This is a genomic window from Mucilaginibacter sp. (assembly GCF_025362475.1).
GTDB lineage: Bacteria > Bacteroidota > Bacteroidia > Sphingobacteriales > Sphingobacteriaceae > Mucilaginibacter.
Genome location: NZ_JANYGH010000018.1, coordinates 1 through 57,671, shown reverse-complemented (window position 1 = coordinate 57,671; position 57,671 = coordinate 1). Strand labels below are relative to the sequence as shown.

At 41.8% G+C, this 57,671-nt stretch carries 52 protein-coding genes and 1 tRNA gene; 30 read left to right on the top strand and 23 right to left on the bottom strand.

What is annotated here, in order from left to right; genetic code table 11:
* Nucleotides 1-26: 26 nt before the first annotated feature.
* The 6 genes from Q0R88_RS06850 to Q0R88_RS06825 form a co-directional block, all read right to left on the bottom strand.
* Nucleotides 27-263, bottom strand: coding sequence for a hypothetical protein (locus Q0R88_RS06850; protein WP_295714128.1), 237 nt, complete (start codon nt 261-263; stop codon nt 27-29).
* Between the two features lie 375 nt (nt 264-638).
* A complete protein-coding gene (locus tag Q0R88_RS06845) occupies nt 639-899 on the bottom strand; it encodes a hypothetical protein (RefSeq protein ID WP_295714125.1) in 261 nt (86 codons plus the stop codon).
* Between the two features lie 422 nt (nt 900-1,321).
* Nucleotides 1,322-2,068, bottom strand: coding sequence for a LytTR family transcriptional regulator DNA-binding domain-containing protein (locus tag Q0R88_RS06840; protein WP_295714122.1), 747 nt, complete (start codon nt 2,066-2,068; stop codon nt 1,322-1,324).
* Nucleotides 2,065-3,096 (bottom strand): histidine kinase, encoded by a 1,032-nt coding sequence (locus Q0R88_RS06835; protein ID WP_295714119.1) that lies wholly within the window; start codon nt 3,094-3,096, stop codon nt 2,065-2,067. The genes Q0R88_RS06840 and Q0R88_RS06835 overlap by 4 nt, the downstream gene beginning before the upstream one ends.
* 203 nt (nt 3,097-3,299) lie before the next feature.
* Nucleotides 3,300-3,635, bottom strand: coding sequence for a DUF4288 domain-containing protein (locus Q0R88_RS06830; RefSeq protein ID WP_295714116.1), 336 nt, complete (start codon nt 3,633-3,635; stop codon nt 3,300-3,302).
* A 17-nt stretch (nt 3,636-3,652) separates the two neighbouring features.
* Nucleotides 3,653-4,531, bottom strand: a complete 879-nt coding sequence (locus tag Q0R88_RS06825; protein WP_295714113.1) for a LiaF domain-containing protein — start codon at nt 4,529-4,531, stop codon at nt 3,653-3,655.
* 221 nt (nt 4,532-4,752) lie between these two features.
* Between Q0R88_RS06825 and Q0R88_RS06820 the strand changes: the two genes are divergently transcribed.
* On the top strand, nt 4,753-5,928 hold the full coding sequence (locus tag Q0R88_RS06820; RefSeq protein ID WP_295714111.1) for a hypothetical protein: 1,176 nt from the start codon (nt 4,753-4,755) through the stop codon (nt 5,926-5,928).
* A gap of 286 nt (nt 5,929-6,214) precedes the next feature.
* Here Q0R88_RS06820 and Q0R88_RS06815 read toward each other — a convergent pair whose 3' ends face one another.
* Nucleotides 6,215-6,619, bottom strand: a complete 405-nt coding sequence (locus tag Q0R88_RS06815) for a DUF5668 domain-containing protein (RefSeq protein WP_295714108.1) — start codon at nt 6,617-6,619, stop codon at nt 6,215-6,217.
* Nucleotides 6,620-6,820: 201 nt separating this feature from the next.
* Between Q0R88_RS06815 and Q0R88_RS06810 the strand changes: the two genes are divergently transcribed.
* Complete coding sequence (locus Q0R88_RS06810; RefSeq protein ID WP_295714104.1) at nt 6,821-8,131, top strand: NAD(P)/FAD-dependent oxidoreductase; 1,311 nt, start codon at nt 6,821-6,823, stop codon at nt 8,129-8,131.
* A gap of 164 nt (nt 8,132-8,295) precedes the next feature.
* On the opposite strand, the gene Q0R88_RS06805 is transcribed toward Q0R88_RS06810, so the two are convergent.
* Both Q0R88_RS06805 and Q0R88_RS06800 read right to left on the bottom strand, forming a co-directional pair.
* Complete coding sequence (locus Q0R88_RS06805; protein WP_295714102.1) at nt 8,296-9,189, bottom strand: flavin reductase family protein; 894 nt, start codon at nt 9,187-9,189, stop codon at nt 8,296-8,298.
* 12 nt (nt 9,190-9,201) lie between these two features.
* Nucleotides 9,202-10,197, bottom strand: a complete 996-nt coding sequence (locus Q0R88_RS06800; protein WP_295714099.1) for a fumarylacetoacetate hydrolase family protein — start codon at nt 10,195-10,197, stop codon at nt 9,202-9,204.
* A 447-nt stretch (nt 10,198-10,644) separates the two neighbouring features.
* Between Q0R88_RS06800 and Q0R88_RS06795 the strand changes: the two genes are divergently transcribed.
* The 6 genes from Q0R88_RS06795 (at nt 10,645) to Q0R88_RS06770 (ending at nt 16,607) form a co-directional block, all read left to right on the top strand.
* A complete protein-coding gene (locus Q0R88_RS06795; RefSeq protein ID WP_295714096.1) occupies nt 10,645-11,802 on the top strand; it encodes a homogentisate 1,2-dioxygenase in 1,158 nt (385 codons plus the stop codon).
* A 94-nt stretch (nt 11,803-11,896) separates the two neighbouring features.
* Nucleotides 11,897-13,021: a 4-hydroxyphenylpyruvate dioxygenase gene (hppD, locus tag Q0R88_RS06790; protein ID WP_295714093.1), complete on the top strand. Its 1,125-nt coding sequence runs from the start codon at nt 11,897-11,899 to the stop codon at nt 13,019-13,021.
* 125 nt (nt 13,022-13,146) lie between these two features.
* Nucleotides 13,147-13,611 (top strand): YciI family protein, encoded by a 465-nt coding sequence (locus Q0R88_RS06785; protein WP_295714091.1) that lies wholly within the window; start codon nt 13,147-13,149, stop codon nt 13,609-13,611.
* Between the two features lie 3 nt (nt 13,612-13,614).
* The gene (locus Q0R88_RS06780) at nt 13,615-14,271 is read left to right on the top strand and encodes a DNA alkylation repair protein (RefSeq protein WP_295714089.1); all 657 of its coding nucleotides are present in this window, start codon (nt 13,615-13,617) and stop codon (nt 14,269-14,271) included.
* A 384-nt stretch (nt 14,272-14,655) separates the two neighbouring features.
* A complete protein-coding gene (locus tag Q0R88_RS06775; protein WP_295714086.1) occupies nt 14,656-16,137 on the top strand; it encodes a sensor histidine kinase in 1,482 nt (493 codons plus the stop codon).
* A 26-nt stretch (nt 16,138-16,163) separates the two neighbouring features.
* Nucleotides 16,164-16,607: a response regulator gene (locus Q0R88_RS06770; protein ID WP_295714082.1), complete on the top strand. Its 444-nt coding sequence runs from the start codon at nt 16,164-16,166 to the stop codon at nt 16,605-16,607.
* 32 nt (nt 16,608-16,639) lie between these two features.
* Here Q0R88_RS06770 and Q0R88_RS06765 read toward each other — a convergent pair whose 3' ends face one another.
* The 3 genes from Q0R88_RS06765 to Q0R88_RS06755 form a co-directional block, all read right to left on the bottom strand.
* Nucleotides 16,640-17,620, bottom strand: coding sequence for a type I phosphomannose isomerase catalytic subunit (locus tag Q0R88_RS06765; RefSeq protein WP_295714079.1), 981 nt, complete (start codon nt 17,618-17,620; stop codon nt 16,640-16,642).
* 198 nt (nt 17,621-17,818) lie between these two features.
* A complete protein-coding gene (locus tag Q0R88_RS06760) occupies nt 17,819-18,517 on the bottom strand; it encodes a PH domain-containing protein (RefSeq protein WP_295714076.1) in 699 nt (232 codons plus the stop codon).
* A gap of 59 nt (nt 18,518-18,576) precedes the next feature.
* Nucleotides 18,577-19,563 (bottom strand): acyl transferase, encoded by a 987-nt coding sequence (locus Q0R88_RS06755; protein ID WP_295714073.1) that lies wholly within the window; start codon nt 19,561-19,563, stop codon nt 18,577-18,579.
* A 247-nt stretch (nt 19,564-19,810) separates the two neighbouring features.
* Between Q0R88_RS06755 and Q0R88_RS06750 the strand changes: the two genes are divergently transcribed.
* The 3 genes from Q0R88_RS06750 (at nt 19,811) to Q0R88_RS06740 (ending at nt 22,018) form a co-directional block, all read left to right on the top strand.
* Nucleotides 19,811-20,290, top strand: coding sequence for a DUF1203 domain-containing protein (locus Q0R88_RS06750; protein WP_295714070.1), 480 nt, complete (start codon nt 19,811-19,813; stop codon nt 20,288-20,290).
* Between the two features lie 96 nt (nt 20,291-20,386).
* Nucleotides 20,387-21,058, top strand: coding sequence for a lipid-binding SYLF domain-containing protein (locus tag Q0R88_RS06745; RefSeq protein WP_295714066.1), 672 nt, complete (start codon nt 20,387-20,389; stop codon nt 21,056-21,058).
* A gap of 285 nt (nt 21,059-21,343) precedes the next feature.
* Complete coding sequence (locus Q0R88_RS06740) at nt 21,344-22,018, top strand: lipid-binding SYLF domain-containing protein (RefSeq protein WP_295714063.1); 675 nt, start codon at nt 21,344-21,346, stop codon at nt 22,016-22,018.
* A 98-nt stretch (nt 22,019-22,116) separates the two neighbouring features.
* On the opposite strand, the gene Q0R88_RS06735 is transcribed toward Q0R88_RS06740, so the two are convergent.
* From Q0R88_RS06735 to Q0R88_RS06720, 4 genes are all read right to left on the bottom strand, one after another.
* Complete coding sequence (locus Q0R88_RS06735; protein ID WP_295714060.1) at nt 22,117-22,464, bottom strand: hypothetical protein; 348 nt, start codon at nt 22,462-22,464, stop codon at nt 22,117-22,119.
* Between the two features lie 5 nt (nt 22,465-22,469).
* Nucleotides 22,470-24,911, bottom strand: a complete 2,442-nt coding sequence (locus tag Q0R88_RS06730) for a penicillin acylase family protein (protein WP_295714059.1) — start codon at nt 24,909-24,911, stop codon at nt 22,470-22,472.
* 35 nt (nt 24,912-24,946) lie between these two features.
* Nucleotides 24,947-25,519 carry a thermonuclease family protein gene (locus Q0R88_RS06725; protein ID WP_295714057.1) on the bottom strand — a complete coding sequence of 191 codons (573 nt, stop codon included), beginning with the start codon at nt 25,517-25,519 and terminating at the stop codon, nt 24,947-24,949.
* Between the two features lie 246 nt (nt 25,520-25,765).
* On the bottom strand, nt 25,766-26,125 hold the full coding sequence (locus Q0R88_RS06720) for a VOC family protein (RefSeq protein ID WP_295714054.1): 360 nt from the start codon (nt 26,123-26,125) through the stop codon (nt 25,766-25,768).
* 228 nt (nt 26,126-26,353) lie between these two features.
* Between Q0R88_RS06720 and Q0R88_RS06715 the strand changes: the two genes are divergently transcribed.
* Together Q0R88_RS06715 and Q0R88_RS06710 are read left to right on the top strand one after the other, a co-directional pair.
* Nucleotides 26,354-27,502: a DUF3095 family protein gene (locus tag Q0R88_RS06715; RefSeq protein WP_295714052.1), complete on the top strand. Its 1,149-nt coding sequence runs from the start codon at nt 26,354-26,356 to the stop codon at nt 27,500-27,502.
* 145 nt (nt 27,503-27,647) lie between these two features.
* Nucleotides 27,648-27,908, top strand: coding sequence for a (2Fe-2S) ferredoxin domain-containing protein (locus Q0R88_RS06710; RefSeq protein WP_295714049.1), 261 nt, complete (start codon nt 27,648-27,650; stop codon nt 27,906-27,908).
* A 555-nt stretch (nt 27,909-28,463) separates the two neighbouring features.
* On the opposite strand, the gene Q0R88_RS06705 is transcribed toward Q0R88_RS06710, so the two are convergent.
* On the bottom strand, nt 28,464-28,994 hold the full coding sequence (locus tag Q0R88_RS06705) for a ferritin (protein WP_295714047.1): 531 nt from the start codon (nt 28,992-28,994) through the stop codon (nt 28,464-28,466).
* A gap of 119 nt (nt 28,995-29,113) precedes the next feature.
* On the bottom strand, nt 29,114-29,476 hold the full coding sequence (locus Q0R88_RS06700) for a hypothetical protein (protein ID WP_295714043.1): 363 nt from the start codon (nt 29,474-29,476) through the stop codon (nt 29,114-29,116).
* 189 nt (nt 29,477-29,665) lie between these two features.
* Here Q0R88_RS06700 and Q0R88_RS06695 point away from each other — a divergent pair, with 189 nt between their 5' ends.
* From Q0R88_RS06695 to Q0R88_RS06635, 13 genes are all read left to right on the top strand, one after another.
* Nucleotides 29,666-31,528 carry a glycoside hydrolase family 13 protein gene (locus Q0R88_RS06695; protein WP_295714041.1) on the top strand — a complete coding sequence of 621 codons (1,863 nt, stop codon included), beginning with the start codon at nt 29,666-29,668 and terminating at the stop codon, nt 31,526-31,528.
* 45 nt (nt 31,529-31,573) lie between these two features.
* A complete protein-coding gene (pgmB, locus tag Q0R88_RS06690; RefSeq protein ID WP_295714039.1) occupies nt 31,574-32,221 on the top strand; it encodes a beta-phosphoglucomutase in 648 nt (215 codons plus the stop codon).
* 135 nt (nt 32,222-32,356) lie between these two features.
* Nucleotides 32,357-34,666 carry a glycoside hydrolase family 65 protein gene (locus Q0R88_RS06685; RefSeq protein ID WP_295714037.1) on the top strand — a complete coding sequence of 770 codons (2,310 nt, stop codon included), beginning with the start codon at nt 32,357-32,359 and terminating at the stop codon, nt 34,664-34,666.
* 101 nt (nt 34,667-34,767) lie between these two features.
* Nucleotides 34,768-36,489, top strand: a complete 1,722-nt coding sequence (locus Q0R88_RS06680; protein WP_295714034.1) for an alpha-amylase family glycosyl hydrolase — start codon at nt 34,768-34,770, stop codon at nt 36,487-36,489.
* A gap of 150 nt (nt 36,490-36,639) precedes the next feature.
* Nucleotides 36,640-38,070, top strand: coding sequence for an MFS transporter (locus Q0R88_RS06675; RefSeq protein ID WP_366086896.1), 1,431 nt, complete (start codon nt 36,640-36,642; stop codon nt 38,068-38,070).
* Between the two features lie 114 nt (nt 38,071-38,184).
* Nucleotides 38,185-40,659 (top strand): glycoside hydrolase family 31 protein, encoded by a 2,475-nt coding sequence (locus Q0R88_RS06670; protein ID WP_295714031.1) that lies wholly within the window; start codon nt 38,185-38,187, stop codon nt 40,657-40,659.
* 189 nt (nt 40,660-40,848) lie between these two features.
* A complete protein-coding gene (glgB, locus tag Q0R88_RS06665) occupies nt 40,849-43,068 on the top strand; it encodes a 1,4-alpha-glucan branching protein GlgB (protein WP_295714028.1) in 2,220 nt (739 codons plus the stop codon).
* 90 nt (nt 43,069-43,158) lie between these two features.
* Nucleotides 43,159-43,350: a hypothetical protein gene (locus tag Q0R88_RS06660; RefSeq protein ID WP_295714026.1), complete on the top strand. Its 192-nt coding sequence runs from the start codon at nt 43,159-43,161 to the stop codon at nt 43,348-43,350.
* 215 nt (nt 43,351-43,565) lie between these two features.
* Nucleotides 43,566-43,871 (top strand): DUF3784 domain-containing protein, encoded by a 306-nt coding sequence (locus tag Q0R88_RS06655; protein ID WP_295714023.1) that lies wholly within the window; start codon nt 43,566-43,568, stop codon nt 43,869-43,871.
* A gap of 167 nt (nt 43,872-44,038) precedes the next feature.
* Nucleotides 44,039-46,456: an ABC transporter permease gene (locus tag Q0R88_RS06650; RefSeq protein WP_295714020.1), complete on the top strand. Its 2,418-nt coding sequence runs from the start codon at nt 44,039-44,041 to the stop codon at nt 46,454-46,456.
* 97 nt (nt 46,457-46,553) lie between these two features.
* Nucleotides 46,554-47,459: a helix-turn-helix domain-containing protein gene (locus Q0R88_RS06645; protein WP_295714018.1), complete on the top strand. Its 906-nt coding sequence runs from the start codon at nt 46,554-46,556 to the stop codon at nt 47,457-47,459.
* Nucleotides 47,460-47,510: 51 nt separating this feature from the next.
* Nucleotides 47,511-48,236, top strand: a complete 726-nt coding sequence (locus tag Q0R88_RS06640; protein ID WP_295714016.1) for an SDR family oxidoreductase — start codon at nt 47,511-47,513, stop codon at nt 48,234-48,236.
* A gap of 674 nt (nt 48,237-48,910) precedes the next feature.
* The gene (locus Q0R88_RS06635) at nt 48,911-49,294 is read left to right on the top strand and encodes a hypothetical protein (protein WP_295714014.1); all 384 of its coding nucleotides are present in this window, start codon (nt 48,911-48,913) and stop codon (nt 49,292-49,294) included.
* A gap of 533 nt (nt 49,295-49,827) precedes the next feature.
* Here the strand turns inward: Q0R88_RS06635 and gap are convergent.
* From gap to pfkA, 3 genes are read right to left on the bottom strand one after another with little or no spacing between them, the layout of a single operon-like run.
* Nucleotides 49,828-50,823: a type I glyceraldehyde-3-phosphate dehydrogenase gene (gene gap / locus Q0R88_RS06630; protein ID WP_295714012.1), complete on the bottom strand. Its 996-nt coding sequence runs from the start codon at nt 50,821-50,823 to the stop codon at nt 49,828-49,830.
* Between the two features lie 7 nt (nt 50,824-50,830).
* Nucleotides 50,831-51,679 (bottom strand): hypothetical protein, encoded by an 849-nt coding sequence (locus tag Q0R88_RS06625; protein ID WP_295714010.1) that lies wholly within the window; start codon nt 51,677-51,679, stop codon nt 50,831-50,833.
* Between the two features lie 3 nt (nt 51,680-51,682).
* Nucleotides 51,683-52,669 carry a 6-phosphofructokinase gene (gene pfkA, locus Q0R88_RS06620; protein ID WP_295714008.1) on the bottom strand — a complete coding sequence of 329 codons (987 nt, stop codon included), beginning with the start codon at nt 52,667-52,669 and terminating at the stop codon, nt 51,683-51,685.
* A 138-nt stretch (nt 52,670-52,807) separates the two neighbouring features.
* Between pfkA and Q0R88_RS06615 the strand changes: the two genes are divergently transcribed.
* Nucleotides 52,808-53,491: an NUDIX domain-containing protein gene (locus Q0R88_RS06615; RefSeq protein ID WP_295714006.1), complete on the top strand. Its 684-nt coding sequence runs from the start codon at nt 52,808-52,810 to the stop codon at nt 53,489-53,491.
* A 201-nt stretch (nt 53,492-53,692) separates the two neighbouring features.
* Here the strand turns inward: Q0R88_RS06615 and Q0R88_RS06610 are convergent, their stop codons facing one another.
* Nucleotides 53,693-54,553, bottom strand: a complete 861-nt coding sequence (locus Q0R88_RS06610) for an N-acetylglucosamine kinase (RefSeq protein ID WP_295714004.1) — start codon at nt 54,551-54,553, stop codon at nt 53,693-53,695.
* Between the two features lie 322 nt (nt 54,554-54,875).
* Nucleotides 54,876-55,811, bottom strand: a complete 936-nt coding sequence (locus Q0R88_RS06605; protein WP_295714002.1) for a Nif3-like dinuclear metal center hexameric protein — start codon at nt 55,809-55,811, stop codon at nt 54,876-54,878.
* A gap of 430 nt (nt 55,812-56,241) precedes the next feature.
* Here Q0R88_RS06605 and Q0R88_RS06600 point away from each other — a divergent pair, with 430 nt between their 5' ends.
* The 3 genes from Q0R88_RS06600 to Q0R88_RS06590 form a co-directional block, all read left to right on the top strand.
* Nucleotides 56,242-56,433 carry a hypothetical protein gene (locus tag Q0R88_RS06600; protein WP_295714000.1) on the top strand — a complete coding sequence of 64 codons (192 nt, stop codon included), beginning with the start codon at nt 56,242-56,244 and terminating at the stop codon, nt 56,431-56,433.
* A 101-nt stretch (nt 56,434-56,534) separates the two neighbouring features.
* Nucleotides 56,535-56,608, top strand: a tRNA-Arg gene (locus Q0R88_RS06595).
* A 97-nt stretch (nt 56,609-56,705) separates the two neighbouring features.
* A partial coding sequence (locus Q0R88_RS06590; RefSeq protein ID WP_295713998.1) for a hypothetical protein occupies nt 56,706-57,671 on the top strand: 966 nt, incomplete at its 3' end.

Below are 57,671 nucleotides of genomic sequence, written 5' to 3'. Positions count from 1 at the left end.
GTACAAAAGTCAGTTTTTATGAAGATTTATTTTATTATTAAAAACCAAATTTCAATGGCGTTTTCTACCTGTATGGAGAATAACGTAGGAAATTTGTAAACTTTTATTGAGTAATTAAAACTATAAGTTGATGGACTATATAAATTAAGATTGTGTTCTCTATTTATTTCTTCACATTCGGTTTTTAATTTATTTAAACCTGCAATGCCAATTACTGAGATTAGTTGTTTATATGATTTAATTTTAATGGGAAATACTTTCATTTGATAACTTTTAAGTTAATATGAATAGTAAGGTAAAGGGGGAAAACAATTGTTCTACACCTTAACTTAAATTAAGGTGGGTGACGCTAATGTAATTAGAATAGGTGGGGGGATTTTAAATGCTACTTCGAATAGCCTAATAGCTACCATCACAACAACGACTAAGGGTTTATGTTTTTTTATTTATGTAGGTGTTGAAAGTGCACTCCTTTAACGTTACTATTTTTTACTAAAAGATAAACGCCTTCCTTCCCTTTCCCAGGGGAAGGAATTGCACGTGGGCCGGGGCTTTGAAATTATTGGGTAAGTTATTTATGAAGATTTGCATGCTTTAATATTTGCTGCAATGATAGGGTGGGATCAGAGTCGGCCTGATTATAAATCTTTAATCAACGTGGATATAATATAAACCAACATCACCAGTCCAATCAGCAGGATAAACGAGCCTGTTATTTTCATGTTTATACGATACCACTTTTTCTTACTCCATTCTTTGGTAAGGTCGGTAGCACCGTGGGAGTTGGCATAATCGATAAATTTTTGCGTTTGGAACACCGAAAAATAGCCAATAAGCAATAACAACAATAAGACTATTATGGCCGCGGAACATTCAAAGAAAGGTAGACCTTGATTCATGACATATTAATTGAATTTCAACTTGGGGGAACAAAGCATATGATCTGCAAAGTTCATTAAACCCCTACCTTCCCTTCCCCGAGGAAGGAATCGCACGTGGGCCTTTGCTTGTATGGTGGTGAGGCATGGTTTTTATGAAATTAGCTATTACAATTCCCAAAAACTGAAGTCGTCCCGTCCGTCAGCCGACGGATCGGAATCCCATAGGACAGGCGGTGCGCATGATGTATACTTAGCATGTGGGATGCCTGGATGGTGGTGATGCATGGTTCGATTAGCATGGTTCGATAAGCATGGCGTAAAAGATTTTTCGCTACGCTCAAGAGATTGTTTCTCTTTCGCGCCGACGCTCTTTGCCTCCCTTGCTCAATCGAAATGACAATTTTTTTTTGGCTTTCCGCCTTAAGCCTTCGGCTTTCCGCTTAAATTCCCAATACTTGTTTCAACTTTACATAGCCCGTTTTGCTCACCGGAATTTTGGCGCCGGATTTTAGGATGGCCAGGTGGGCATCTTTTTCGTAAGGATCTATACGGGTGATCTGTTGGATGGCGATGATGTAGGAGCGGTGCACGCGGACGAATTGGCGTGGATCGAGCGTTTGCTCGAAGAAGCTCATGGTTTTGTTTTTGAGGTAGGAGCCTTCTTTGGTGATTACGCTTACGTAGTCGTCGTCGGCCATCAGGTAGTCAACATCGGCAACGGGGATGATTTTTACTTTGGTGCCGGTTTTAACTACAATACGCTCGTGCTGTGCGGGCGAATGCGCGGCAACGGCTTCAAGTAAATCTTCGGTATGTTTTTGAGCCTGTTTCTCGGGTGCGGCAGCCAGGAATTTTTCAACTGCTTTGTTAAAGCGCTCCTTGCTGAAAGGCTTCATGAGGTAATCAACCGCGTGGGCTTCAAATGCTTTAATGGCATACTCGTCAAAGGCGGTGGTAAATATTACTGCGGGAGGGTTCTCCACCAGTTCAAGCATCTCAAAACCATTGATCTTGGGCATCTGCACATCTAAAAAGATAAGGTCGGGCTGGTGCTGTTGAATGGCTTTTAGGCCCTCGAAGCCATCATTACATTCCTGTATCAGTTCAATCTCTTTAAAATTTTGCAGGTATTCCATTACAACCATGCGTGCTAATGGTTCGTCATCAATAATTAAGGCTCGCCTCATAACTGTGGTACTTTTATTATGGTTGTAAATATATTATCATTTGCGTGAGTTTCCATCAGGTCGTTACGGGCAAATAATAAATAAAGGCGTCGTTGTACTCCCCGTAAGCCAAAACCAGTGCCTTTTTTGGGTCGCGAGGTTTGCGGATCATACGGGTTTTGTACCATGATGACCAGGTAATGCTCTTCAATTTCGCCGCGGATGCTCACGGTTACGTCGCCGGTGGTATCGTACAATCCAAATTTAATGGCGTTTTCTACCAGGGGCTGCAGCAGCATGGAGGGCAGCAGGGCTGCGCCGCATTTGGTATCGCAACTGATCTCGGTTTGCAAGCGGTGACCAAAGCGCACCTTTTCAATATCGAGGTACAGGTTTAAATGGGCCAGTTCTTCTGATAGAGGTACCTGCTGTTTATCGTCCTTTTTTAAAGTGCCGCGTAAAAAATCAGATAACTGGTGAATCATTCTTCGGGCTTCATCGGGTTTAAAGCCGATAAGGGCGTTAATGGAGTTAAGACTGTTGAATAAAAAGTGGGGTTGTAATTGCTGGCGCAGGTTATACAGCTCGGCATCGCGGGCCAGTTGTTCGGCTTCGTTTTTGCGTTTCTGGGTTTCTTTTTGATCAAGCTGCGAATACCACAATAGGCTGAGCATGGCCATCCATCCTACAGCTAAAAAGTTGATAAAAAACCTGATGGTGAGGGATTGAATTACAAAATTGATAAAAACTTTATCGGTATTGAGCAGGGGTAACAGGTAGCGGCAACCGGCGGCGCAGATGCCCGCCAGGGCTACCACCCAGATGAACAGGTTGATATAACTGCCCTTGCCGGGCTGGTAATAGCGCAGGTTATTGTTGATGAGCCAGCAGGCGCCCGATAATAAAACGGCGCTCAACATACCATCTACCGAGGCGGTGAACCATAAAAAGCCAAAACTATGGATGATATAGGTTTGCAATGCGGCCCATAAAAAGCCGCATGCAACTAATGCACCGTATAATTTTGAAGTAGATGAAGGTATGGCCAATGTTGTTTTTGTTTACTTTATAATCTTTTGTCATTTGGAACGAGGTACGGGCGCTCATGCTTATCCTGTGCATTGTGGCTTAGCGGGGCGTATAAGGTTTCTCTTTCGCATCCACCGCTCATGCCTTCTCCGGCTCTATCGAAATGACATTTACTTTTATTTGATTTTTTTTCTTCCACTCACCATTCACTCCTCACCACCACTCAATTCCTAATCCCCAGCAATGCCGCTTTATGGTGCGCCCAGGCAATGTAAAGGTCGGCATCGGGAGTTTCGTGAATGTTGTAATACAGTTCGGCTCCATCGGTAGGTTCATTAATGCGGTTTAGTTCGGCCACATCAATAAACTGCCATTTAACGGTTTGTTTCTCTATGTTTTTAAAGCTATCCTGGTTGGCATGGCCAATCTTGTTAGCTTTTTCAAAGGCATTTAGTTCGGTTTCGGCACTTATAAGTCGTAATTGCTCATCAAATTGCGCCTGATGATCTCCATCACCGCTTATTACCCTGAAAACTAATTTTGCTACGTACCAGTTCATGATTGTTTTTTTTATAATTAATAACTGCGGATATCAACTCCCGCAAAAATGGAAACTCCTTTTAGCACCAGTATTTTACCGTTTACGCTTGATGCGGTGCTTTTTATCCTTTTATCATCCACACTGGCAAAAACCGCTGCCAGGTCTGATACCACCTGCCAGTTGGATGGCACAATAATTTTGGTGCCGCCAAATATTTGGGTAATATCCAGGTACACACGCCCGTCAATATCGGCCTGGGTAAAATCAAGTTCGGCACCTCCAAAAATGTTCACTATATCGCCGCCCTTAAAATCTTTACTCAGTATAGTTTTGTTAACGCCGCCAAATATGGAAACGGTATCCAGGTAGTCGTCGCCATTATGGTGACCAAATGGGGGAGTGTATGGCGGTGTATTGGGTTCAGTTGGTGGCACAACTTCACCTTCTTTTACCACGTAATCAACCTCGGCGTCGGTGGCTTTTTCAAAGTTAAATTTGGGTTTTTCTGCCTTGCCCCAATTTTGGGGATCGGCATAATTTTTTTCCCATTTTGTTTTGTATTTGCCTTCCCATTGCTGGTCGCCGTGTTTGCCACGCTTCACTATCAGCCACATACCGAAAGCGATAATGGCAATAGGCCATACCACCCTGCCGGCATCGGGAATGTTATTGTTGAATAAAAACAAGACGCCTAAAAACACCAGGATAGCCCATGATGAATTTTTGTAATTGTGTTTGGCGCCGATGTACAATCCCCAGCCAATAAGCCACATTGGCCAGCTGAACAGCCAGCCGGGGATAAGAAAAGATGCAAACTGCCTCAAAAGCAGTACCCCACCAACGGCAAGCAAAATGATGCCGGCCATTGCTTTGCCTTTATTTGGGTTTTGCGGAGAATTTATATCGTTGTTCATTTGTTATATGCCTTTTAAATCATATTCAAAACTAAGATAACATTATAGTTGAGCCAAACAAAAACTGGCGATATATTTAAAGAAATCGGTAAGAGTGGAAGTTTTGTCGGTGAAAAAGTTTGGGGGTTTTAAGTAATTGCTAATTATTAGATTAAAGTTGAGCGAAAGCTGTTAAATCCCTGAATAAATTATCATATTTTTAGCCTCCTTATTACATCAAATTGAACAGAGAATATCCTATAAGCCCCGGCTGGAAAATAGTTGTTTATATAACCATTGCTGCAGCGTTTGCAGGGGGAATTTACCTATATACTACAGTACCACCTACAGATAAATTACTTCATTTTTTAGTGGCAACTTTCCTGGTTAGCTGGGCTGTTTACCTGGGAGTTTATGTTAAAAGAAAAAGGGTGATCATTACCCCGAACAGCATAATAGATCAGGCGGTTTTTACAAGCAAGGAACTTCAAAAAACCGAGATAAACGGCTACAAGATTGTGAAGGATAATCTTATTTTTGAAGTTGATAAGCCGGCTAAGTCACTATATATCAGTAATTATACAACCCTTGTTAATAGTGGTGAGATTTTGGTTTGGGCTAGTCAGTTTAAAGTTATTTTTGCCAAAAAATACCAAAACGAATTTGATGCGATGCTGCATGACGAGGCTATTGGCAGCACACCAAAGGAAAGAAAATTAAATATTGCCCGGGCAAAAAAACTGAGCGTGTGTGCCAATTACATAGGGATAGCTATAGCAATATGGGTATTTGCTTATCCACATCCTTATAAGTACGCTATGGTATCCGGATTGGTATATCCGTTACTGGTGATAGGCCTGTTTTACGCAAAGCGCGATATCATGATATTTGGCAGCGACATATCTGGTAGCAGCGGAGGTAAAGAGTCGGTTTATCCTAATTTAACAAGCGCGCTGATAGCAGCCCCGTTCGCCTTATTATTTAGGGTTATTTATGACTGGGACCTGTTGAGCTACATGGCCATCTTTTTACCGGCCCTGGTCATCGCGGTTGTTTTATGTGTTGTTTTTGTGTTTATATTAAATGATGCCAATATCAAAACCCGGAGCAATGAATTTACAAAATTCAATATCGTTTGTTTTGTTTTATTATATAGTGGCGTAGCTACAATAACAACAAATTGTGAGTTCGATAACGCCCCGGCCCGGATTTATAAAACTACGATTTTGGATAAAAGATATACCACTGGTAAACACTCGGCCTATTACCTAACCATTGATAAATGGGGTGCAAAGCAAAAGTCGGATGAAATTACGGTGAGCAGGGATTTCTATAACAGGGTATCAACAGGGCAGGCAGTTAAGGTAAATACAATGCCCGGTCTGCTGCGAATCCCCTGGTTTTATGTAGATCAATAACCTTCCCGAAATTGAATTTACTGACAAGATTCTGTCAGTGTTCGGATTATAAAATCGAGGTGTTCGGGCACCTCCCTCCCGAACACCTGTATAAAAATAAAACGCTTATTATCAATGTTTTAGTTTTGTGTGTGAAATATATTCGAACACTTAAAGTGTTTATTATCAATGATTTAATTTTTACTCCTTTTTAAAACACCCAATCCTCTCCAAAAAGCGAACACCGGTAAAAAAGGGAGAACCGATACCGGCCCTCCCTTACACTTAAATCAAACTATTAAATCAATTAAACTTCCGGCTCAGCCGTTTTATCAAAATGGAATGGCTTTTTAGCCTCTCCAAAAAAGTGTTCTTCTTCTTTCTGCTTGCGTGGTTTCAATACCAGCCAGGTACCAAAGCCCATGATGGCTATTGGCCAAACTATGCGGTCAGCATCGGGTACGTTGTTGCTAATTAAACAGGCTACGCCTATGAGTATTATAATGATCCATGATGGTTTCCTGAAATTATATTTAGCACCCATATAGGCACCCCAGGCTATCATCCACATTGGCCAGCTAAACAACCAATCTGGTATAAAAAACAAGTGAAATTCGTTTATCAGTAAAATACTACCCATTACCAATAAAATTACGCCGGCAGCAGCTTTGCTGTTGTTTGGGGTAATGGCGGTGTTTATGTCGTTGTTCATTGTTGTAAGTTTTAAATAATACCTAAAAGTACAGCGGTATTTAGGTGCCCACAAGCCTATATTGGCGACTTGGGGTGATTAACCCGGTAAGGGATGGGGTTTTCTCGGTGAAAATAGTTAGTGTTTTTACCGGAACTTTGATGTTGTAACACTTCCGGTTAATCCCTGCAAATCGTTATATTGCTTTATCAAATTATAATCATGACAGATGCCGATATACTTATCATAGGTGCCGGTGCAGCCGGGCTGATGGCTGCCCGTACACTGGCAAAATCGGGCAAAAAAGTAACCGTACTGGAGGCCCGTGACCGGGTAGGAGGCCGCATCCATACACTGGAATATGGCTCATCCCAGCAACCTTTAGAGATGGGGGCGGAGTTTATTCATGGTGATTTGCCCGTTACTCAATGCCTGCTGGACGAGGCCGGTATAACCTATCACCATGCAACGGCATCTATGTGGAGATACGATGATGGTGACTTTAAAAATGATGGAAGTTTTGTTGAACACTGGGATCTTTTGATTGATAAGCTGAACGCCTTGCAGCAGGACACTAACATCAGTGCCTTTTTAATTGAGGAATTTAAAGGTGATGAATACCAGGGTTTAAGGGAATCGGTAAGGAAATATGTATCGGGCTATGACAACGCCGACCCTAAGAAGGCGAGCGCTTTTTCCTTAAGAAAAGAATGGCAGTGCGAAGATGAAAATGCACAATACCGTATAGAAGGCGGATATATCAGGCTGGTTAAATTTATGGCTGATGAATTGGTGCAGGCCGGGGGCAATATTTATTTAAATGCTGTAGCGCGGGATATCGACTGGCAGCAACACCAGGTAAAAATAACTACCGATGCAGGTATTACCTACACAGGGGAGCAATTGCTTATTGCATTGCCATTGGGTGTTTTGCAGGCTGGCAAGGATGCTATTGGTACTGTAAATTTAAATCCTCCAATACCTGTTTACATCAACGCTATAAATACCCTGGGTTTTGGAGCTGTGATTAAAGTACTATTGGAGTTTGATAAGGCTTTTTGGGAAACCATGGAAACAGAAACGCTGCCTGTCGGCAGTCTGGAAAATATGGGTTTCCTGTTTAGTGAAGAACAGATACCCACCTGGTGGACCCAAATACCCAACCACACAACCTTATTAACCGGTTGGCTTGGCGGCCCCGAAGCAAGCGAAAAAGTTGAAACGCCGGATGAGGAGATATTGCTTCAAAGCCTGCAATCATTGGGTAATATCTTCAAGCGCAATCCTCAGCAATTGAAAGATAGTCTCCTAAGCTGGCATGTAGTAAACTGGACGGCCGATAAATACACTAGAGGTTCATACGCCTATGATACCGTGGAGGCTAACCAATCCAGAAATATTTTGTGTGAACCTGTTCAAGATACCATCTTCTTCGCTGGCGAATACCTTTACGAGGGTACTGCTATGGGCACTGTTGAGGCGGCGCTTACCAGTGGCTTAAGAATGGCCGAAAGAATATTGGATTTTAAATAAAGGGTGGGTAGATGTGCAGATGATGTTTGATTATCTGAACCGGAATTTCTCGAATTTATGGAATTACTTGAATTTTAAGAATTCTGTTGCATACAATATAAGTTTGGTAATTCTGTTCATTCTCTAATTCGAAAAATTCCGGTTCAGACAATCAATCTGCAGATCTAATCTCCTATCAATAATACCATGAAGGCTTCTTCAACCCTGCCTTCATCAAGTAATTGTTTGGCTTTTAAATGAAGTTGCAATTCGCGGGTGTTGCTATCGCCGATGGTTGCATCAAGCAGGTCCTTAATTTCGGGGACCTGGGCATAGGTTTCAATTGCTTCGTCGGCGGGGATAAGTTCCAGGTTGCCCAATTGGCCCAGGTTATTCCCTGTTAATATCCTCGAATTGCGGATGGCATGCGGCAAGGCGTCCACCCCGATGCCTATTTTTACGTTCGGTTTAGCTACTTTAAAAAGATTATCGCGGGTTACCCTGCAATACCAGTCGCCACCAAGGCGGGCTACCTGGTCTGTTTTAGTCTGATCTATCTTTCCATCAGCCCCCAAAATACTTTCACTGATGTGGATCAGCTTTATTTCGGCCAAAATTAAATTTCCGGCACCGGCGTTTTTTCCGAGGCTTATCACTTCATTTACCACGCACTCCAACTGTACGGTTGATTCTGCTACCCGTGGCGGTTTTACCAAATGGGAGGCAATGGGGGTTAATCCCGATTTAATAAATTCATTTATCCCCTTACCGTACTCCACGCTTGATAAAGAAACCTGCTGCACCATATTGTAATTGACGATATTTATGACGCATTCCGGTACCTCCAGTATATTATCCAGCGTGTGCTTGGTAGTATTATCGCGTACCCGGCGCGATGGCGAAAACACGCATATCGGCGGGTTAATGCTAAAAACATTAAAAAAACTAAAAGGGCTTAGGTTTACATTACCAGCCTTATCAATGGTTGATGCCAGGCATATTGGGCGAGGTGCAACTGCATGGTTAAGATAGTTTTGAAGCTCTAAGGTTGTAAGGTCTTTAATATTTATAGATAGCATATGGTATAAAACTTATTTCTTCAGGGCCAAAATGGAAAAATCATCCTTGGCTTTAGTGATGATATTGCCCAGCATACCCAGGCCGGTTATTTCCATCTCTACCAGGTCATCGGCTTTAAGCCATTGGGTTTCGTAGTTGGGGTCATTCAGTAACCCTGTTCCGTTAAGTTCCAGGAAGCAGCCGGTACCAACCGTGCCAGATCCTATAACATCACCGGGCAACACATCGCAACCGTAGGCACACCGTTCAATGATTTCGGCAAAGGTCCAGTCCATATCGGCCATATTCCCCGCCGATACCTGCTTGCCGTTTACCACGCATTTCATTTCTAAATTATAATTATTGCCGGTATGGCCAGGTTTGGCAGCCACCTTATAAGCTTCCAACTCATCAGGTGTTACCAGCCAGGGGCCAATCACAGTTGAAAAATCTTTTCCTTTTGCCGGCCCAAGGTTCAGCAGCATTTCTTCCATCTGCAGGGTGCGGGCGCTCATATCATTCATGATCATATAACCGGCTATAAAGCTATCCGCATCAGCAGCCCTAATGTTGCGGCCTTTTTTGTTGAGTACAACGGCTACTTCCAGTTCAAAATCAAGTTTATTAAAATGATCGGGCATGCACTCAATTTCGCCGGGGCCCTGTATGGCATTATGATTGGTGAAGTAAAATATAGGGTATTGGTCAAATTCGGGTATCATATCAACCTTTCGGTTGCGCCGTGCTGCGGCCACATGCTGCCTGAAGGCGTATCCGTCCCGGCATGATGTAGGGTGGGGCACGGGGGCTATCAGTTCAAAAAACAATTCCTCTTTAGCATCCATTTTCCCCAAACTTATGGCCTCATGAACCTTTTGGGCACGATCCATCAGCTCGTCGCCACCCCACAAAAACTCGTTCATGTTATTGGGGATCAGCTTATCGCACGAGTTGAGGTTATAAATGTGTCCGTTTATAAAAATACCTAAATGCTCGCGGTCTTCGGTTTTATAGGATACTAATTTCATAAATTGAGGTGTTGGTTGTGTCAAAACTAATAAAATTTAGTTGAATGCTGAGTGCCTGATTACGTGTGTGATTATTTAATTGAATACGATAGGTATGCGGATTTTAACCAACCGCTTAACAAGTCGCCTCGTCAATCATTCATCCAAACTAAAACTTGCATCACAATAATATTCCACCTAACTTCGTATTCAATAAACCATGAGCATACAAAAGCATTTTTATTTTTCCCTGGGGCTTACCTCAATGAGCGATGCATCATCGTTCAGGGATGCCATGCTTGCCAAAATTGTATTGGCTCAATACTAATTACCTTTCCAACTCTTCTTTTTTAAATATTACTGAAGCCATTTTAGTCGGCTTATTCACGTTGTTTTTGGGCAATTTTTGATTGCTTATGAAACTATCCGGATACTTTAAACGTTTTATTTTCAACCAATTAAAACACTATGCCTGTTTATCATTCATTAGGAGCTATTCCGCCTAAGCGGCATACGCAGTTCCGTAAGCCCGATGGTACATTATATGCCGAAGAGCTGGTTTCCACCGAGGGTTTTTCCAGCCTTTACTCGTTGGTTTACCATGCTTACCCGCCCACCATAGTAAAAACATTAGGCGAGCCTTATAGTGTTGAGCCTAAAATAGCGCGCGAAAAGCACCTGAAGCATACCAGCCTCATCGGCTTCAACATTGAGCCCGAAGATGACTACCTGCAAAGCCGTAAACCTGTGCTGGTAAACAGCGATCTGCATATTTCGCTTGCGGCCCCGCGCCAAAGCATGACTGATTATTTTTACAAGAACAGCCAGGCCGATGAAGTAGTTTTTATACATGAGGGAACAGGAACATTAAAGACCGGTTTCGGCAATATAAAATTTCAATATGGCGATTATTTGGTGATACCGCGTGGTACTATTTACCAAATGGAGTTTGATACAACAGCAAACCGCTTGTTCATTATTGAAAGTTTTAGCCCTATCCGCGCGCCAAAACGTTATCGCAACCAATACGGGCAACTGATGGAACACTCGCCTTATTGCGAGCGCGATATTAAGCGGCCAACGGATTTGAAAACCCACGATGAACATGGCGATTTTAAAATACTGATTAAGAAACAGGGACTCATCTATCCATATATTTATGGCACTCACCCTTTTGATTTTATTGGCTGGGATGGTTTTCATTATCCATGGGCGCTATCCATACATGATTTTGAACCTATTACCGGTCGCCTGCACCAACCACCGCCAGTACACCAAACCTTTGAGGGCAATAACTTTGTGATATGCTCCTTTGTGCCCCGTAAATTTGATTATCATCCCATATCAATCCCGGCGCCATATAACCACAGTAATGTAGATAGCGACGAGGTTTTATATTATGTTGATGGCGACTTTATGAGCCGTAAAAGCGTAGTAAAGGGACAAATTACCCTGCACCCGGGCGGTATTCCACATGGTCCGCACCCTGGTTCTGTAGAGAAGTCAATAGGTAAAGAATCAACCGATGAGCTGGCCGTGATGATAGATCCTTTTCGCCCGCTGATGCTTACCGAGGATGCTATTAAAATAGAAGATGAAAATTATTATAAAAGCTGGCAGATGTAAGGCGAAAAGTTAAAGGCGAAAGCTGAAAGGTACCCGCACTTTAATTAAATCACTAATTCAATAAATCACTACCTCACTAATTAATTAAGAAACAATGAATACACAAACCATAGATAAGCCAACAACCGCAACTGATTTTTTACCTCTTAATGGTACCGATTATGTTGAATTTTATGTGGGAAATGCCAAACAGGCGGCCCATTATTACAAAACTGCTTTCGGTTTTCAAACGCTGGCCTATGCCGGGCCGGAAACCGGAGTTAGGGACAGGGCATCTTACGTTTTAAAACAGGGTAAAATAAGGCTGGTATTAACTACCCCCTTGCACTCCAGTCACCCCATTGCAGAACATATTAAAAAACACGGCGACGGTGTAAAGGTACTGGCCCTTTGGGTTGATGATGCTTATGACGCTTTTGAACAAACTACCAGCCGCGGTGCCGAGCCTTATCAGCAACCGCTAACACTTAGTGATGAATATGGCGAGGTGCGCACTAGCGGGATTAAGCTTTATGGCGAAACCGTTCATCTTTTTGTGGAACGTAAAAATTACAAAGGTTTATTTTTACCAGGTTACAAAGCGCTGGAAACCACCTATAACCCAACAGAAACTGGCTTGTTATATGTTGATCATTGCGTGGGCAATGTTGGCTGGCATAAAATGAACGAATGGGTGAATTTTTATGAGGAAGTATTGGGTTTCAAAAACATTTTAACATTTGATGATAAAATGATCTCGACAGAGTACTCGGCCCTTATGAGCAAGGTAATGAGCAATGGTAACGGGTACGTTAAATTCCCTATCAATGAGCCCGCTGAAGGAAAAAAGAAATCGCAGATTGAGGAATACCTCGACTTTTATGAGGGTGAAGGCGTGCAGCATTTGGCCCTTGCCACACATGATATAGTTGCAACGGTAACCGAATTGCAAAACCGTGGTGTGGAGTTTTTAAACATACCAACTTCTTACTATGATGAACTAACTGATCGGGTTGGCCATATAGATGAAGATTTGGAGCCACTTAAAAAGTTGGGCATTTTAGTTGATCGGGACGATGAAGGATATTTATTGCAAATATTTACCAAACCTATTGAAGACAGGCCTACCCTTTTCTTCGAGATCATTCAACGTAAAGGTGCTAAATCATTCGGTGCCGGAAATTTTAAGGCGCTTTTTGAAGCTATTGAACGCGAACAAGAGTTGAGAGGGAATTTGTAATTCTGATGTTCAATTTTCATAATCGATAATTTCCAATGGTTTAATATCAAATCAGCCGGGCCATTCGCCCGGCTTTTTGTTTATATAACAATGCCTATATTTGATATGACTAAAACCTCAATCAGATGAAAAAGATCGTTTTGCTACTGGCAATTATTACCCTGGGTTTTAACTGCTTTGCTCAAACCACCTCTAAGCCTGTTTATAACGCCGCATTGGCGAAAAAATTAGGAGCCGATAAATATGGAATGAAAAAATATGTAATGGCATTTTTAAAAGATGGGCCTACCCAAATTAAAGATTCTGTTGCAAGGGCCAAATTGCAAAACGCGCATCTGAAAAACATTATGAAGCTTGCTGCCGAAGGTAAGTTAATTGTTGCTGGTCCGTTTTTGGATGATCAGGCTATAAGAGGTATATTCATTTTTAATGTGGAAACGGTTGAAGAAGCTAAAATACTAACAGAAACCGACCCGGCGATAAAAGCGGGGGAACTAACAATGGAACTACACCCCTGGTATGGCAGCGCTGCTTTAATGGAAGTAGTGAATATTCATCATACTATTGAAAGCAAAAGTGTTGCCGATTAACCAATGCAAACAGAAGATATTATTGACCTGCTAAAACAGAAGGCCAATCCTGCTTATCTCGCAGGGATGCTCCGCTTTGGGGTAGATAATTCACATGCATTGGGAGTTAAGCTCCCCGATTTGCGAAAGTTGGCAAAAACAATAAAAAAAGACCACGCCCTGGCCCAGGAACTTTGGGACAGCGGCATTCATGAGGCCCGCATTATGGCTTCATTGATAGATGACCCGGATTTAGTTACCGGAGAGCAAATAGATAGCTGGACAAAAGATTTTTATTCCTGGGATTTGTGCGACCAGGTTTGCGGTAATCTCTTCGATCGTACGCCATTTGCTATTGACAAAGCTATAGCGTTTAGCGCCCGTGAAGAAGAGTATGTAAAACGTGCCGGATTTGTTTTAATGGCCGAATATGCAATACATAATAAAAAGGCACCGAATGGGTCATTTATCCCTTTTTTTGCCATTATGGAACGTGAGGCCTGGGATAACCGCAACTTTGTTAAAAAGGCAGTAAACTGGGCACTAAGGCAAATTGGTAAAAGAAACGACTTTTTAAGGCTTGAAGCAATAGCCACCTCCCGGCGTATGTTGCTGCAAAATCATAAATCGGCTAAGTGGATAGGCAATAATGCATTGGCCGAATTGCTAAATAAGCAATGATTGATCAATAAACTTAAATAATTAATATAGAAGAGTAATATTATTATTCTTTATTAAAAAATTTCAAATAATGCAGGCTACCCGAGGTTTGATGTTTGAACATTAAAGAATAACACATAAATTACATAACGAGAGAGTATTGTAAACATACTTTTGGTATAAATAATTTACTAATAGTTATAAGTTGTTGTAATTGTCAGTATTTGAGTGGTTTATATCCTATCAAATACTATATTTGGAATCCCATAATTATTAAGAAAAAATAAAAGTTCATCAAAATATAAAACAACCTCGGGTTGTAAATGGGATAGTTTTCTGATTGTGGCACGTGATTTATTATTAGCATGTGTCATTAACAAAGTAAATGAAGAGGTTATTTATTGTATGAGTTTTTCTATAGGGCATAAATTTTCTGATGATAGCAAGCGGCATCTTGCTCAAATTATCGATAATATTAATGCCGGTATATGGGAATATAATATTACGACTAAAGACATTAGGTGGTCATCCGGTTTTTATTTGCTTTTGGGATATGAACCCGGCGAAATAGAGTGCTCAAATCATATGTTTTTTGAACACCTGCTATACCATCAGGATAAACCAGCTTTTCTGGCCGCTTTAAGTAATCAGCAATCGGCTATTACTCAGCCTTTACAAATAAGACTGCTAACCAAAACATCAGGCTATCATTGGTTTGAAAGCACTATAAGGAAATATAACGACGAAACCGGACACATCATTTACGGTTCTCTCATCAACATTAATCAATATAAGCAGGCTCAGATACAGGCAGCGCATAATGATGCCATTTACAGGGATACCCTTAAGATTGCAAAATTGGGCAGTTGGGAAATCAATGCTGCTTCTATGGGTTTATCGCTATCAAAGCAATTATATGATATTTATGAGCTGCAAAACCACGTTAAGCTTTCGTTGGATGAAGCTATAAGTTTCTTTGAACCCCAGTATCGCCACGTAATTAAAAATGCTATTGATAGCGCCATCGCCTTTTGCCAGCCTTATGATCTGGAACTGCTTTTCAGATCGGCAAAAAACAATGTAATGTGGGTACGGGCTAAAGGAATACCTATTATAGATGATTTTGGTAAATGTGTAACCGTACATGGCATTATTCAGGATATCAACAATAAAAAGCGAAAAACTCTTGGATTGGAATCCTCGTTAAATTTGCTGACAGATCAAAACCGGCGGCTGCAAAATTTTGCTTATATAGTATCTCACAACCTGAGGTCGCACACTGGTAATCTGCAGTTTATGGTCAAATTATACGATGATACCGCGGTTGATGAGGATCGGGCCGAAATTTTTTCGCACATTAAATCCATCAGCGATAGTTTAAGCACCACCATAGAACACTTGAATGAAATAGTTGCCATACAAACCGAAATTACCCGTGAAAGAACAGTAATTGATTTTGAAGCGCTTTTCAAAAATATTTTATCGGCACTTAAAAGTAATATAGAAGCACTAGATGCTACAATTGAGCTTGATTTTAGTAAATGCCCGCAAATAAGCTATATCCCGGCTTATATGGAGAGCATTCTGCAAAACCTGCTTACCAACTCTTTAAAATACAGTGACCCGGCGAGGAAACCGCTAATAAAATGCCATACGCTAAAGGATCGCAATCATATATACCTCATTTTTGAAGATAACGGAATAGGTATAGATATGGAGCGCTACGGCGATAAAATTTTCGGGATGTATAAAACATTCCATCAAAATCCAGATGCAAAAGGTATTGGTCTGTTTATAACCCGTAACCAGATAGAGGCCCTTGGGGGCACCATCAAAGTGGAGAGCACTGTAAATATTGGCACAAAATTTACTATTAGGCTAGTATAAAAAAATTCTAAATATACTATCAATAGATGAATGTAGAGAAAGATGCCGTGCGTGTTTGCTTAATTGATGATGATCAGATTTATGCTTTTGGATTTAAAACACTAACAAAATTAAAGGGACTTAATAGCCAGGTAACTCATTTTAGCAATGGAAACGCGGCAATTGCCTGGTTGAAAAATTCACTAAACCGCGATAATTTGCCAGATGTGATATTCCTGGATATTAATATGCCTGTTATGGATGGCTGGGAATTTATGCACGAGTTTGCAGACATAAAACCCCAACTGGGAAAAATAATCACAATTTATATGCTCAGTTCCTCAATTGATCTGAACGATATTTACCGGGCGAGAAAAATTGCCGGCGTTGAAGATTATATATTTAAACCGGTAAACGGGTACCAGTTAAGTGAGATCATCAATTTGTTGCAGGAGCAACGGGAAACCAAAAATTACAAGTACAGGTCCTGATAGTTCAGGACCTGTACTTGTAATAAATTTTATTATTCAATATAGCTTTCCAGTATTTTAAAGCCGCCTGTAGTTTCCAGTTCAACTTTATCAATGCTTTTTGGCAGCAAAATACACTCGCCCATTTTTACCGGGTAAGTCTCGCCATTATAAGTAACATTGTAGGCTCCCTCAACACAAACATGTATCACAAAAGAATCAAGTGCAGAGTAGTCTTTTGAGGTATCTTTATCAAAATCCAATAAATTGGTAGTGAAATATGGGCAGCTCACCAATTTAACAGTCTCGTCCTTTGCTGGCTGGTATTTGGTTTTATATTCGGGATAATGCTTGTAATCAATAGCTGCAAGAGCTTCCTGGGTATGCAGTTCGCGCTTGTTACCTTTATCGTCAACCCGGTCAAAGTCGTAAATGCGATAAGTGATATCTGATGTTTGTTGTATTTCGGCAATTAGCAGGCCTTTACCAATGGTATGTACACGGCCGGCCGGTAAAAAGAAAACATCACCTGCTGCAACATTTTCTTTATTTAAAATATCCATGATATGGCCGCTATTCAGCTTATCAAGATAAGTTTGTTCATCCAACTCCTGGTTAAAACCGGCTATGAGTGTTGAACCCGGATCGGTTTCAATAACATACCACATCTCTGTTTTACCGAAAGAATTGTGGCGTTTTTTAGCCAGCTCATCATCAGGATGCACCTGTATAGAAAGGTCATCATTGGCATCAATAAACTTTACCAGCAAGGGGAAAATATTACCAAAATGGTCATAAACCTTTTTACCCACCAGTTCATCTTTATATTGCTCCAGCAGGTTGGCAAGTGATTCACCTTCCAGGGCTCCGCCTGCCACTACAGATACATCAGATTTTACGCCCGATATTTCCCATGTTTCACCACAGTTTGGCAGATCGCCAAAATCTTTATGCAGATAGGTCTTGATTTTTTGACCACCCCATATTTTATCTTTATATATGGTTTTGAATTTTAATGGATATAATGCCGACATAGTATGAATGATTTTTAAACGCTAAGTTAAAAGTTAAATAGAAAAAGCCCTAAATAACTTTCAATCTATAATTGAACCCTGCAAATAAGTCTGTTGATTTACCGGTTCCGGTGCTTGTTAATTGAAAATATTTCTAAAACAAAAGAAGCTGCCCTTTTTTGAGGCAGCTTCTTTTGTTAATTATATAATGCTCAATAACTAAAAGTCACTCAGCAGGTCCAGTTTTTTATTGTTGTATTCTTCCTGCGATATCAAACCATTATCAAAAAGCGTTTTCAGCTTCTTTAATTTTTCGGTAAGCTCATCGGGCTTTGGTGTTTCATGAACTATTGGGGCAGGTGCCGGTGGTGCAATAGGTGCCGGTGCTGGCGGCGGTGGTTGAGGCGCAGCTACGGGCGCTTGCGCGGCATATGCCTGTTGCGCGGTTGAAGCATGTGCAGCAGTTGGATTCTCAAACTGAATAGAGCCAGATTCGGCACGTTTTTGTTCCAGGTCGCGCAGGCGGCGGGCTTCACGCTCAACCTCTTTACGTTCCTGGGCATATTGGTATAATTTACGGCCTTGTATTTTAGGCAGGTAATCAACAGCCATTTCTGCACCGTTGGTAGTTTTTACACTAAATACAGCACCAATGATTTCTTCTTTAGTATATACATCAACTATATCCTTCCATACAAAATCAACAAATTTAATGGAGAGGCCCAGGTTTGCCGGGGTAAAGAACAATATACGCTTGTTGGTTATAGCAATACAATCAGGAAATAAATTGACCAATGGCTTTTTCTGAACGGCAATATATATTACCTCTTCACCTGAAGAAAGCAGGTCGACCAAACGGGAATAAACTTTTTCAACCGTTTTTGGATCTTGTTCTTCGTTTAAAAATTTCTCAATCATGTTTTTAGCATTTATGATGCGCGCAAAAATAATAATAATACTTCAGTTGGCTATAAGTTTTAAGCAATCAGCAAATTACAGCCACGAATATCGCTCTGGTCAAATCTGCCCAATACCTCAAAGGAGTCGTCGGCATAAGTTTTACCCAGGTCCTGTGTAGCAATAAACGAGCAGGAATTTATATTGGCCAGGTCAATAACGTTAATGCCCCCGGTTTTACCTTTGGTTAACGTACTGATAGGGTCGTTAGTATCACGGATGATGATCTTCATCCAGGGTGGGCAGTCAAAAATACCTTTACCTTTTGAATAGGCCTGTGAAAGCAATTCCGTCATGCCATACTCCGAATGAATGGTTTTAACCCCGAAACCCTTACATAACACTTCGTGCAATTCCTCCCGTATCATCTCCTTACGGCGGCCTTTCATTCCCCCGGTTTCCATCACAATCAGTTCGGGGAAATCGATATGGTGATTTTCAATAAAATCAAGCAACCCAAAAGTAACGCCAATTAATAATGTGGGTTTTTTAGCATCCTGCTGTTTTTTTAGCTGATGATAAAGCTCGTCATGGTTGTATAAAAAGAAGCCGCTATCAGGGTTGCCAGATAACTTAATCAGTTCATCAACCATATAAATCAGCGATGATCCTTCCCGCTCCAGGTAAGAGGGGAGCAGCGCCAGCACCGTATAATTTTTGATGTCGCCATAAAACAAATGGAAGGCATTACGGAAGCTGTCTTCATACCAGGTTTTATCAGTTACGTAATGACTGCTGGTTACCATTCCTGTAGTGCCCGAGCTGGTGAACGTTACTTGAACAGACTCCTTTGTGCTGAGTATTGGGTGCGATTTAAAAAACTCGATAGGTAAAAAGGGGATTTGATCTGCAGCGTTAATTTTATCAGGATTGATTTTTAATCCCGATATAAACTGCCCGTAAACCGCGCAGTTTTTGGCCTGGTAGTTAAAGATCTGTAGAGCTGCCTCTTCAAACTGCTCCTTATTATTTATCGAAAATACCTGTTTTTTATCCGGGATACTCATTTGATGCAAAGATAGGTAAATGTGCAGATGTGCAAATTTCAGAATGTCTGAACCGGAATTTATAGAATTAAGGAATCAACCGAATTTTAAAATACTGCAATGGGAAGCTATACATAAATTCTCAAAATTCTTTAATTCGAAGAATTCCGGTTCAGACAAAATTCCTCTCCTCAGACACAATCTCCGCAAGTTCCGGGTTTTAAACCAGCTATGACAGCCAGACCTTTGATTCATAAAATATAACACCATGAATAAATTTAAAATAGTACCACTTTCAAAAGCTTGTGTTCAGCGGATAAAAGCAACCATGACCGATGATTTTGGTAACCCGGTTGTAGAGCAACTGGCTACGGGGCTGGGGCCTTGCCGCATATCTTTAAAACCATTTAACAATGGCGTGGACAAGCGTTTATTATTTAAGCATTCGCCTTTTGAGGTGGAGAACGCCTATAACCAGCCCGGCCCGGTTTTCATAAATGCTGCCGATGTGGAGGAATACAGCGATGTTTTTCGTTTCCCACCTGAGATTAAGGCCAACAAACAAAGTTTTCCATTGTCGCTTATCGGGTATAATCATGATCAGATGATGGTTTTTACCCGACTTGTTGGAGACGCGGATGTTGATGAGCTGATTGGGGAGATATTTGATAAAAACAAGGAGGTTGCTTATCTGCATGCCCGTAATGCGCAGGCTTGCTGCTTTATATGTAAAATTGAACGAATTTAATTAGATAGTTAAATAATTTAATTGGAAACAAAGCGTCCGGTTTCGGGGTTGATTATTTGATGAATGATTAATAATTGTAATTAAATGATCGACCCCATGAAAACAATCAAAATTTTAATAACCCCGCTGATATTGAGCCTCTTTTTTGTGCTGATATCGGCAAAGGCAGGGGATAAGGAAAATGAGCGTGTGCACAGCGCGGCAAATGTGATGAAGGACTTTGGCAAGATGAAGGAAAGTATTCCGGGCGAGTTATTGAAGCAGTATGAAGGTATTGTTATTATCCCCAAACTGATTAATGCCGGTTTAGGTATTGGAGGTAAGCACGGCAAGGGAGTTGCCATGGTAAAACTGGCTGGTGGTAAATGGAGCGACCCTGTATTTGTAACTTTAACAGGTGGAAGTATTGGTTTACAGATAGGCGTACAATCAGTCGATTTGGTTTTGGTGTTCCGCCATAAAGGCGTCCTTACCAAAGTTAAAAACGGCGATTTTACTATAGGTGGAGATATCTCTGCCGCAGCTGGTCCCGTTGGCCGCAGCTCAACCGCCAGCACCGATTATAAATTGGAAGCAGAAGTGTATTCATATTCGCGTAGCCGTGGTTTGTTTGCGGGTATTACCATAAATGGCTCAAACCTGGGTATAGATAAAAAATCCAATGCCAATTTTTATGGTAACTATGCAACCTCTGCAGATATTTTTGCGATGTCGAAAAGTAACAAGGAATCAGTTACTGTGTTAAAGGAAACTTTGAAAACATTTTAAAGTTCAGGTACTCACACAACAGGGCATATAGATAATTCAAAAAAGCGATGAGTTGTTAGGGCTCATCGCTTTTTTGAAAATGTTTTTTTACCCGACGGCCTGATGTTTTGCCGCGTGCCGATAATTACTTATAAACATATCATGCAAGGTTGCAGTCAATTGCCTGGTAACGGAAGTCGATATTGATAATAATTGTATACTACCCTATAATTTAATTCACAAACAGCGGCACTTTTTAGGGAGTGATTACGTTGATAACTCTTATAATTCTAATTTATTTACTCCATGAAAACAATGAGATTTTTGAAATTTCCGCTGATATTAAGCCTCTTTTTTGTACTGATATCGGCAAAAGCAGATGATAAAGAAACAGAGCGTGTGCACAATGCGGCCAATGTGCTAAAGGATTTTGGCCAGATGAAGGAAAGTATCCCGCCGCAATTGTTAAAAGATTATGAGGGCATCGTAATTATCCCGAAACTGATCAACGCCGGTTTTGGTATTGGCGGCAAACGGGGCAAGGGTGTAGCTATGGTAAAGTTGGGCGATGGCAAATGGAGCGATCCTGTTTTTGTAACCCTTACTGGCGGTAGCGTTGGTTTCCAGATAGGCGTACAATCTGTAGATTTGATATTGGTATTTCGCCATAAAAAGGTGTTAACCGATATCAAAAAAGGTAATTTTACTATCGGGGGCGATATCTCTGCAGCAGCAGGCCCAACTAATAAAAACAAATCGGCCACTACCGATTATAAGCTGGAGGCCGAGATTTATTCCTACTCGCGCAGCCGTGGATTGTTTGCCGGTATAAGTTTAAATGGCTCAGGTATTAATATTGATAATAATGCCAATAGCAATTTTTACGGCAATGATGATACCTCACAGGAAATATTTGCCGCGTCAAAAAATGATTCGGAAGCAGTTACTGTATTGCGGGCCAGTTTAAAAGATTTTAAATAATTGATGTTTATATCGTCATTGTGATGATGAAAGCGATCTCCATGCTACGCAGATTAGCTCTGTAAGCCGGAGATTGCTTTTATCCTTGTAAATGATAATTACTTATTTTGCGGCTTCTCAAAAGCTTTCTTCACCAATAAGCCCGATAGGGCAGCAAACCCGGCAACTAAGCCGCCAACAAGGCCGCTGATCACCAATATAAATCCCCATGACGGTAAATGGAAAAGCTCCGCTATGCGCTTAGCCAATATATGATCGTTGGGGATACTTTTGAATAGTGCCAAAACTATCCATACAATAAATACAGCGCTAAATCCTGATATAAAGGCTTGTCCGGGTGTTTTGCCCGCAAAAAAAGCGGCTAAAAATGCCGCGATGGCCACCACCCACCAGGGTAAAAAGAAACCGCTTGCAAATGAAAGTATGAGTATAATGAGGAATAGCATGATCTTTATTTTTTGTTGCTAATGGTTAAGGTTGTTTTGATGCGATTTGATTTTTCATCTGCAGATTGCATGAAAAGCAGTTCTTTAAGCTGCCCGTTTTGCCAGGTTTTTAGCATATCATCATAATAAAAACTGCCTGGGTTGCCACTCTCTCCGCCGGGTAAAATACCATATCCTTTTACTGTTGGTCCCATTTGTACCACCATACGCCATGATGGGCCATGCCCGTTGTTCAGCGCGTTAACCGTAGAGCCGGTGCCGCCCGATGCAAAATTTCCTGAACTCAAAGCTTCCTGGTTGGTAAGATGCGAGATCTCCATTTTTTTAACCGATCCCCATTGCCAGCTTTTACCGGGTTTGCCATATTTATGTGTCAGATCATCAATGGTACTTGTAAAAGCATTGTTGATAATATCGGTGCATGTTTCTTTTGCCGGGGTACGGATATCATCAAACCATTTTGAATTGGGCTCCTGCAGGATCAGCTTTTCAGTCCGATCCATCGATGGGTAATTGGCCTGTAAGTTTTTCGCAGCAAAATCATCACTCCATACCATATCATAAACCTTAAGCCACCAGTTACTAAAAATAGTTGCACCAATTGAGTTTATTGAAAAGTTTTTATCCCATGTTTTTACCGCGTTTAAAGCAGCAAGCTGTGTTTGATCGAGTTTTGATGCATCAACATATTTCAACATTGCCGGCATGATATCCTGTGCCCGTATGCTGTATACATCGGTTTGCAAAATACGCATGCTATCAACTGTGGCTTTTTGCATTGCGCTAAGCCTGTCATTAATGCGTTTACCGCGCTGGTATGGCGCAAACGACCAGTTGATGTAATAAGGATAAGTTTGATCTGTTGATGATTGATTTGCCGAGCTTACAAATCCTCTTGGCGGATTTTTAACGGTAGGGTTTTGATCAAATGGAATCCAGCCATGCCAGTCGTTTGATGGGTCGCTGCCATCTAAAATGAATTTTCCCTGATCTTTAAACTTCAGCGGGAATTTCCCGTTAGGGGTAATCGCTATATCATTATCCCTGCTGGCAAATACAAAGTTTGATGCCGGGGCATTAAAATAAGTAAGCGCTTTGCGGTAATCATCATAGTTTTTACCCTTGTTCAGGATGTACATGGTCATCAGCTCATCCGATTCATCATGCGCTATCCACCTTAACGCGTCGCCAACCGGAACAAAATCTGGTGTGTGCGCTGTTGTTTTACTTTTATCCTCATAAACTACAGGGCCGTGGTGGGTATAAATAACAGTATCATACAATGGTTTTTGGCCACGGATGCTGATCACCTCAACCCTTCGGCTGGTTTTGTTCCATTGGTTATTATACCAGTATTCGTTCTTTTTATCATCCTTAAATTTAACCTGGTACCAATCCAGCACATCGGCGTCAACGTTGGTAATACCCCAGCTGATGTTATTATTAAAACCAAGGATAACGCAAGGCGCACCCGGTAAGCTCACCCCGTAAACATTTATACCCGGCGCAGAAAGCTGTACCTGGAACCAGATGGATGGATAGGTTAAATTCAAGTGCGGGTCATTGGCCAAAATAGGATAGCCGCTGGCTGTTTTACTGCCGGCAACCGCCCAGTTATTGCTGCCTATGCCTTCTTCTTTTACCGCCCGCCGGGCACTATCATTCATTGACGCTAAAAAGCTTGCAGATGGTTTTGGAATAGGTAGTGGTTTAAAGCTCCATTTGGTACCTACTGGGATAATAGGGTCTTCCCTCATTGGGTAATCAGGGAAAAGGTCATTGGTGACGTTAGCTCCAAAGTGCTTCAATATATTGCTCATGGCAAACTCGTTTGAGCCGCCCGCCAATGTTTCTGACATCAGCTTCAACAAAAATGCACAGTTGATGGGCTTGAAATCTTCCGGGGCATAATCCAGTAACTTAAATTCAAGCGGGTATTGCCGCGGACCAAGCTGGTGTATATATGCGTTTACACCTTCAGTGTAAGCTGTTATTATATCAGCTATTGGCTTATCGCGCATCATGGCTTTCAATGTTTTTTCGGCGCCATAAACCATGCCCATGCGGCGGTGGTAACGGTCTATTTCCAATGCCTGAGGACCAGCAACTTCTGCCAATCGTCCGGCCGCGCTGCGGGTTTGGATATCCATTTGCCAAAGGCGATCGGTTGCGGTTACATAACCCTGCGCATAATAAAGGTCATGCTCGTTTTTGGCAAATATGTGCGGGATGTGGTTCTCATCGTACTTAATAGTCACCTCATCCTGCAGACCTGGCAGGTTTAACTTATTGGTTGTTAAAATATGCTTGCTCTCGGCGTTTTGCCAAAAGCCATCTGCCGGACTTAAAAACTTACCCAATGGGGGCACCGGACCAAATTTTGTTTGTAGCACCCAAATAAGGGCTAACGTAAGGGCAATTGATAAAAATGCTTTTATAAACTTCATTAGTTTAGGGAGATATCGCCTATAAAGTTAGCGTTTTAATATACTTCTTCAAGCTTTGGTTTGCGCTTCCTGTAATGTTTTTTAGGTTTATTTTGCAGGCTATCGGGTTTGGTTGCACGGTTGCCCGATTTTTTTTCGCGTCTGTATTCCCATGGGGGTGTTGGATTGGCATCCAGCCACAGGCCAAGTTTGCTTTCCCTGGCTTGTTGTTCCAACCTTGCAAGGTAAGCACTTTGTGAATATTGCTTGTATTGCCAGGCGAAACCATTTTTTACCAAGGCATAATTTACATTGGTGCCATCCTCCAAAATTACCAGGGCTACAGTACGGCCGTAACGGTCATGTACGTTGCCAATAAGCTTCACATACTTTCCAAAGCAAATATCCGAAGTGAACTTTTTAGCTGCCTGCCCAAATGCCTGTGTTTTTTCGGGGCAATCAACCTCGGCCAGCCTGACGGTCATTTCCTGGTTATCACTGCTAAGCAAACCGATGGTATCACCATCTTTAATTTTTACAACTTTATATAAATTATCGGGTTTGCGGTTACAACCCCACAGGGTAAAAAGAATGATCAGGAGGAGGAGGGAGGAGTACTTTTTTAACATCTGTTACAAATGTGCAGATTAAAATTAGATGTGCAAATTGAAATCAGATGTGCAAATTTCAGATTTCAGATGTGCAAATGATTTTGTCTGAACCGGGATTATTCGGATTAATGGATTCCTCCGATTTTAATAAATAGGCAAGTCAAATCCAAAAAATCGGATAAATCAGTTTAATCCCGGTTCAGAAAAAATCAAAAAACCCCTTCCATCATCTGCACATCTGAAATCTGCACACCTGCACATTGTCTATCTATCCCCATGCAAACTCACCACATTTCCGTCCGGATCTTTGATGGCGAGGAATTTGCCCCATGGTGTTTCATCCACTTTGCCTAATTCGATGCCTTTAGCCGTAAGATCTGCTATATCGGCGTTAAGGTTATCTGTTTTAATCACCAGGCCGCGGGTGCTACCGGCCTTCATTTCGGGAAACCAGTTGACCAATGTAATGGAAACCGCCGAACCTGGATAAGCCATCTGGATCCATTGCGATTCACCGGGACCAAAAGGCGCTTCAACCAGGAGTTCGAAACCGAGTTGGAGGTAAAAATCCCTCGCCTTTAACTGATCGGTAACCGGGATGGAGATAATTTCAATAGCTTTCATGTTATTTGGCTTTATGTTTTGGTTTAAAAAGGTTTAAAAAAATCAATTGTGGGCTATCAAGTTTATGGGTAACTGATGGCTTGCGCAAATATTTTTTATTTTTTTTGATCCCGGCTTAATTGGCTTTTGTAATTATAAAAAATCAATAATATTCGCTGTCAAAAAGGTAATTTAGTGTTCAGGTTCAATTGGTTATAATCATAGTTTTATAAATGCAGTTATAAATCCATGTTGGCAAATAACGATCACTTTTACGGTAACCTCTTGGTTAACAACATGCCGCTTGGCGAGCTTTTTATTAAAGAGGAGCTCTTTATGGATGTTCCAGATGATTGGCACGTTGTTATTACCGACATTAAAAACTCAACACTTGCCGTACTCGAGGGCGGATCGCAAAACGTAAACCTTATAGCTACGGGTAGTATCATATCTGTACTTAACATTGCTTTAAAGGCCCATATAACGGTTCCATTCTTTTTTGGCGGGGATGGCGCAACGTTCCTGGTGCCCTCTTCAATTATCAACACTATTATGAGTGCCTTGCTTTTGTACAAGGATAACACGATGACAAATTTTGAAATGGAGCTTCGTACAGGTACGGTGCCTGTTAAACAGGTTTATGAGCAAGGATATAAACTGCGGATAACCAAGTTTTGCATGTCCGAAGCATTTTCTATCCCGATTGTTTTGGGCAACGGCTTAAGTTTTGCCGAAAAGCTGATTAAAGGAAATGAAATTGCACTAAACTATGCCGCGCAATTGGGGGAGGTTGACTTAACGGGGATGCAATGCCGCTGGGACGCAATTGCCCCGCCGCAGAACAGCCACGAGGTTCTTTCATTATTAGTTGTGGCGGCGCATGAAGGCGGGCAGGCCGATGTTTTCAGAAAAGTAATGTGCTATATTGACGAGATTTACGGCGATCCCAAAAAACGACAACCCATTTCGGTAGCGAAACTCCGACTTAAAACAACCTTTGACAGGATTGAGACAGAGTTACGGGTAAGGATGGGCAACGTTCGCTTTTTTGAGCTGATGCAAACGTGGTTTGTCAATTTATACGGGTTTATTTATTTCCGCACCGAAAAGGGAAAGCATTATTTAACTAAGCTGGTAGAAATGTCTGATACGCTGGTGATAGATGGTAAAATAAATACGGTTATAACCGGCACGTCGGCCCAGCGCAGGCAATTGCAGGATGCTTTAAACAAACTGGAAAATGAAAGAGAACTGTATTATGGTTTTCATGTAAGCAGAGAATCCGTAATGTCATGTTACGTACGGGATTGGGACGATGGCCATATTCATTTTGTTGATGGGGCCGAAGGAGGATATACCAAGGCGGCCAAATTGATAAAGGCTAAGCTTAACAAATAAGTAAGATAAGCCTGCACAAATCATGGATTTGTATCAGGAGGCATCGAAATTACGATAATTAGACAAATCGCTGATTCAGATTACTTTAATGGAACTTTATTGTTTTAACTTTGTTATAGCTTAACATTGTAATAACATACCTCATATGAGTAAGTTCACAATACCCGATAAGGTACTGTATGTATGCACCGGGAGTAAATGCGGCAAAAGAGGCGGTAAGGAAATGTATAAACTTGCCAAATCATACATTAAACATCACCACGGAAAAGAAGAAATTGAAGTAATAGAAACGGAATGTACGGACAGATGCAAATTTGCCCCTGTTTGCAGTATCCAACCCGGCAATACCTGGCTAAGCGAATACAGGGCAAAAGATGTGCTGAAGCTGATGGATTTAATAGAGTAGAGACTCGGCCCCCTCTAAATCTCCCCCGGTAGGGGAGACTTTTGAACAAAGAGTCCCGATAAAAAGTCCTTCTGCAATCAGCAAAAGGACTTTTTCTTTTTTTTGTCATGCTGAACGCAGTGAAGCATCTATTCTACGCCATATCTCTTCGCCCTTTTCGTCCCCTCAGGGTCTCTCCAAAGGAGGACCCTGAGGCACCATGCAGGTCAAATACGCATGGTATATACTTAGCAAGCGGCCTCAGGGTCCCTTTTCAAGGAGACCCTGAGGGAACAGGAAGCGGCGAAAGACTTACGAAGTTTTTAAAACTTCGTAAGTCTGGGGTTCAACAATTTGTCATTCTGGAACGCAGTGAAGCATCTATTCTACGCCATGCCTCTTCGCCCCGTACAGTCTGCAAATAGATCCTTCGCTATTACTCAGGATGACAGAAGTTTTTTTGTAACACATGATAGCTCCAATAGGATAACAAATGAGATAATAAAAAAAGTCCTTCTGCAATCAGCAAAAGGACTTTTTATTTCAAATCTTCCTCTTAGGGGAGATTTATGGGCGTTACGCCCCTGCGTTATATTTTATTTCGCCAACATGTTTATCAATCTGCCAGCGGCCGGTTCCTTCTTCACCTATCACTTCAAATAATTCCAGTGCACGGCGTGCTTTATATTCTTCTTCGCGTTGTTCTTTCAGGAACCAATTTAAAAATTCCATGGTTATAAAATCCTGCTCTTTCATGCAGCGGGCATATATGTTTTTGATAGCGTTGGTAACGCTGATCTCCTGGTCTAAAGCTTCCTCAAATACTTCACGAAACGAGTTATATTCCTGTTTGATGCCGGTAATTTCCGGAGAGATGGAATTGCCACCCATATCAAGGATGTATTTATAAAATTTTAACTGGTGTAGTCTTTCCTCTTCTGCTTGCTTAAAAAAGTAGTCGGATGAGAAATCATAACCATTACGGTTACACCATGATGCCATTGAAAGGTATACCGATGAAGAGTATGCTTCTTTTTTTACCTGTTGGTTTAAAAGCGTTTCTATCTCGGTAGAGATGAGGCTTTTTATGCGGAGTAAATCTTTCATGATTGGGTTAAATTGAGTTTTTCGAACCTACAGCAGAATTATATACAATTATATACAATAATAATGCTATAAATTCAAATTAGATCAATATTAAAACAATATGAATTTAATCTAAATAACTATACGGAAACAGTAAAAAGCCGCTCATGGAGGATGCGGTTCAATTCCAGCATTACAAAAGTGCCTTCTAAAATTTCTTTAAGGGCGATGATCTGCAAAAGGGACAAAACGTAGCAATGATCGCAGGCGCAGATGAAAATGATCTCCACATCAGGATCTTTGGTGGTGTTTAACAGGGCATGTTCAATATCTATATGATAAACTGCTTTACGGAGTTTTAGCAAACAACGGTAATCAAATTTGGCAACCTTCCCGGCAAAATCAACATACCAGCAGCGCTCTTCATCGCATTGATAAACGGCTCCTTTTGCTGTTTTAAAAACATCGGTCCATTGGGTTGTTGGGCTAAGTGTTGCAGTCATATAATAGTACAAATGTCGCTATTATTTATAATTAATCCAAATAAGATTAAATTTTTTTGATGGCCGATTTATCCCCCTTAATAATATTTAACTTTTTCATACAACAAATCATTTTTATTATAAATTTGAAACGCGGATACTGGTCACAAACCCGTTACGCAACCAATTATTTTTTTTGACCTGTTAAATATGAAAAAAACTTTACTATTTACCTTTTGCTGCTTAATGCTGGCATTGGGAACAATGGCTCAAATACCGGCCCTGGAGCGTGTAGAGCCCATGTTTTGGTGGGTGGGCATGAGCAACCCCAACCTGCAGTTAATTGTTCACGGCGATAATATTGCAGGCCGCAATGTGGTATTAAATTACCCTGGTGTGAAGCTTAAAGCAGTGCACAAAGTGGAAAATTCAAATTATTTATTCCTCGATCTGCAGATTTTTTCATCGGCACGTCCGGGAACGTTCCCGATAAAGTTTACAAAGGCTGGTCAAAAGGACCTTGTTTACGAATATGCGCTCAAAAATCGTGATAGATCAGCAGGCCGGGCGCAGGGTGTAACCAGCAAAGATCTGATCTATTTGATCATGCCCGATCGTTTCTCCAATGGCGATGAAAGCAACGACTCATTTGATAATATGCGCGAAAAAGGTGTTCACCGCGATTCGATGTACAGCCGCCACGGTGGCGACCTGCAGGGCGTCATGAACCACCTGGATTATTTAAAAGGTTTGGGCGTTACCGCCATATGGTTAACCCCAGAAATTGAGAACGATGAGCCACATGCCTCATACCATGGCTATGCTGTAACTGATTATTATAAAATAGACCCACGCTACGGCACCAATGACCTGTACAAAAAATTTGTAGAAAAATGCCACGCAATGGGATTGAAGGTTATCAAAGATCTTGTTCATAACCACGCCGGTACAGAAGGTTATACCATTATGGATATGCCGATGAAAAGCTGGGTACACCAATGGCCAAAGTATACCAAATCAAACTTCAGGGATGCCGCGGTGATGGATCCTCATGCATCACCAATGGATCGTAAACTGATGGCTGACGGCTGGTTTGACCACAGGATGGCCGATATGAACCAGAATAATACCTACGTGCAAAATTACTTAACCCAAAATCACATCTGGTGGGTAGAGTATTCGGGTTTAGATGGTTTCCGTTTGGATACCTACCCGTATAACGATCCCATTTATATGGCTAAATGGGCGCAGGATGTTAAAGCCGAATTTCCTAAGCTTTCCATATTTGGCGAAACGCTGGTATGGTCGGCGGCTAACCAGGCCTTTTTTACACAGGGAAATACCGTTAACCGCGGTATGGACACGCACTTGCCGGGCGTAACCGATGGCGTATTGAAAGATGCCATTTACGAAGCTTTGAACGGCAATGATGGCTGGACGGATGGTGTTGGTCGGTTATACTCTGTAATAGCGCAGGATTTTTTATACCAGGATGCTACCCGCAACACCATATTTATGGATAACCATGATATGAGCCGCCTGTTATCCATGGTGAAAGAAGATTTTACCAAGTACAAGTCTGCCATGGCTATGCTGCTAACGATGCGCGGTGTACCCCAATTATATTATGGCGATGAGATCCTGATGAAAAACTATTCAGATCCGGACGGTTTGGTGCGTGAAGATTTTGCCGGCGGATGGAAGGGCGATAAGGACAATAAGTTTATAGCCGCCGGCCGCAGCAAAAAAGAAAACGAAGCTTATGATTATGTAAGCAAGCTGGCTAATTACCGTAAAAGTACAACCGCTTTGCAAACCGGCAAAATGATGCAGTTTGTACCAGAGAAAGGCATTTATGTATATTTTAGGTATGATGCTCAAAAAACGGTGATGATTATATTCAACAGCAGCGATAAAGAACAAACTACCGCTACCGAAAGATACTTTGAGCGGATAGGTGATTCAAAAAAAGCCCGCAATGTGATTACTGACGAACCGGTTGATTTGGCGCAACTTACCATATCAGGAAAAGCCACTTTAGTGCTTGAAATTTTACCGGGCGTTACTCATTAAAAATTATATCTTAGTGGCTTTGAGCCATGTATCTAAAAAGTTACAATGAACAATATTAAAGCTTGCATTTTTGATCTGGATGGTGTAATTGTAGATACAGCCATTTATCACTATAAAGCCTGGAAAAGGCTGGCCAACTCATTAGGCTTCGATTTTACAGAGCATCAGAACGAACAGTTGAAAGGCGTGAGCCGTGTGCGTTCGCTTGAACTTATTTTGGGCTGGGGCGGCGTAACTAAAACCGCCGCAGAGCAGGAAGTATTGGCCACCCAAAAAAATACCTGGTATATGGAGATGGTAAACCAGATGAAACCCGATGAGATACTGCCCGGGGCTAGGGAGTTTGTAGAGATCTGCCGCAAAGCAGGTATTAAAATAGCATTAGGATCGGCCAGCAAAAACTCCATGACCATACTTAACAAGATTGGGATCACCAACCTGTTTGATGCCGTTATTGATGGCAATAAAGTAAGCAAGGCCAAACCGGATCCTGAAGTGTTTTTGCAAGGCGCAAAGGAGCTGAGCGTTGAACCCGAAGAATGTGTGGTGTTTGAGGATGCCATTGCAGGTGTTGAGGCAGCCAAAGCCGGCGGTATGAAGGTAGTTGGCATAGGCCAGCCCGGCGTACTGGATGCCGACCTGGTAATCAGCGGGCTGGATAAAATGACGTTAGATAAGTTATTTAAATTATAGGAATAAAGTTTTACAAAAAAACGTCATTGCGAGGTACGAAGCAATCTCCAAACTGTACAGGATAACTGTGCAAGTTCGCTCGGCCTGTGTAGAGATTGCTTCGTGCCTCGCAATGACGGTCAAATAGAAAATTAAATGAAGGACTATATTAAAGTTGATGAATGGAAGATAATTGAAGAGAGCTTTGATCCGCATCATCATCAAATATCTGAGAGCATATTTAGTTTAGGAAATGGCCGCATGGGCCAGCGTGCAAACTTTGAGGAAGCTTACAGCGGCGAAACCCTGTTGGGTAACTACGTTGCGGGGGTTTATTATCCCGATAAAACCCGCGTTGGCTGGTGGAAGAACGGATATCCCGAATATTTTGCCAAAGTGCTTAACGCCGCCAACTGGACAATCATTGATATTGTGCTTGATGGCGAGCAACTTGACCTTGCCAAATGCGCGGTAAGCAACTTCCGCAGGGAACTGAACATGAAAGAAGGTTATCTGAAACGTAGTTTTACAGCCAAAACTGCATCAGGTAAGCAGGTTGAGGTGGAGGCATGTCGCTTTTGCAGCATGGTTGATGATGAAACCGCTGCTATAAATTATAGCATCACCCCCATAAATTTTAGTGGTACCATTACCATTACCCCGGCTATTGACGGTGATGTGATGAACAAGGACTCCAACTACGATGAAAAATTTTGGGATGAGATAAGTAAAGAAAATCAGCCCGATGGCGGTTACATTGTAATGCGCACCAAAAAAACAGGTTTCGAGGTGGCAACCGGCATGAAGTTCAGTATAGTGCAAAATGGGGAGGCTATCCAACCCAAAACTGAATCTATCCAAAAAGAAAAATACGTTGCCTCAAAAATTGAATTGCAGGCACAACAGGGGCAAAGCATCAGCATTATAAAATATGTGGCTAACCTGTCCTCACAAAATTACAAGCCCGAAGAATTGGTTGAACAATTAGCTTCAACATTAAAACGCATCACTGCCAAAGGTTTTGATACCATGCTGGCAGAGCAGACAGCTGCCTGGGCCGAAAAATGGAAGCATAACGATATCATCATAGAAGGGGATGTATCTGCACAGCAGGCTATCCGTTTTAATATTTTCCAGTTAAACCAAACTTATACCGGCGAAGACGATCGTTTAAACATCGGCCCTAAAGGCTTTACCGGCGAAAAATACGGCGGTTCAACTTATTGGGACACCGAGGCTTATTGTGTGCCTTTTTATTTGTCAACCGCGCCGCAAAAGGTTACCCGTAACCTGCTTTTATACCGCTATAAACAATTGGGTAAGGCCATTGAAAACGCTGCCCTATTGGGCTTTAAAAACGGCGCTGCGCTGTACCCAATGGTTACCATGGATGGTACCGAATGCCATAACGAATGGGAGATCACTTTTGAGGAGATTCACCGTAATGGTGCTATAGCATATGCCATTTTCAACTATGTGCGCTATACTGCCGATGAAGCTTACCTGGCCGATCATGGTTTGGAGGTTTTGATCGCGATAGCCAGGTTCTGGTCGCAAAGGGTTAGCTGGTCGCAGGATAAGGGGCAATACGTGATGCTGGGTGTAACCGGGCCTAATGAGTACGAAAACAACGTTAATAATAACTGGTATACCAGCAAACTGGCCACCTGGTGTATGGAATATACCATGGAAGTTATTGATAAGGTAAAATCTGCAAATAGTGCCAAATACAATGCGCTGGTAAGTAAGATTAGTTTTGATGAGGCTGCCGAAACATCGAGGTTTGCTCACATTATTGATAAAATGTACTATGGCTACGATGCTAAGCAACAGGTGTTTTTACAGCAGGATGGCTATCTTGATAAAGAGCAGATACTGGTTAAAGATCTGCCCGCTACAGATCGGCCGCTAAACCAAAAATGGAGCTGGGACAGGATTTTACGCTCTTGCTATATCAAACAGGCCGACGTTTTACAGGGGATCTACTTTTTTGAAGACCAATATGATATAGAAACCATCCGCAGAAACTTTGATTATTATGAGCCCCGTACGGTACATGAGTCATCGCTATCGCCATGTGTGCATGCTATATTGGCTGCCAAACTGGGCGATGAGGCTCGTGCTTATGAGTTTTACCTGCGTACCGCCCGTTTAGATCTGGACGATTATAATAACGATACCGAAGATGGCTGCCACATTACATCCATGGCCGGCACCTGGATGGCTGTTGTTGAAGGTTTTGGGGGGATGCGTGTACGGGATGGCAAATTGCTTTTCCAGCCGTTTATACCAGAGAAGTGGGCATCGTTCTCGTTCCATATCGGTTTCCGCGGGGCATTACTGAATATCAAGGTAAGCAAGGAGGGTGTAATGATCAAAAATCTTGCACCTGTCGAAATCACGGTATCGGTTTACGGCAAGGAGCAGTTGGTAAAAGCCAATAGCGAATTATTGGTTGAGGCATAATGAAAAAAAATAAAATTATTGTCTGTTTTATAGCGGTATTCATATTCATGATGCCGCTAATTTCGTTTGCACAGATAAAACATCACCGGAGATTAAAAAAAATGGAAGAATCTAAAACAGATCATAAACTTATTATATACCAGTTACTACCCCGCCTTTTTGGCAACACCAAAACGCTCAACAAAACCAATGGCTCCATTGAAGAGAACGGCGTTGGTAAACTGAACGATATCAACGATAAGGCCCTGCAGGAAATCAAAAAAATGGGATTTACCTATGTTTGGTATACCGGCGTTATTGAGCATGCAACCATGACAGATTATTCGGCTTTTGGAATCAAAGCAGATGACCCGGATATTGTAAAAGGACGCGCGGGTTCGCCTTATGCTATTAAGGATTATTATGATATTGATCCCGACCTGGCTGTTGATGTTAAAAACCGCATAGGTGAGTACGAAGCGCTGATTAAACGAACCCACAGCAATGGCTTAAAAGTACTGATGGACCTGGTGCCAAACCACGTTGCCCGTACCTATGCATCAGATGTAAAGCCGGCCGGCGTTCGTGATTTTGGGCAGGATGATGATAAAACGCAGGCTTTTAGTGCCAAAAACGATTTCTACTATATGCCGGGGCAGCCATTTGTTGTTCCTTCGGGATACAATCCTGGTGGTGATGAATTTGAAAGCCCGCTAAAAGATGGCAAATTTGATGAGAATCCAGCCAGGGCAACAGGTAATGATGTGTTCAGCGCATCGCCATCCATCAACGATTGGTTCGAGACCATGAAGTTGAATTATGGGGTCGACTACATGGATCACCGCCGTGGGCATTTTGATCCGGTGCCTCCGCTTTGGAATAAGGTTTATGATATTTTGCACTATTGGAGCCAAAAAGGTGTGGATGGCTTTCGCTGTGATATGGTGGAGATGGTACCCCTCGAGTTTTGGGCATGGGGGATCCCTAAAATGAAAGCAGAGCATCCGGGCATTGTTTTCATCGGCGAAGCTTATGATAAGGGAAAATACAGCGATTATATTTTAAAAGGACATTTTGATTACCTGTACGATAAAGTTGGTTTGTATGATACCATCCGGAACCTAACCCGTAATGAGCATAACACTACCACCTGGGGAATCAACAGTGTTTGGAATCATGATAGTAAGGGTATTGATGAGCACATGCTTCGCTTTATGGAAAATCATGATGAGCAGCGCATTGCCTCGCCCGATTTTGCAGGTAACCCATGGCTGGCCGTACCGGGCATGATTGTAACCGCTACGCTCAACACCGGGCCGGTGATGATTTATTTTGGCCAGGAAGTGGGCGAACCCGGTGCAGGTAATGAAGGTTTTAGCGGTAATGATGGCCGCTCATCTATTTTTGATTACTGGGGAGTACCCGAGCATCAGAAATGGATCAACAATGGCGCTTTTGATGGTGGCAAACTATCAACCGACCAAAAGAACCTACGTGGTTTTTACCAAACCCTGTTAAACGCTGTACACAAAAATGAAGCCCTTAAAAACGGCGAATTTTATGAGTTGATGATGGCTAATGAGCATCAACCGGGTTTTGATACCAGGATGTACATTTATCTTCGGTATACCAATAATCAGCGTATATTAGTGATAACCAATTTTAACCGGGAAGCGCGCAAAATCAATGTAAAACTTCCGGATGACCTGTTATATAAATTAAACATAAACGGCAAAAAGCAATTTACCGATCTGCTGAGCGGCGGCAAATTCAGCACCGGTGATATTAAAAACGGCGTTGAGGTAACTGTGGGGGCGAGCGGCGGCTTGATGCTGGAGTTTTAATTGTCAGAATCAGAATTTACAGAATATTAGAATAGGGAGAATTTTGAATAGACCGGCTTTAGAAATTAATGAAAATATTAAACTAATTATTGTTATTGCTTAGTCGTATGCGCCCAAATAAAGGTATATGACAAGTACTAAACACGAAAAATAATTCTGAAATTCTTTAATTCTGAAAATTCTGATTCAGACCGAAGAACCAATAAACCAATTGAACCAATGAATAAAATATTACAAAAGCCAAGATTAAGTTTCTGGCAAATCTGGAACATGAGTTTTGGCTTTTTAGGCATCCAGTTTGGCTTTGCTTTGCAAACCGGTTATGCAAGCCGTATACTGCAAACCTTTGGTGCCGATGTGGGTAATTTATCCTTGTTTTGGCTGGCAGCTCCACTAACAGGAATGATCATCCAGCCTATAATTGGTCATTACAGCGATAGGACCTGGAACCGACTGGGCAGGCGCAGACCTTATTTTTTAACTGGCGCGCTGTTGTCCGGCCTGGCACTATGCTTTTTACCTAACTCATCCGGTTTGGCATTCCTGATACCGCCAATTATTGTTGGTGCGGGTATGCTTATGTTAATGGATGCATCATTTAATGTGGCTATGGAGCCCTTCAGAGCTTTGGTGGCCGATAATTTACCCGATAGCCAGCATACCGCAGGGTTTTCAATGCAAACCTGCCTTATAGGCGTGGGCGCCATTATGGGGTCGGTACTGCCATCTGTATTAACCAATTGGTTCCATGTAACATCTGTAGCGCCAAAAGGCATTGTTCCTAACAACTTATTATACTCCTTTTATGCAGGCGGTTTAATATTAATAGGCTGTATTGTATGGACGGTAGTAAAAACGAAGGAATACCCACCAGAGGAATATGCCAAATTTCATGAGCCCGATGTTGAAGTAGTTAAAAGAAGCGGTATCAGGGAGTTTTTGCACGATTTATGGAACATGCCTAAAACCATGAAGCAGTTGGGTTTAGTGCAATTTTTTTCCTGGTTTGCGCTGTTTTCCATGTGGGTGTGGACAACCCCTGCCATTGCTACACATGTGTATCATTTACCATCCAATGATACTGCATCGGTGGCATTTAATAAAGCCAGCAGCTGGGTAGGGATCATGTTTGGGGTATACAATGGAGTTTCGGCTCTTTATGCCCTGTCATTGCCATGGATAGTTAAAAAACTCAACCGTAAAAAAACGCATGCTTTTTCATTAACCATGGGAGGCATAGGTTTAATATCTGTATTTTTTATCCAGGATCATTACCTGTTACTATTGCCCATGGTTGGTATAGGATTGGCCTGGGGCAGTATTTTAGCAATGCCTTACGCTATATTATCCAGCTCGATACCACCAAAAAAGATAGGTGTTTATATGGGTTTATTTAATTTCTTTATAACCTTTCCGCAGATAGTGAGCAGTCTTACAAGTAGTTTGATTATCAAAAATCTGTTTAATAGTGAGGCAATTTACGGTTTGGTAATGGGGGGCGTATTTATGTTTATCGCAGCGATGATGGTGTTTTTTGTACAGGATGGTAAAAAAATTCAAATAATAGAGGCTACTAATTAAAAAAAACGTTACAAACTGGCACGGTTAATGATTTTTCCTCAAATCAAATGTTGTATATTGCGTAGTAAGTACACATTATACATATTTGCAGAAACCCCTTTTTTAATAATTTGAATGGAAAGTAATAAGCCGAATCCGGAGGAGATAACAAGTAAGATAGTTGAAGCTGAGAATTTATTGGAAGTGGAGGAGGAGTTTCACCACCTTAATAATCCTGCAGATGGCATAAAACCTATCATTAAGAAATACCTGGGCATACCCAACCATGCAGATCAAATAGGAAATAAATTTTTCTTTTCTGATGGTGATGCCAAGGTTGAAGTAGTTGTAGTGACCGATGAGATCATCCGGGTGAGGCTTGCCCCGCACAGTGTATTTTTGGAAGAATTTTCATACGCGGTTCCCAAACTGGAACATAAAGCGGCAGCATTTACCCTATATGAGGATGCCAGTGAATTTCGCGTTGCCACTAAATCGATAAACTGTCATATCCGCAAAAAAGATTTCTTTATCTCTTTTTCTGATTGCAACAATCACATTACCAGTGCAGATGCAGTGCCTATGCACTGGGAAGAGAATGTGCAATTTGGTGGTTACTACGTTTTTTGTACCAAAACCTGCGGGCCCGACGAAAGCTTTTTTGGCTTGGGCGATAAGCCAACCGAGCTTAACCTGCGCGGTAAAAGACTAAAGAACTGGAACACTGATGCCTACTCTTTTGCCTGGAACCAGGATCCGCTGTACCGGAGCATTCCTTTTTACATCAGTGTAAATGAAGGCATAGCGCACGGGATATTTTTTGATAATACATTTAAAGCGCAGTTTGATTTTGGTGCCGAGGATAAAACCAAAACCAGTTTTTGGGCCGATGGCGGCGAACTGCAATACTATTATATCCATGGTCCGCACATGATGGATGTGGTAAAAAGTTATCATATTTTAACAGGTACCCACCCAATGCCTCCGCTTTGGGCGCTTGGCTATCACCAGTGCCGCTGGAGCTATTATCCTGAGGCAAAGGTGAAGAAGATAACCAGGGGTTTTCGCGAAAATAAGATCCCCTGCGATGGTATCTACCTGGATATCGATTACATGGATGGCTACCGTTGCTTTACCTGGAACCGCAAATACTTCCCTGATCCAAAAAAAATGATCAGCGAATTGGCTGCCGATGGTTTTAAAACCGTTGTAATTATTGACCCCGGTATTCGTGTGGATGATAATTACGAGGTATTTAAACAAGGAAAAGAGAATAGATATTTTTGCCGCCGCAGCGACGACTATTTTATGGAGGGCCATGTTTGGCCGGGCCGTTGCCAGTTTCCGGATTTTACCAACCCCGAAGTTCGTGAATGGTGGGGTGGTTTGTTTGATGAGCTGGTACAAATGGGCGTGGCCGGTGTTTGGAACGATATGAACGAACCAGCCGTTTTTGGAGCTGGAACCTTCCCCGATGATGTACGCCACCAATATGATGGGCATCGCGGATCGCACCGGAAGGCACACAATGTTTATGGTATGCAAATGGTACGCTCAACCTACGAAGGTTTGCGCAAGATCATGAAAAATAAACGCCCGTTCACTATTACAAGGGCAGGCTACTCTGGCGTACAGCGTTTCTCATCCGTTTGGACGGGTGATAACGTTGCCTCATGGGAGCATTTAAAATTGGGTAATATTCAATGTCAGCGTTTATCAGTATCGGGTATCTCTTTTTGCGGTACCGATATAGGTGGCTTTAGCGGCGAGCCCGATGGTGAGTTGTTTACCCGCTGGATACAGATGGGCACTTTTTCACCGTTCATGCGCGCGCATTCTGCTGGTGATACCAAAGAGCGTGAACCATGGAGCTTTGGCGAGCCTTTTACAGCTATCAACCGTAAATTTATTGAGCTGCGTTACCGCTTAATCCCTTATTTATACTCTACTTTCTGGGAGCACCACCGTTACGGATTCCCTATTTTAAGGCCGATTGTGATGCATGAGCAGGATTTGCTGTTGAATCATTTTCGCCAGGATGAATTTACTTATGGGGATAAAATACTGGTTTGCCCAGTGATGGAGCCAGGTCAGTTAAAACGGAACGTTTACCTGCCAAAAGGCAAATGGTTTAACTTTTGGACGTTTGAAGTACTTGATGGCGGTAAGGAAGTAACGGTTGATACGCCGTTGGAGACTATACCATTATTTGTTAAAGCCGGCTCGGTAATACCAGAATACCCGGTAATGCAATACATTGGCGAAAAGGAAATTGAAGAAGTAAAACTGAATATCTATTACACTGATTACGAAGTTAACTCCTTCCTGTTTGAAGATTACGGCGAAACTTTTGCCTACGAGCAGGATATTTACCTGGAGAAAAAATTTGTAGTAAATGGTGGCTCAAGAACGCTTACCATTAGCCAAAGTATGGAGGGGTTATATACGCCACGATATGAAGGCTATCATCTTAACATCATCGGCTTGCCGTTTAAACCCGGCAGAATTGTAGCCGACGGTAAATTGGTAAAAGATTTTTATATCAACAGCGATGGAACAGTTGAGTTCAAGTTCAGTAAAAACTTTAAACACATAGAAATAATAAAATAATTTAAAGGCCTCAATAAAATGAGGCCTTTTTTATTGAGCTTAAAAGGAAAGTCGAGATTTTTAAATAAATTCTTAAATCTTGCATAATCCTTTAATCGTGTATAAATCCTGTTATATTTGATTACATAAACCAAAACTCAATCCTGTTATTTGGGTTATTCTTACAAGCCCCAACAGGTTATCTATATCATGGCCAAACAAACTAAGAAAACCGAAACCCCGTTACCGGAAGCAAAGCCAGTAAAAGAGAAGAAAACACCAAAGGCAAAAGCTACAGCAACACCTGTACCCGCGCCCGAAAAGGTTACAAAGGCAAAAGCCGTTAAGGTTGAGCCCGAAGCTTTGGCTGCTAAAGCCAAGAAAGCGGTTAAAGCGAAAGCTGCTCCTGCAGAAGAAGTTGTTGTGCCCAAACCAAAATCTGTAAAAGCAAAAGTTGCAGAAGCCGTACAGGCTGCTCCGCCTGTAATATTAAAGGCAGTGGAACCATATAGCAGGTTTACCGATTTTGATATTGGTTTATTTAAATCGGGTAAGCATTTTAAACTGTACGAGAAGCTTGGTTCGCACGTGGTGGAGTTTAATGGGGTTGTAGGAACCTATTTTGCAGTTTGGGCGCCAAATGCGCAGTATGTGGCGGTTATAGCTAATTTTAATGGCTGGAACAGGGGTTCGCATAGTTTAAATGCCCGTTGGGATGCATCGGGTATATGGGAAGGTTTTATCCCAAACATTGGTGTTGGCGAAACCTATAAATATTATATCAAATCATCAACAGGCGAAGACCTGGAAAAGGCCGATCCCTTTGCACTGCGCTGGGAAGTACCGCCAAGTACCGCATCTATAGTTGCCGATACTTTTTACGAATGGACAGACAGCGACTGGATGACTAATCGCCATCAACATAACGCAATAGATAAACCATATAGTGTTTACGAGGTGCATTTAGGCTCATGGGCGCGTAATATCGAAAGTCCGGATGAGTTTTTAACCTACACACAGCTGGCACATAAACTGGTGCCTTATGTTAAGGAAATGGGCTTTACGCATGTAGAGTTTATGCCGATTATGGAGCACCCGTACTATCCAAGCTGGGGATACCAGATCTCGGGCTATTTTGCAGCAGCTTCGCGCTACGGTTCGCCGCAGGAACTCATGTACCTGATTGAAGAATTTCATAAGGCAGAAATTGGTGTGATACTGGATTGGGTGCCTTCGCACTTCCCCGGTGATATTCATGCGCTTTATAAGTTTGATGGTACACACCTGTATGAGCATGCCGATGCACGTAAAGGCTTTCACCCCGATTGGAAATCATACATATTTAACTATGGGCGTAACGAGGTTAGGGCATTCCTGATCAGTAACGCGCTGTTTTGGCTGGATAGATACCATGCCGATGGTTTACGGGTAGACGCGGTTGCATCTATGCTTTACCTCGATTACTCGCGTAAACACGGCGAATGGGAAGCTAACATTTATGGCGGCAACGAAAACCTGGAAGCCATATCATTCCTAAAAGAATTTAACGAAGCTGTTTACAGTCATTTCCCATCAACCCAAACCATTGCCGAAGAATCTACATCGTTCACAGGCGTTAGTCGCCCGGTTTATTTAGGCGGATTGGGCTTTGGAATGAAATGGATGATGGGCTGGATGCACGATACCATTGATTATTTTGCACAGGACCCAATTCATCGTAAATATCACCATAACGAGATCACGTTTAGTACCATATACGCCTTTACAGAAAACTTTATGCTGCCTTTCTCTCATGATGAGGTGGTATATGGCAAGGGGAGCATGCTGCGTAAAATGCCGGGCGATGAGTGGCAGCAGTTTGCCAATCTGCGGTTGATGTATAGTTATATGTTTACCCATCCCGGTACAAAACTACTGTTCATGGGGGCCGAGTTTGGCCAGGGCGATGAGTGGAACTATAGCCAGTCGTTACAATGGCATGTGCTGCAGTATGCCAATCACCAGGGCATGTCAGAAACGGTAAAAACACTTAACCACTTATACCGCGATGAGCCTGCGCTTCATGAAAAGAGCTTTGATTTTACAGGTTTTGAATGGATAGATGGCGGCAATGCCAATGATTCCATACTGGTTTACGGCCGTATGGGGCACAACAGTAAGGACGATTTGGTGATCATCCTGAACATGACACCTGTACCGCGTTACAACTATCGCATAGGTGTACCCGGCGGTGGTAACTGGAAAGAGATCTTTAACTCTGATGCTCAGAATCTTTGGGGCAGCGGTCTTATTAATTACGATCCGGTAAAAGCTGATCCCGAAAAATGGCATGGCAAAGAGAATTCTATCCGTATTACTATACCTCCATTGGGTGCCACCATATTTAAAAGAGCGCCGGAAACGCCTGCTAAATATGAATTGAAGCGGTAATACTTAAAAAATAAATAAAACTATTTAACCATTTCATAAACCCTTACGTTTAAGGGGTGGTTAAATAGTTAATTATAGATTTACCTGCTTATGAATCCCAAATTTCGGAACCTGTTTTTAATAGGTGGAACTATTGCTTTGCTGATACTTATTATACAGGTTATTATGACATACCCATATATGAGTGCCGAAGGAATATTGTTAAATGCTATACCTGCATTGTTGCTTTACTACCTGGCTTATAAAACCTATCATGAGCATAAGGATGGGGAGTTAATGTGATTTTTTGGATTTTGAATAAAAGCTAAATTTGTTTTATGAACGAATTGAATAATTATAACGGGGATAAGCAGCCCGAAATTTATCCTGACTATGTAATTAAAGGTGTAAAAGATTCTTTGAAGCAAGCGGAGAAAGGGTTGTTAACCCCATTCACAAATATCAAGGCAATGCTTAACCTCGAACAAGATCAAAATTCAAATCCTCAATCCAAATAAATGTTTAACCTGATCGTATTTGGCGTTATAGCCATGGTGATGCTTTTATTGGGCTACCAGATAAAGTATAAAAAGAAGGCCAACCTCATATCCGGCTTTAATGAAGACCTGGTTACCGATGTTGATGGCCTGTGCAATTGGGTAGGTGGGCTGATGCTCATCAACGCCGCGATAGCCCTTTCTACCGGTATTTTAATGGCCTATTTCCCCGCAAAAATGGATCTCGTGCTCATATTTTTTGTTTTGGGGATAGTAATTACTTGTGTATTCGCGGTTGTGGGTACACGTAAGTTTAAAAGAAAATAGCTATTAATATCAAGCCGGTTAGCTGCGTCCGCCTGCCCGTTTATGCACATCATTTGTAACGTATCCGTACAGTAGCGTAAATGCAAAATCGATATAAGGTGTTGAATGCCAATTAATTAAATTTTAGGCATGTAATTGGTTGTCTTTCAGGTATAAACGTAATTGTTATGCTTAAAAATTACCTGTTGGTTGCTTTTAGAAACTTATCTAAAAACAAAGCCTTCTCGTTCATCAACATCGTTGGCTTGGCTATTGGCATGGCAGCATGCCTGCTTATTTTGCAATATGTAAGTTATGAATTGAGTTTCGATAATTTCCACGTTAAAAAAGATCGCGTATACCGCATAAACCAGGATAGGTATAATAATGGTAAACTAAGTACCCAATGGGCAGGCGGAGCCTTTGCACCGGGCAGCGCATTCAAAAACGCTTTACCCGAGATAGAAGATTTTGTAAAAATAGTAGGCGCGGGGCAGGCCCTGGCCAATTACAAAGATCAGAAGATGGTGATCAAAAACGATTACTATGCGGGCGCGTCCTTCTTTAATATCTTTTCGTTCCCGTTAATTAGCGGCGACCCCAAAACTGCGTTAAAAGAACCAAACACCGCGGTAATATCAGAAGAAATGGCCCACAAGCTTTTTCATAACACAGATCCTGTTGGGCAAACACTGTATCTTAATACCGATAAACCCATGAAAATTACCGGTGTTATGAAAAAAATACCAGCTAATACCCACTTTAAATTCGACTTTTTACAATCATACAGTACCCTTTTAAAGGAGAATCCACCTAATAAAGATTTTAACCTGGATGATGCCTGGCTCAATGATGGCTGTACAACCTACCTCTTGCTTAAGCAAGGTGTAGACCCAAAAACGTTGGAGGCTAAGTTTGTGCCGGTGGTAAAAAAAGTATATGACAAGTACAAAAGCGCAGGCGAAGGAGGAGTATATACTTTACAACCTGTACAAAGCATTCACCTGTACTCCAACCGGATGTTGGAGTTTCAACCCAATGGTGATGGCAAATCTGTTTATTTACTATTGGGCATAGCCATATTTGTCATCGTTATCGCCTGGATCAATTACATCAACCTGGCAACGGCTCGCGGCATTGGCAGGGCCAAAGAGGTGGGTGTGCGTAAAACTTTAGGTTCGGCAAAGGCGCAATTGGTGATGCAATTTATGCTGGAGGCTATGCTGCTCAACGGGCTGGCTATAGTTGCCGCCATTTTGCTTATTGTTATCTGCCTTCCGGTTTTTGCCAATATATCGGGCCTGCAAATGGGTTTTGTTTTGTTTAACGAGCCTGCTTTTTGGGTGGCGGTTTTGAGCATATTCCTCCTCGGTTCGTTCTTCTCCGGCTTCTATCCTGCTATTGTGTTATCTGGTTTCAGGCCGGTAGAGGTGATGAAAGGGAAAATATCGGCATCTCCCAAAGGTATTATTTTGCGTAAAAGCATGGTAGTATTCCAGTTTGCCGCATCTATATTTTTGTTGATCGGCTCGCTCACCGTTTTTAAACAGTTGCAATTTATGCAGAGCCAGAAGCTGGGCTTAAAGATTGACCAGACATTGGTAATTAAAGCGCCATTGGTTAAAGTAGATTCCTTTTACCGCAGCATGAGCGCCTTTAAACAGGAAGGCCTGGCACAATCAACGGTTAAAAATATAACCGTCTCTACATCTATCCCCGGCGAACCCGTATTTTGGAACGCGGGCGGTATTAAACTGGTAGGGGCCGACCAAACCAAGGGTAAGCAATACCGCATCATCGGCACCGATTATGATTACCTTAACGGCTATGATATTAAATTGCTGGCCGGCAGAAAGTTCTCTAAAGATTATGGTGATGAGCCGCACAGCGTGGTACTCAATAAAAAGGCTACCGAACAAATGGGTTTTAATAAACCAGATGAAGCCATAGGTAAACGCATTGATTTTTGGGGACAGGTTTACACCATAGTTGGCGTGGCCGATAATTTTCACCAGCAATCTTTGCGGGATACTTATGATGCGCTGATATTCAGATGTATCCCGGATGTAAGGGGGTACGTATCGGTAAAAATAAATTCCAGTAATATTACCCAAACTGTTGCCGGGCTAAAGCAAACATGGTCTGCCTTTTTTCCCGGCGATCAGTTCGATTATTTCTTTTTAGATCAGTATTTTAATGAGCAATACAAAGCCGACCAGCGCTTTGGGCAGGTGTTTGGTGTGTTTACCGGCATAGCCATTTTTGTGGCCTGCCTTGGCTTATTTGGGCTGGTATCCTATACCATAGTGCAGCGCACCAAGGAGATTGGTATCCGCAAGGTATTGGGAGCTACGGTAAACAATATATTAACCCTGCTTTATAGAGATTTTGCCTTACTGGTTATAGTATCATTTGTAGTATCGGCGCCGCTTGCCTGGTATGCCATATCCAAATGGTTACAAACGTATGCCTTCCGGGTTGATATTAATCCCTTGCTGTTTTGCATTCCGTTTTTGGTAGTGATGGTTATTGCCTTTGCCACAGTTTCATTTTTAAGCATAAAGGCCGCGCTGATGAACCCGGTGAAAAGTTTAAAAACAGAGTAAATTAATCAAAGGGGCTTTCTGCGGATGGGTATGTCGGCCGTATGTCTTGTTTTTAGTGTTATATCTCCATTGCCTATTTATTTTGTTATTTTGTGGCATGCCAGTTTTAACAGCTCCTGATAAATCCGTTTTGCGAACCTATCCATTGCTGCAAAGTGATGGTGAGTCGGCCTCAATGATTGAGGTGCGGGCGGCCGAAACCGGCTGTGGCGAGTTTAAACTCGATCCGGCATTTTTAATCCCTCACCGTAAAGATTATTACCTGTTTGTGCTGGTAAAGAAAGGCAATAATCGTCATTGGGTCGATTTTATGCCCTACACCATAAAGCCCGATACTTTTTATTTTACAGTACCACAGCAGGTGCATCTTAAAGAACACTCGGGCCCCATGGAAGGTCTGTTTGCCAGCTTTACCGACGAGTTTTTGCAACTGGAGGAGAACCGCATGCTAAAACAGCTGCCCATTATCCAGAACCCCGCCGGCGCACATGAGCTTTTACTCAGCCCACAGGACGTGGCTTTTGTTGAAGACGTAATGATCAAAATGCTGGCTGAATTTAATACCGATGGCAGCTGGCGCAACCATATGCTTACATCGTGGTTGCGTGTATTGGTAATATACCTCAGCAGGTTGTATACTGAGCAGTTTAGTGAAACCTGCTTTACCCTAAACTATTGCCTGCTTAAAAGCTTCCAGACGCTTATTGGCGAGCATTATGCCACCCAGCATGATGTTACAGCCTACGCCGAAAAACTCAACATAACACCCGGTCACCTTACCGAAGTTATTAAACAGCAAAGCGGTAAAACCGCCATTACCCATATTCATGAGCGCCTCATTGTGGAGGCCAAACGCAGGCTATTGCATACCGATCTGTCGGTTAAGCAAATTGCCGATGAACTTGGTTTTGAGGATGCCGCGTACTTTAACCGCTTTTTTAAACGCCTTACAGATACCACGCCAATAAACTACAGGCAGCAAATCCGGGAAATGTACAGTTAATGCCCTGCTATGTGCAGTGGTATTAAAATGGCGCCGCCGTAGCTTTGCTTTATGAATAAACAAACAGTTTTAATAACCGGTGCCAATAAAGGCATTGGCTTCGAGACCGCCCGCCAGCTGGCCAGGGCAGGTTACCATATATTTTTAGGAGCACGTGATAAAACTAATGGCGATAAAGCCGTTGAACAGCTAAAAGCAGAAGGGTTTGCAGATGTGGAATTGCTGCTGATTGATGTTGCAGACGAACAATCGGTTCAGCAAGCGCATACCAACCTTGCCAAACGAATTGACCATTTAGATGTGCTGATCAATAATGCAGGCATTCCCGGCGCTTTCCCGCAGCCGGCAACCACCGTAAGCGACGACACCATGAAACAGGTTTTTGAAGTAAATTTCTTTGGCGTGATACGCACGGTAAGGAATTTTATCGACCTGCTTAAAAAAGCGGAAAACCCAAGGATAGTAAATGTAACCTCAGATTTGGGTTCGCTCACTTACCATAACGATCCGGACTGGGAGTATTATCACTTTAAATCGGCAGCGTATGGTCCATCAAAAACGGCTTTAAATGCCTACACCGTTGCGCTGGCTTTTGAATTGAAAGACCAGGTTAAAGTGAACATGGTTAACCCCGGCTACACCAATACCGAATTTAACGGCAACCAGGGCCCAAAACCGGTAGAGGACGGCGCAGCGCCAATTGTGGAATATGCTATGATTGATAAGGATGGCCCAACAGGCAAATATATCAGTGATAACGGCGAAACGCCCTGGTAGGTTTTTGGGAGCAAGGATTTTTGGACAAAGGAGCAAGGACTTTTGGACGAAAGACTAAAAGTTTTGTAATTGCGGGGTTTGAAATAGGAGGCTTTAAAAGTGAAATGACGTTAAAAAAGTTTGTCATCCTGAGGCACGAAGGATCTATTTGCGGACTGTACCGGGCAAAGAAGCATGGCGAATAATAGATCCTTCACTGCGTTCAGGATGACAAAAAGTTTTTTGCGAACATGTCATGGGTAGGTAGGATCGACGCAATCTCCAAACTACGGAGGGTGGTGAGGCATGGCGCATACTCAGCATGGGGACCACAAAGGGTGGAGCCTTGCGGTAGCGGGGCGTGGTATTTCTACAAACAGGTAACACCTAACGGTGCAGGTATTTATTTTTTTGCCTCTGGCAGGTGTTTTCACTGCACAAGCCTGAGGTCTGGATATCGCATCTAATAACCCGATTACAACTGTAACAATTTTACAGGATAACGGCAGCTGTTATGGCCTTTTGGAAAACGAAATCATCAACCAATGGTGAAAATATCAATCACAAATTGCGTAAGTAATATTTTAGATTAATTTTTTTTCTTTTTGAGAGAATAAATTATATAGTTTTGCGAGCGTTCTGCGGGCCGAATAGGCCTGCAGGGCAACACTATCTAATCTACAAACATATCAACTATGAAAAAAACACTTCCATTTTTATCCTTACTTGCGGTTATGGCTATGGCAGGCTGTAGTAAAAAAAACAACGTAACACCGGTAACCAGCCACCAGGTTACCTTCAGTACAAATGCAAGCGGCTACAAAACCGTGATAAGCCTTCAGGCAAAAGGAACTGCTGCGGAGGATGCTAAAGTATTAACATCGGCAACCAATACCGGTACCAGTTTTGCTTATAACACCACCATCACCACCGGCGATCATTTGCTTATCAGCATCACCCCCGATGGCGCTAAAGATGTGTATCATTATCAAATTGACGATAATGCTGCAAAAGCCGATGGCGGCGACGTAAGCGTGGCAGCAGGCACATCATTAGTGCTACATTACCCTAAAAACTAATTTGCTGTATTTCACCGCCCTTGAATAAAAAAGGGAGGCTATCCCAAAAACAAACAAGGCCGCCTTTGGGTGGCCTTGTTTGTTTTTGGGATAGCCTTATCAACACTTGCTATACATTCGGGTTTTGCAAACTACAGGCATAGTCGTTCGAAGTCGGAGACATTCGAACAGCGAAACACTTCGGAGAGCGGGGTAAAGACGGAATTAATATTTATTTAATGCACTCATATCAATCCCATTGCGAGGAACGAAGCAATCGCAGGCTTTACAGAGCAGCTTTACACAGTTCGCGATTGCCGCGCTGCGCTCGCAATGACATAGTGAAAGTAATTGAGTGTTAATTTTATTTAATGCACTTCATATCCATGTCAATTGGAACGAAGCAATCGCAGGCTTTACAGAGCAGCTTTACACAGTTCGCGATTGCCGTGCTGCGCCCGCAATAACATAGTGGAGAAGCAATATTTTACATACCAAAAAGCCCCGGCTAATGCCAGGGCTTTTTGGTATAAATTAAGATTGATGATCTGGGATTAGATTTTGCCTAATTCCTGAACAAGGTCGATCAGTTTGTTTGAATAACCCCATTCGTTATCGTACCATGATACTACTTTTACAAAGTGATCGTTCAGGCCGATACCTGCTTTTGCATCAAAAATTGATGTGCGTGCGTCGCCTTTAAAGTCTTCAGATACTACGTCATCTTCAGTGTAGCCAAGAATGCCTTTTAATTCACCTTCAGAAGCTGCTTTCATAGCTGCTTTGATGGCATCATATGAAGCACCTTTTTTCAAACGTACAGTTAAATCAACAACAGATACGTCGGCAACAGGAACACGTAAAGACATACCGGTTAATTTACCTTTTAACTGAGGTAAAACTAAACCAACTGCTTTAGCAGCACCTGTTGATGAAGGGATGATGTTTTGGTAAGCGCCACGGCCACCCCTCCAGTCTTTTGCAGACGGGCTATCAACGGTTTTTTGAGTAGCTGTAACAGCGTGTACAGTAGTCATCAAACCTTCTTCGATACCAAAGTTATCATCCAATACCTTAGCGATAGGAGCTAAACAGTTGGTAGTACATGAAGCGTTTGAAACGATAGTTTGATCTGCTTTTAATTCTTTATGGTTAACACCCATTACAAAAGTAGGGGTATCATCTTTAGCTGGCGCGCTCATTACTACTTTTTTAGCACCGGCATCAATATGTTTTTGAGCAGATTCCTGAGTTAAGAATAAGCCAGTTGATTCGATGATCACTTCGGCACCTACTTCGCCCCATTTAAGGTTAGCAGGGTCCTTTTCAGCAGTAACACGGATGGTTTTACCGTTTACAACCAAATGTCCGCCTTCAACAGCAATAGTGCCTTTGAATGCTCCGTGAGTTGAATCATATTTCAACATGTAAGCCATGTAATCTGGCTCAACCAGGTCATTAATACCAACAACTTCAATATCGGATCTTTCAATTGCGGCCCTGAATGCCAGACGGCCAATACGGCCGAAACCGTTAATTCCTATTTTCATGATTTTTTTAATTTTTATTAGAATAGTAGGTTAATAAATTATTTATGGGTTCTTTTATAATGTTTGCAATTTGAAGGTTAGCCTCGGCAGCGCTCTCATATAAAAGTTCCTGAAAGTTGGCAGCAACCGTGCCCACAAAATGGATGGAGGCTTCTGGATGTTGCTTACTCAAAGGTACTAAATATGTGGAAATTAGCGTGCTAAATCCTTTTTTTATGACACCCTGTAGATGGTTGTCCAATTTGTTCTCGATGTAAAATTCGGTAAATGAGCTGAGGAATAATGCCGGTTGTTTTTGACGATAAACCTTCTCTAAAAGCGTTTTTCTATCGGCATCATATTTATGGATGAATTTTTTGCGGATGTTTGGCGGTAGGGTTTGGTTCATGAAACCTTTAATAAGCTGCCGGCCCAGCCAGTTACCGCTTCCTTCATCGGCCAGTATATAACCAAGGCCATAATTATTCGGTGCAACTTTTTTACCATCGTACCAGCCGGCGTTTGAGCCGCTGCCGCAAATGCTCACAATGCCCGGCGAATTTTTGCAACAGGCGATGGCCGCGGCGGTAATATCATGCTCAACAGTTACCTTACCAAACTTGAAAAATGCTGACAGGGCGTTATGGATCACCTGCTTGCGTTCATTAGATGAGGCACCAGCGCCAAAAAAATAGATGCGTTTTATTTGTTCGGCGTGGTGTATAAGGTTGATGTTTTTGTTGAGGAGCTGCAGTATGTGCTTTTCGTCGTTAAAATAGGGATTGATGCCATTGGTTTTAAAGGAAGCAATAGTTCTTCCTTTATCGGCCAGGCGCCAATGTGCAAAATACGATCCGCTATATACTACTGCAATCATTAATTATATCGATAATATATCTGCCATAAGTAAAAGATCTGGTTCCAGTTTAAACTCATGATGGTTAAGTGCTTCCTCTAAAGTGGTGAGCACAATGTTATTGGCTTGCAAACCTACCATTTTTTGTGATTCTCCCGCTATCAAAGCGTTAACTGCTGCAAAACCTAAACGGCTGCCCAAAATACGGTCAAAACTGGATGGGCTGCCGCCTCTTTGCAAGTGGCCTAATATAGTTACTTTAATGTCGTAGTTTTTAACTTCTTTTTGCACCGCTTTGGCTACGTCATAAACGCCGCCATTTTTATCACCTTCGGCCACAATAACAATGCTTGATGATTTTTTATTCATATGTCCTTCCTTCAGGTTTTGAATAAGATCTTCAATAGCGGTTTGTTTTTCGGGCAGTAAAATGGCTTCGGCACCGCATGAAATTCCGGCACGCAGGGCGATAGCGCCAGAGTCGCGACCCATCACTTCAATAAAAAACAGGCGGTCATGCGCATCGGCAGTATCGCGTATTTTGTCAATAGCTTGTATAACAGTATTGGTAGCGGTATCAAAACCCAGGGTATAGGTTGAGCCGCAAAGGTCGTTATCAATAGTGCCGGGAACGCCCATTACGGCTATATCCGGATATTTTCTTGAAAAGCGCAGGGCACCGGTAAAAGTACCATCGCCACCAATTACCACCAAGGCATCAATACCATGCTCTTTTAAATGCTTGTAAGCCGTGGCCATACCTTCATCTTCTTTAAAGGGCAAACAGCGGGCTGTTTTTAAAATGGTACCTCCTAAATTCAATATATTACTTACCGAGCGTTTGTTCATGTCGTACATGTCGTTCTCAATAAGTCCTTTATAACCTTGTCTTACACCTACAACCTCAAGGCCGTTATATATAGCTGTTCTTACAACCGCACGGATACATGGGTTCATACCGGGGGCATCACCACCAGAAGTTAAAACAGCAAGTTTTGAAATTTTATGCATTTTTACACCACTAAATTTGTGCTACGAAGATACAGTGTGTAAATTACACCATTAAATTTATTTGTTTTTTTTTAGATTAGAAATTAAGGACCTATATTTAAACCATTAACTTAAATCTCAACAACTATTTTGGAAGTAATGCTACCTAAGTTCGATTCCGTATTCTCTATAGACTGCGTAATTTTTGGTTTTGAAGCCGGCGAACTTAAGATTTTATTGATAGAGCGAAACGAAGAACCATATAAAGACTGGTTTGCGCTACCTGGCTATATAGTTGAGCAGGATGAGAGTATAGATGACGCGGCAGAACGTATTTTATATGAACTTACCGGCCTGCGCGATTTGCACATGCAGCAGTTTCATACTTTTGGTGAGGTGAACAGGCACCCGCAGGGACGCGTGATCACGGTGGCTTATTACGCGCTTATCCGTATTAACGGGCAAAAAGAACTGCGCCCCGTAACCCAATTTGCAAAGAAAGCTATCTGGCACCCGGTTAATGATTTGCCAAAACTGGCCTTTGATCACAGCGAGATTTTCAATACCGGCTTTAACAAAATCCGCAGGAGGTTGCACTATCAGCCGATAGCCTTTGAATTACTGCCAGAAAAATTTACACTAACCCAACTGCAATCGCTTTACGAGGCGGTGCTTAATAAAAAGCTGGATAAAAGAAATTTCCGTAAAAAGATGCTCAGCTACGGCTTTTTAAAAGAGCTGGACGAAAAGCAAAAAGGCGTATCATACCGCGCCGCAAAACTTTACAAGTTTGATAAACGCAAATACGGCAAGATTTTTCAGGGCGAAATGAATTTGGGATAGGAGGAGAGAGTCAAGAATCGAGAGTCAAGAGTCAAGACAGCTGCACTTAGCAGGGTTAATATAAAACGGGTTGGAATTATTTCCGGCTCGTTTCTTTTTTGCTTTTTGGTAACTCTATTTAATATAAAAGGGCTGGAAGTTTTACCTCCAACCCTTTTTATTTTGTCTTGATTCCTGACTCTTAATTCTTGAGTCCCGCAGCTACAAAGAGCTTGGCGATAACTCTAAATGGTATTTTACCAGGTTATCTATAGGTGAGCGGATGATGTTACCTACAACCATTCCGTTTTCGGTAACTACTTCTTCCAGTACGTTACGGAAATTGTAACCAACAGAACCTATGCAGTTAAAAGTATATTTCTGATAATCAGGATAATGTGTAACCAGGTTGCGGAAGAAATCCTCAAACGAGGTACGTACCAGGTTGCGTGAGTATTCTATATGCACGTTGTTATCATAAACAAACTTGCTGAAACTCGCGCAAAAGCGGTTTGCACGTGGCTGGGTATAAACCTGCTCGTTGATATCATCGGGCGTAAGTTTAAAGGTTTCCCAAAACAGGTTACGTACCGGCTCGGGCATATAACCGCGTAAATAATCAACCAGTAATTTTTTGCCGATGTAGCAGCCGCTGCCTTCATCGCCAAGGATGTAAGCACCCGAATCGATGTTTTGAACAACATCCTTACCATCGTAGAGACAGGTATTTGTACCGGTGCCCAATATAGCTGCAAAGCCTTCGGTGTTACCCAAAAGGGCACGTGCCGCCGCCAACAGGTCATGGCCAATATACACCTTTGATTTGGTGAAAACCGCTTCCATAGCTTCTTTCACAATGTTACGCATATCGGGCGTTGAACAACCCGCGCCGTAGTAATTAACTTCGGTTATTTCATCTTTCTCAAGATCGGTAGGCAAACTTTCGTTTAACGATTGTATGATGTACGCGGTGCTCGAAAAATAGGGATTGTAGCCCTCAGTGTTAAAATACACTTTTTTACCCTCTTCAGTAACCAGACACCAGTTTGTTTTAGTTGAGCCACCGTCAGCAATTATGATCATAAATTAAGTTTTTAAAAAAAAATTCGGTTAAAAGTAGGATTAACTTATTGTAAAAAAAACACTTTGTAATCTAAAAGATAAAAATTGCCATTTTCACCTCAAGAACAGTTTCTTTTTACACAAAATCTAACTTTAATGGCATAACGTATCATTATTAATAACGCTTTATTATAAAATTAGGGTATTATAATAAATGTAAAACTAACATATAATTAAGGATCAGGCCATTGAAGCAAGCTTTTCTGCAATTGTACGTAATGTTAAATAATTTAACAACACCTATTAACAATACTTGAATATAATTATGCTAAACCAATTTAGTTTACATAAAGGAAAGCGAATTTTTTGGCGAAATATGAACTGATTTAATAGCCGGAAAATTACTCTTCAACCAGCCCACCATAAATTCCGAGCCGGGTTCTTCACTGGCGATGTGCCCCAACACAATCAGCGATAAATTATCCCCCTTCGCACGGGCATCGCGCACATATTCTGCAGTTTCCCATTCCTGTATTTCGCCCACTATTAATACATCAGGCTTTATCTTACTGGCTTCACCTATCTGCCTTTTACCACCTGCCGCTCCGGGTAAAAATAATACCTTTTGGCAGCTTTGCGCCGGATCGCCGATGTATCTTAACATACCAATAGATAATTTTGTTTTAAGGTACGCAATCAATGAACTTAAGGTTGTAGTAGGCAGTACAAGTACGTTGCCCAACTCGGGTTTAAGATAAGCACCCCAGTTTAACTGCTTCAGCACTCCTGCACCAACACCATCAGGCTTTAGGCTGTGGATATAATCGTGGTTTCGCCATACGGCTATGTTATGTTCTTTAAGTAGTTGAGCTTTGTATTGGTATACATCGTCATTAGCCAGCCATTGGGTTTCATCGGCATGGTTATAAAAAGTAGGCTCATGGGCTATAATGAAATTGGCGTTTAAAGCTATGGCCTGTTTAATAACTTCAATGGTGGCAAACATGGTTGTAATGATCCCGGTAACTTTAATGTCCCTGCTGCCGCTTTTAAGTGTATCAACAGTTGAGGGGAAAGGTGCGCCTGCAATTTGACCAATAAATTTATCGATGATCTGCCCTACAGTAACATCATCATTTACCTCAAAGAAACTGGCAGCGTTCCCGGCAAAGGGCATGGTTAAAAAAGCGGTGGCTGCTGTCACTTTGCTTAGGTTGAAAATAAATTTGCGCCTGTTATGGTTCTCAGTTAAAGGAAAAAGATCTTTTGTAGGGTTCATAATGGTTGATTGGGTAGATCAAATATAAAGAATAGGGGGGAATTGGTTTCTGATTATAGAAGATTGTTTAAAATCCATAGTTTGTGAACTATAAAACAATGAATTAACTTGAATGATATATTTATAATGACTGTGTCCTTTTTACACATAGGGGTTGCAGTATTTAGTAAAGTGCCCTATATTTGCCCCCTCATAAGGTAAGTGGTTCACACTTATTAATTGTGATAAGGTTTAGGTTTAAAGCCCCAAGCAGCGAGTGCGAGGGGCTTTTATTTTGAACCTGATTTTTTGATTGGCGGGCTGGCATGACAGTTTTTTTATTGACTTTTTAATGTAGCCGGGTAATTGAAATAAAAAACTTATTCACTACTTGGAGAAATTCATAACCATTTGTCAATAATTTCGTATTAGTTACAAATCACAAATTGATATGAATTTTATAATTGCGTTTGGGGCAATTTTGCTCTCGCTTGGTATTTTTTTGATAGTAGCAATACTATTCTTCAGTCTCTTAAAATACATTAAAAAGAAGTATTACCCTAACTGGAAATTTCCCGACTATATAAGTGTTGGATATGCCGAATATCTGTACAAAAAGTATATAAAAAGGGAGCGTCTGTAATCATTAAAAAAAATTGATTGATATTTAACCATAATTTTGCATCTTTGCACCGCGAAAAATACGATGGTTTCCTTAATAGTGCTATTGTTTAAAACGCAGATGGTCCCATAGCTCAGCTGGATAGAGCAACAGATTTCTAATCTGTAGGTCTTAGGTTCGAATCCTAATGGGATCACAAAGAAACCTCTCTATTTAACATAGAGAGGTTTCTTTATTAAAAATTGTGCGGAAATTGTGCGGAAAATTCATTTTGCACATTTCATACCTAAATCATGAATGGTAAATTTTCCAATGGAAAGGGGTATTCTGGTATGCCTCAAACGAAGTATAATGCTCCAAAGGCTGTCGATCACGCGCAAATAATGTCAAGTCCTAAAACAATAACGTTATTTGATAAAATTATTCCAGGTAGAGAGTTCGAAAGTCTTTTAGCTGCCTTTAAGCCCGGCAGTGCTGTTAATATCGATATTGCAACTGAAATACGCCGGGCGATATCAGAGGTTGAAAAAATTAGAGGTAGGCCCCTGATTTGTTATGTTGCAAATGTTGTTAGTAGTAAAATTAAGGCACCTACTGGGATCGATAATAACGACGATTTGCCATTTGCTGAAATGATTTCTATGATACCTGCAGAAATAAGGGAGGTAGATATCTTATTGGTAACGCCAGGGGGATCTGGGGAGCAAATAGGAAAGTTTGTTAATAAACTTAGGCCTAGGTTTGATTATGTTGGTTTTATATTACCCAATATGGCCATGAGTGCTGGAACCATTTTTGTCACTTCTGGGGATGAGATTATCATGGATAGCAGAGCGTACATTGGTCCGATTGATCCTCAAGTTCCTAATAGAGAAGGCAGGTTCATACCCGCCCAATCAATATTGACGTTAATAAAAGATATACAGGATCGAGGGCAGGAGAAAATCGATAAAGGAAAAAATCCAGATTGGACGGATATGCAAATATTAAATAGGATTGATGCCAGGGACATAGGCAGCGCTAAAAACGGTAGCCAATACTCGATTGAACTTGTTACAAAGTATTTGATTGATTATAAGTTTAAATCATGGACTAACCACTCTACCACCGGATTGCCAGTAACTCCAATTGAAAAACAAGCCAAGGCCAAAGAGATTGCAAATTTATTGTGTGATCACGGTGAGTGGAAAACTCATAGCAGAGGGATTACAAGGGAATCAGCATGGACAGATTGCAAACTTAAAATTACAAATTTAGAA

What these genes read in the sequence shown, in the direction of transcription:
- Q0R88_RS06770 (WP_295714082.1), top strand. Translation starts at nt 16,164, where the DNA reads ATGAATGTAGAGAAAGATGCCGTGCGTGTTTGCTTAATTGATGATGAT.
- Q0R88_RS06605 (WP_295714002.1), bottom strand. Translation starts at nt 55,811, where the DNA reads ATGAACCCTACAAAAGATCTTTTTCCTTTAACTGAGAACCATAACAGG.
- glgB (WP_295714028.1), top strand. Translation starts at nt 40,849, where the DNA reads ATGGCCAAACAAACTAAGAAAACCGAAACCCCGTTACCGGAAGCAAAG.
- Q0R88_RS06670 (WP_295714031.1), top strand. Translation starts at nt 38,185, where the DNA reads ATGGAAAGTAATAAGCCGAATCCGGAGGAGATAACAAGTAAGATAGTT.
- Q0R88_RS06845 (WP_295714125.1), bottom strand. Translation starts at nt 899, where the DNA reads ATGAATCAAGGTCTACCTTTCTTTGAATGTTCCGCGGCCATAATAGTC.
- Q0R88_RS06735 (WP_295714060.1), bottom strand. Translation starts at nt 22,464, where the DNA reads ATGCTATTCCTCATTATACTCATACTTTCATTTGCAAGCGGTTTCTTT.
- Q0R88_RS06800 (WP_295714099.1), bottom strand. Translation starts at nt 10,197, where the DNA reads ATGAAATTAGTATCCTATAAAACCGAAGACCGCGAGCATTTAGGTATT.
- Q0R88_RS06650 (WP_295714020.1), top strand. Translation starts at nt 44,039, where the DNA reads ATGCTTAAAAATTACCTGTTGGTTGCTTTTAGAAACTTATCTAAAAAC.
- Q0R88_RS06740 (WP_295714063.1), top strand. Translation starts at nt 21,344, where the DNA reads ATGAAAACAATGAGATTTTTGAAATTTCCGCTGATATTAAGCCTCTTT.
- Q0R88_RS06780 (WP_295714089.1), top strand. Translation starts at nt 13,615, where the DNA reads ATGCAAACAGAAGATATTATTGACCTGCTAAAACAGAAGGCCAATCCT.
- Q0R88_RS06685 (WP_295714037.1), top strand. Translation starts at nt 32,357, where the DNA reads ATGAAGGACTATATTAAAGTTGATGAATGGAAGATAATTGAAGAGAGC.
- Q0R88_RS06745 (WP_295714066.1), top strand. Translation starts at nt 20,387, where the DNA reads ATGAAAACAATCAAAATTTTAATAACCCCGCTGATATTGAGCCTCTTT.
- Q0R88_RS06755 (WP_295714073.1), bottom strand. Translation starts at nt 19,563, where the DNA reads ATGAGTATCCCGGATAAAAAACAGGTATTTTCGATAAATAATAAGGAG.
- Q0R88_RS06625 (WP_295714010.1), bottom strand. Translation starts at nt 51,679, where the DNA reads ATGATTGCAGTAGTATATAGCGGATCGTATTTTGCACATTGGCGCCTG.
- Q0R88_RS06705 (WP_295714047.1), bottom strand. Translation starts at nt 28,994, where the DNA reads ATGAAAGATTTACTCCGCATAAAAAGCCTCATCTCTACCGAGATAGAA.
- Q0R88_RS06750 (WP_295714070.1), top strand. Translation starts at nt 19,811, where the DNA reads ATGAATAAATTTAAAATAGTACCACTTTCAAAAGCTTGTGTTCAGCGG.
- Q0R88_RS06795 (WP_295714096.1), top strand. Translation starts at nt 10,645, where the DNA reads ATGCCTGTTTATCATTCATTAGGAGCTATTCCGCCTAAGCGGCATACG.
- Q0R88_RS06610 (WP_295714004.1), bottom strand. Translation starts at nt 54,553, where the DNA reads ATGATCATAATTGCTGACGGTGGCTCAACTAAAACAAACTGGTGTCTG.
- Q0R88_RS06680 (WP_295714034.1), top strand. Translation starts at nt 34,768, where the DNA reads ATGGAAGAATCTAAAACAGATCATAAACTTATTATATACCAGTTACTA.
- Q0R88_RS06830 (WP_295714116.1), bottom strand. Translation starts at nt 3,635, where the DNA reads ATGAACTGGTACGTAGCAAAATTAGTTTTCAGGGTAATAAGCGGTGAT.
- Q0R88_RS06700 (WP_295714043.1), bottom strand. Translation starts at nt 29,476, where the DNA reads ATGACTGCAACACTTAGCCCAACAACCCAATGGACCGATGTTTTTAAA.
- Q0R88_RS06730 (WP_295714059.1), bottom strand. Translation starts at nt 24,911, where the DNA reads ATGAAGTTTATAAAAGCATTTTTATCAATTGCCCTTACGTTAGCCCTT.
- pgmB (WP_295714039.1), top strand. Translation starts at nt 31,574, where the DNA reads ATGAACAATATTAAAGCTTGCATTTTTGATCTGGATGGTGTAATTGTA.
- Q0R88_RS06710 (WP_295714049.1), top strand. Translation starts at nt 27,648, where the DNA reads ATGAGTAAGTTCACAATACCCGATAAGGTACTGTATGTATGCACCGGG.
- Q0R88_RS06635 (WP_295714014.1), top strand. Translation starts at nt 48,911, where the DNA reads ATGAAAAAAACACTTCCATTTTTATCCTTACTTGCGGTTATGGCTATG.
- Q0R88_RS06765 (WP_295714079.1), bottom strand. Translation starts at nt 17,620, where the DNA reads ATGTCGGCATTATATCCATTAAAATTCAAAACCATATATAAAGATAAA.
- Q0R88_RS06720 (WP_295714054.1), bottom strand. Translation starts at nt 26,125, where the DNA reads ATGAAAGCTATTGAAATTATCTCCATCCCGGTTACCGATCAGTTAAAG.
- Q0R88_RS06825 (WP_295714113.1), bottom strand. Translation starts at nt 4,531, where the DNA reads ATGAACAACGATATAAATTCTCCGCAAAACCCAAATAAAGGCAAAGCA.
- Q0R88_RS06695 (WP_295714041.1), top strand. Translation starts at nt 29,666, where the DNA reads ATGAAAAAAACTTTACTATTTACCTTTTGCTGCTTAATGCTGGCATTG.
- hppD (WP_295714093.1), top strand. Translation starts at nt 11,897, where the DNA reads ATGAATACACAAACCATAGATAAGCCAACAACCGCAACTGATTTTTTA.
- Q0R88_RS06785 (WP_295714091.1), top strand. Translation starts at nt 13,147, where the DNA reads ATGAAAAAGATCGTTTTGCTACTGGCAATTATTACCCTGGGTTTTAAC.
- gap (WP_295714012.1), bottom strand. Translation starts at nt 50,823, where the DNA reads ATGAAAATAGGAATTAACGGTTTCGGCCGTATTGGCCGTCTGGCATTC.
- Q0R88_RS06600 (WP_295714000.1), top strand. Translation starts at nt 56,242, where the DNA reads ATGAATTTTATAATTGCGTTTGGGGCAATTTTGCTCTCGCTTGGTATT.
- Q0R88_RS06615 (WP_295714006.1), top strand. Translation starts at nt 52,808, where the DNA reads ATGCTACCTAAGTTCGATTCCGTATTCTCTATAGACTGCGTAATTTTT.
- Q0R88_RS06725 (WP_295714057.1), bottom strand. Translation starts at nt 25,519, where the DNA reads ATGTTAAAAAAGTACTCCTCCCTCCTCCTCCTGATCATTCTTTTTACC.
- Q0R88_RS06840 (WP_295714122.1), bottom strand. Translation starts at nt 2,068, where the DNA reads ATGAGGCGAGCCTTAATTATTGATGACGAACCATTAGCACGCATGGTT.
- Q0R88_RS06810 (WP_295714104.1), top strand. Translation starts at nt 6,821, where the DNA reads ATGACAGATGCCGATATACTTATCATAGGTGCCGGTGCAGCCGGGCTG.
- Q0R88_RS06715 (WP_295714052.1), top strand. Translation starts at nt 26,354, where the DNA reads ATGTTGGCAAATAACGATCACTTTTACGGTAACCTCTTGGTTAACAAC.
- Q0R88_RS06775 (WP_295714086.1), top strand. Translation starts at nt 14,656, where the DNA reads ATGAGTTTTTCTATAGGGCATAAATTTTCTGATGATAGCAAGCGGCAT.
- Q0R88_RS06760 (WP_295714076.1), bottom strand. Translation starts at nt 18,517, where the DNA reads ATGATTGAGAAATTTTTAAACGAAGAACAAGATCCAAAAACGGTTGAA.
- Q0R88_RS06805 (WP_295714102.1), bottom strand. Translation starts at nt 9,189, where the DNA reads ATGCTATCTATAAATATTAAAGACCTTACAACCTTAGAGCTTCAAAAC.
- Q0R88_RS06815 (WP_295714108.1), bottom strand. Translation starts at nt 6,619, where the DNA reads ATGAACAACGACATAAACACCGCCATTACCCCAAACAACAGCAAAGCT.
- Q0R88_RS06640 (WP_295714016.1), top strand. Translation starts at nt 47,511, where the DNA reads ATGAATAAACAAACAGTTTTAATAACCGGTGCCAATAAAGGCATTGGC.
- Q0R88_RS06850 (WP_295714128.1), bottom strand. Translation starts at nt 263, where the DNA reads ATGAAAGTATTTCCCATTAAAATTAAATCATATAAACAACTAATCTCA.
- Q0R88_RS06645 (WP_295714018.1), top strand. Translation starts at nt 46,554, where the DNA reads ATGCCAGTTTTAACAGCTCCTGATAAATCCGTTTTGCGAACCTATCCA.
- pfkA (WP_295714008.1), bottom strand. Translation starts at nt 52,669, where the DNA reads ATGCATAAAATTTCAAAACTTGCTGTTTTAACTTCTGGTGGTGATGCC.
- Q0R88_RS06655 (WP_295714023.1), top strand. Translation starts at nt 43,566, where the DNA reads ATGTTTAACCTGATCGTATTTGGCGTTATAGCCATGGTGATGCTTTTA.
- Q0R88_RS06660 (WP_295714026.1), top strand. Translation starts at nt 43,159, where the DNA reads ATGAATCCCAAATTTCGGAACCTGTTTTTAATAGGTGGAACTATTGCT.